The organism is Caballeronia sp. DA-9, assembly GCF_051615025.1.
Taxonomy (GTDB): Bacteria; Pseudomonadota; Gammaproteobacteria; order Burkholderiales; family Burkholderiaceae; genus Caballeronia; species Caballeronia sordidicola.
Window position 1 is genome coordinate 854,758 of sequence record NZ_CP195131.1, and the last position, 56,953, is coordinate 911,710.

General features: G+C 59.7%; 53 protein-coding genes (1 of these 53 cut by a window edge). 17 read left to right on the forward strand and 36 right to left on the reverse strand.

Features of this window, described 5'->3' with window-relative positions:
- Positions 1-21 precede the first annotated feature (21 nt).
- On the reverse strand, positions 22-2,094 hold the full coding sequence (locus tag ACRWA7_RS03835; protein ID WP_438390133.1) for a PAS domain-containing protein: 2,073 nt from the start codon (positions 2,092-2,094) through the stop codon (positions 22-24).
- A 166-nt stretch (positions 2,095-2,260) separates the two neighbouring features.
- Between ACRWA7_RS03835 and ACRWA7_RS03840 the strand changes: the two genes are divergently transcribed.
- Positions 2,261-3,355 carry a branched-chain amino acid ABC transporter substrate-binding protein gene (locus tag ACRWA7_RS03840; RefSeq protein WP_438390134.1) on the forward strand — a complete coding sequence of 365 codons (1,095 nt, stop codon included), beginning with the start codon at positions 2,261-2,263 and terminating at the stop codon, positions 3,353-3,355.
- 46 nt (positions 3,356-3,401) lie between these two features.
- Here ACRWA7_RS03840 and ACRWA7_RS03845 read toward each other — a convergent pair whose 3' ends face one another.
- From ACRWA7_RS03845 to ACRWA7_RS03860, 4 genes are read right to left on the reverse strand one after another with little or no spacing between them, the layout of a single operon-like run.
- The gene (locus tag ACRWA7_RS03845) at positions 3,402-4,721 is read right to left on the reverse strand and encodes an ATP-binding protein (protein ID WP_438390135.1); all 1,320 of its coding nucleotides are present in this window, start codon (positions 4,719-4,721) and stop codon (positions 3,402-3,404) included.
- Complete coding sequence (locus ACRWA7_RS03850; RefSeq protein WP_060857276.1) at positions 4,718-5,458, reverse strand: response regulator; 741 nt, start codon at positions 5,456-5,458, stop codon at positions 4,718-4,720. Before ACRWA7_RS03850 ends, ACRWA7_RS03845 begins: the two co-directional genes overlap by 4 nt.
- A 7-nt stretch (positions 5,459-5,465) precedes the next feature.
- Positions 5,466-5,588, reverse strand: coding sequence for a hypothetical protein (locus tag ACRWA7_RS03855; RefSeq protein WP_279616269.1), 123 nt, complete (start codon positions 5,586-5,588; stop codon positions 5,466-5,468).
- Entirely contained in the window at positions 5,585-5,956 is a 372-nt protein-coding gene (locus ACRWA7_RS03860; RefSeq protein ID WP_438390136.1) for a GFA family protein, read from the reverse strand. Before ACRWA7_RS03860 ends, ACRWA7_RS03855 begins: the two co-directional genes overlap by 4 nt.
- A gap of 1,212 nt (positions 5,957-7,168) precedes the next feature.
- Here ACRWA7_RS03860 and katG point away from each other — a divergent pair.
- The gene (gene katG / locus ACRWA7_RS03865; RefSeq protein ID WP_438390137.1) at positions 7,169-9,430 is read left to right on the forward strand and encodes a catalase/peroxidase HPI; all 2,262 of its coding nucleotides are present in this window, start codon (positions 7,169-7,171) and stop codon (positions 9,428-9,430) included.
- Positions 9,431-9,541: 111 nt separating this feature from the next.
- Here katG and ACRWA7_RS03870 read toward each other — a convergent pair whose 3' ends face one another.
- Both ACRWA7_RS03870 and proX read right to left on the reverse strand, forming a co-directional pair.
- Entirely contained in the window at positions 9,542-10,726 is a 1,185-nt protein-coding gene (locus tag ACRWA7_RS03870; protein WP_438390138.1) for a M20 aminoacylase family protein, read from the reverse strand.
- A 25-nt stretch (positions 10,727-10,751) separates the two neighbouring features.
- Positions 10,752-11,786, reverse strand: coding sequence for a glycine betaine/L-proline ABC transporter substrate-binding protein ProX (gene proX / locus ACRWA7_RS03875; protein WP_438390139.1), 1,035 nt, complete (start codon positions 11,784-11,786; stop codon positions 10,752-10,754).
- A 285-nt stretch (positions 11,787-12,071) separates the two neighbouring features.
- Here proX and ACRWA7_RS03880 point away from each other — a divergent pair, with 285 nt between their 5' ends.
- The 5 genes from ACRWA7_RS03880 (at position 12,072) to ACRWA7_RS03900 (ending at position 15,727) form a co-directional block, all read left to right on the forward strand.
- On the forward strand, positions 12,072-12,383 hold the full coding sequence (locus ACRWA7_RS03880; RefSeq protein WP_060857280.1) for a BufA1 family periplasmic bufferin-type metallophore: 312 nt from the start codon (positions 12,072-12,074) through the stop codon (positions 12,381-12,383).
- A 101-nt stretch (positions 12,384-12,484) separates the two neighbouring features.
- Complete coding sequence (gene bufB, locus ACRWA7_RS03885; RefSeq protein WP_438391049.1) at positions 12,485-13,339, forward strand: MNIO family bufferin maturase; 855 nt, start codon at positions 12,485-12,487, stop codon at positions 13,337-13,339.
- Entirely contained in the window at positions 13,329-14,108 is a 780-nt protein-coding gene (locus ACRWA7_RS03890) for an HvfC/BufC N-terminal domain-containing protein (protein WP_438390140.1), read from the forward strand. The genes bufB and ACRWA7_RS03890 overlap by 11 nt, the downstream gene beginning before the upstream one ends.
- 23 nt (positions 14,109-14,131) lie before the next feature.
- Positions 14,132-14,617, forward strand: coding sequence for a DoxX family protein (locus ACRWA7_RS03895; protein ID WP_244164131.1), 486 nt, complete (start codon positions 14,132-14,134; stop codon positions 14,615-14,617).
- Between the two features lie 162 nt (positions 14,618-14,779).
- Positions 14,780-15,727: a Dyp-type peroxidase gene (locus ACRWA7_RS03900; RefSeq protein WP_438390141.1), complete on the forward strand. Its 948-nt coding sequence runs from the start codon at positions 14,780-14,782 to the stop codon at positions 15,725-15,727.
- 30 nt (positions 15,728-15,757) lie between these two features.
- Here the strand turns inward: ACRWA7_RS03900 and ACRWA7_RS03905 are convergent, their stop codons facing one another.
- The gene (locus ACRWA7_RS03905) at positions 15,758-16,450 is read right to left on the reverse strand and encodes an HAD family hydrolase (protein ID WP_438390142.1); all 693 of its coding nucleotides are present in this window, start codon (positions 16,448-16,450) and stop codon (positions 15,758-15,760) included.
- A 137-nt stretch (positions 16,451-16,587) separates the two neighbouring features.
- Between ACRWA7_RS03905 and ACRWA7_RS03910 the strand changes: the two genes are divergently transcribed.
- A complete protein-coding gene (locus ACRWA7_RS03910) occupies positions 16,588-17,199 on the forward strand; it encodes a ProQ/FINO family protein (protein WP_438390143.1) in 612 nt (203 codons plus the stop codon).
- On the opposite strand, the gene ACRWA7_RS03915 is transcribed toward ACRWA7_RS03910, so the two are convergent.
- The 7 genes from ACRWA7_RS03915 to ACRWA7_RS03945 all read right to left on the reverse strand — a co-directional run bounded on the left by ACRWA7_RS03915 (position 17,196) and on the right by ACRWA7_RS03945 (position 23,070).
- Entirely contained in the window at positions 17,196-17,588 is a 393-nt protein-coding gene (locus ACRWA7_RS03915; RefSeq protein ID WP_438390144.1) for a tautomerase family protein, read from the reverse strand. The two genes, ACRWA7_RS03910 and ACRWA7_RS03915, sit on opposite strands and share 4 nt — an antisense overlap.
- A 46-nt stretch (positions 17,589-17,634) precedes the next feature.
- A complete protein-coding gene (locus ACRWA7_RS03920; RefSeq protein WP_060857286.1) occupies positions 17,635-18,120 on the reverse strand; it encodes a DUF421 domain-containing protein in 486 nt (161 codons plus the stop codon).
- 144 nt (positions 18,121-18,264) lie between these two features.
- The gene (locus tag ACRWA7_RS03925) at positions 18,265-19,584 is read right to left on the reverse strand and encodes a PQQ-dependent sugar dehydrogenase (protein ID WP_438390145.1); all 1,320 of its coding nucleotides are present in this window, start codon (positions 19,582-19,584) and stop codon (positions 18,265-18,267) included.
- Positions 19,577-20,020 (reverse strand): DUF2231 domain-containing protein, encoded by a 444-nt coding sequence (locus ACRWA7_RS03930; RefSeq protein WP_438390146.1) that lies wholly within the window; start codon positions 20,018-20,020, stop codon positions 19,577-19,579. Before ACRWA7_RS03930 ends, ACRWA7_RS03925 begins: the two co-directional genes overlap by 8 nt.
- Positions 20,021-20,291: 271 nt before the next feature.
- Positions 20,292-21,626, reverse strand: a complete 1,335-nt coding sequence (locus tag ACRWA7_RS03935) for a type II toxin-antitoxin system HipA family toxin (RefSeq protein WP_438390147.1) — start codon at positions 21,624-21,626, stop codon at positions 20,292-20,294.
- A gap of 2 nt (positions 21,627-21,628) precedes the next feature.
- Positions 21,629-22,039, reverse strand: a complete 411-nt coding sequence (locus tag ACRWA7_RS03940; RefSeq protein WP_438390148.1) for a helix-turn-helix transcriptional regulator — start codon at positions 22,037-22,039, stop codon at positions 21,629-21,631.
- Positions 22,040-22,158: 119 nt separating this feature from the next.
- Entirely contained in the window at positions 22,159-23,070 is a 912-nt protein-coding gene (locus ACRWA7_RS03945) for a LysR family transcriptional regulator (protein WP_438390149.1), read from the reverse strand.
- Positions 23,071-23,171: 101 nt separating this feature from the next.
- On the opposite strand from ACRWA7_RS03945, the gene ACRWA7_RS03950 reads away from it, so the two are divergent.
- Entirely contained in the window at positions 23,172-24,053 is an 882-nt protein-coding gene (locus tag ACRWA7_RS03950; protein WP_438390150.1) for an aldo/keto reductase family oxidoreductase, read from the forward strand.
- A 168-nt stretch (positions 24,054-24,221) separates the two neighbouring features.
- Positions 24,222-25,412 carry a class C beta-lactamase gene (gene ampC, locus ACRWA7_RS03955; protein WP_438390151.1) on the forward strand — a complete coding sequence of 397 codons (1,191 nt, stop codon included), beginning with the start codon at positions 24,222-24,224 and terminating at the stop codon, positions 25,410-25,412.
- A gap of 141 nt (positions 25,413-25,553) precedes the next feature.
- Here the strand turns inward: ampC and ACRWA7_RS03960 are convergent, their stop codons facing one another.
- Positions 25,554-26,543: a PDR/VanB family oxidoreductase gene (locus ACRWA7_RS03960; RefSeq protein WP_438390152.1), complete on the reverse strand. Its 990-nt coding sequence runs from the start codon at positions 26,541-26,543 to the stop codon at positions 25,554-25,556.
- Positions 26,544-26,621: 78 nt separating this feature from the next.
- Positions 26,622-28,163 (reverse strand): Rieske 2Fe-2S domain-containing protein, encoded by a 1,542-nt coding sequence (locus tag ACRWA7_RS03965; RefSeq protein ID WP_438390153.1) that lies wholly within the window; start codon positions 28,161-28,163, stop codon positions 26,622-26,624.
- 227 nt (positions 28,164-28,390) lie between these two features.
- Here ACRWA7_RS03965 and ACRWA7_RS03970 point away from each other — a divergent pair, with 227 nt between their 5' ends.
- Positions 28,391-29,092 carry a GntR family transcriptional regulator gene (locus tag ACRWA7_RS03970; RefSeq protein WP_438390154.1) on the forward strand — a complete coding sequence of 234 codons (702 nt, stop codon included), beginning with the start codon at positions 28,391-28,393 and terminating at the stop codon, positions 29,090-29,092.
- A 20-nt stretch (positions 29,093-29,112) separates the two neighbouring features.
- Here ACRWA7_RS03970 and ACRWA7_RS03975 read toward each other — a convergent pair whose 3' ends face one another.
- Complete coding sequence (locus ACRWA7_RS03975) at positions 29,113-30,474, reverse strand: MFS transporter (RefSeq protein ID WP_438390155.1); 1,362 nt, start codon at positions 30,472-30,474, stop codon at positions 29,113-29,115.
- Positions 30,475-30,577: 103 nt separating this feature from the next.
- Positions 30,578-31,429 (reverse strand): class II aldolase/adducin family protein, encoded by an 852-nt coding sequence (locus tag ACRWA7_RS03980; protein WP_060857298.1) that lies wholly within the window; start codon positions 31,427-31,429, stop codon positions 30,578-30,580.
- Positions 31,430-31,577: 148 nt separating this feature from the next.
- Between ACRWA7_RS03980 and ACRWA7_RS03985 the strand changes: the two genes are divergently transcribed.
- On the forward strand, positions 31,578-32,492 hold the full coding sequence (locus ACRWA7_RS03985) for a LysR substrate-binding domain-containing protein (RefSeq protein ID WP_438390156.1): 915 nt from the start codon (positions 31,578-31,580) through the stop codon (positions 32,490-32,492).
- An 85-nt stretch (positions 32,493-32,577) separates the two neighbouring features.
- Here ACRWA7_RS03985 and ACRWA7_RS03990 read toward each other — a convergent pair whose 3' ends face one another.
- A complete protein-coding gene (locus tag ACRWA7_RS03990; RefSeq protein ID WP_438390157.1) occupies positions 32,578-32,844 on the reverse strand; it encodes a hypothetical protein in 267 nt (88 codons plus the stop codon).
- A gap of 626 nt (positions 32,845-33,470) precedes the next feature.
- On the opposite strand from ACRWA7_RS03990, the gene ACRWA7_RS03995 reads away from it, so the two are divergent.
- Positions 33,471-34,226, forward strand: coding sequence for a hypothetical protein (locus ACRWA7_RS03995; protein ID WP_438390158.1), 756 nt, complete (start codon positions 33,471-33,473; stop codon positions 34,224-34,226).
- A gap of 10 nt (positions 34,227-34,236) precedes the next feature.
- Here the strand turns inward: ACRWA7_RS03995 and yghU are convergent, their stop codons facing one another.
- Positions 34,237-35,109 carry a glutathione-dependent disulfide-bond oxidoreductase gene (yghU, locus tag ACRWA7_RS04000; protein WP_438390159.1) on the reverse strand — a complete coding sequence of 291 codons (873 nt, stop codon included), beginning with the start codon at positions 35,107-35,109 and terminating at the stop codon, positions 34,237-34,239.
- Between the two features lie 79 nt (positions 35,110-35,188).
- Positions 35,189-36,097 carry a transcriptional regulator GcvA gene (gene gcvA / locus ACRWA7_RS04005; protein ID WP_438390160.1) on the reverse strand — a complete coding sequence of 303 codons (909 nt, stop codon included), beginning with the start codon at positions 36,095-36,097 and terminating at the stop codon, positions 35,189-35,191.
- Positions 36,098-36,198: 101 nt separating this feature from the next.
- Here gcvA and ACRWA7_RS04010 point away from each other — a divergent pair, with 101 nt between their 5' ends.
- On the forward strand, positions 36,199-37,041 hold the full coding sequence (locus tag ACRWA7_RS04010) for an EamA family transporter (RefSeq protein WP_438390161.1): 843 nt from the start codon (positions 36,199-36,201) through the stop codon (positions 37,039-37,041).
- Between the two features lie 39 nt (positions 37,042-37,080).
- On the opposite strand, the gene ACRWA7_RS04015 is transcribed toward ACRWA7_RS04010, so the two are convergent.
- From ACRWA7_RS04015 to ACRWA7_RS04065, 11 genes are all read right to left on the reverse strand, one after another.
- On the reverse strand, positions 37,081-38,460 hold the full coding sequence (locus tag ACRWA7_RS04015; RefSeq protein ID WP_438390162.1) for a glutamate decarboxylase: 1,380 nt from the start codon (positions 38,458-38,460) through the stop codon (positions 37,081-37,083).
- 199 nt (positions 38,461-38,659) lie between these two features.
- Entirely contained in the window at positions 38,660-40,405 is a 1,746-nt protein-coding gene (aspT, locus tag ACRWA7_RS04020; RefSeq protein WP_438390163.1) for an aspartate-alanine antiporter, read from the reverse strand.
- A gap of 108 nt (positions 40,406-40,513) precedes the next feature.
- The gene (locus ACRWA7_RS04025; protein WP_060857306.1) at positions 40,514-40,768 is read right to left on the reverse strand and encodes an RNA recognition motif domain-containing protein; all 255 of its coding nucleotides are present in this window, start codon (positions 40,766-40,768) and stop codon (positions 40,514-40,516) included.
- A gap of 29 nt (positions 40,769-40,797) precedes the next feature.
- Entirely contained in the window at positions 40,798-41,577 is a 780-nt protein-coding gene (fabI, locus tag ACRWA7_RS04030; protein WP_060857307.1) for an enoyl-ACP reductase FabI, read from the reverse strand.
- Positions 41,578-42,756 carry an acetate/propionate family kinase gene (locus ACRWA7_RS04035; protein ID WP_438390164.1) on the reverse strand — a complete coding sequence of 393 codons (1,179 nt, stop codon included), beginning with the start codon at positions 42,754-42,756 and terminating at the stop codon, positions 41,578-41,580. It abuts the gene before it with no gap.
- Between the two features lie 6 nt (positions 42,757-42,762).
- On the reverse strand, positions 42,763-43,704 hold the full coding sequence (locus ACRWA7_RS04040) for a phosphate acetyltransferase (protein WP_438390165.1): 942 nt from the start codon (positions 43,702-43,704) through the stop codon (positions 42,763-42,765).
- Positions 43,705-43,714: 10 nt separating this feature from the next.
- The gene (locus ACRWA7_RS04045) at positions 43,715-45,916 is read right to left on the reverse strand and encodes a TerB family tellurite resistance protein (protein WP_438390166.1); all 2,202 of its coding nucleotides are present in this window, start codon (positions 45,914-45,916) and stop codon (positions 43,715-43,717) included.
- 204 nt (positions 45,917-46,120) lie between these two features.
- On the reverse strand, positions 46,121-46,774 hold the full coding sequence (locus ACRWA7_RS04050; protein WP_438390167.1) for a helix-turn-helix domain-containing protein: 654 nt from the start codon (positions 46,772-46,774) through the stop codon (positions 46,121-46,123).
- 523 nt (positions 46,775-47,297) lie between these two features.
- Entirely contained in the window at positions 47,298-48,542 is a 1,245-nt protein-coding gene (locus ACRWA7_RS04055; RefSeq protein WP_438390168.1) for a PucR family transcriptional regulator, read from the reverse strand.
- A gap of 745 nt (positions 48,543-49,287) precedes the next feature.
- Positions 49,288-50,325 carry an alpha/beta hydrolase gene (locus ACRWA7_RS04060; RefSeq protein ID WP_060857312.1) on the reverse strand — a complete coding sequence of 346 codons (1,038 nt, stop codon included), beginning with the start codon at positions 50,323-50,325 and terminating at the stop codon, positions 49,288-49,290.
- 189 nt (positions 50,326-50,514) lie between these two features.
- Complete coding sequence (locus tag ACRWA7_RS04065) at positions 50,515-51,435, reverse strand: helix-turn-helix domain-containing protein (protein ID WP_438390169.1); 921 nt, start codon at positions 51,433-51,435, stop codon at positions 50,515-50,517.
- A gap of 223 nt (positions 51,436-51,658) precedes the next feature.
- Here ACRWA7_RS04065 and ACRWA7_RS04070 point away from each other — a divergent pair, with 223 nt between their 5' ends.
- Entirely contained in the window at positions 51,659-52,129 is a 471-nt protein-coding gene (locus ACRWA7_RS04070) for a MarR family winged helix-turn-helix transcriptional regulator (protein ID WP_060857314.1), read from the forward strand.
- Between the two features lie 33 nt (positions 52,130-52,162).
- Here ACRWA7_RS04070 and ACRWA7_RS04075 read toward each other — a convergent pair whose 3' ends face one another.
- Entirely contained in the window at positions 52,163-53,092 is a 930-nt protein-coding gene (locus ACRWA7_RS04075) for a LysR substrate-binding domain-containing protein (RefSeq protein ID WP_438390170.1), read from the reverse strand.
- A gap of 148 nt (positions 53,093-53,240) precedes the next feature.
- Here ACRWA7_RS04075 and ACRWA7_RS04080 point away from each other — a divergent pair, with 148 nt between their 5' ends.
- A complete protein-coding gene (locus ACRWA7_RS04080) occupies positions 53,241-53,645 on the forward strand; it encodes a RidA family protein (RefSeq protein WP_438390171.1) in 405 nt (134 codons plus the stop codon).
- 44 nt (positions 53,646-53,689) lie between these two features.
- Here the strand turns inward: ACRWA7_RS04080 and ACRWA7_RS04085 are convergent, their stop codons facing one another.
- Complete coding sequence (locus ACRWA7_RS04085; protein ID WP_438390172.1) at positions 53,690-54,574, reverse strand: LysR family transcriptional regulator; 885 nt, start codon at positions 54,572-54,574, stop codon at positions 53,690-53,692.
- An 85-nt stretch (positions 54,575-54,659) separates the two neighbouring features.
- Here ACRWA7_RS04085 and ACRWA7_RS04090 point away from each other — a divergent pair, with 85 nt between their 5' ends.
- The gene (locus ACRWA7_RS04090) at positions 54,660-55,961 is read left to right on the forward strand and encodes an aspartate aminotransferase family protein (protein WP_438390173.1); all 1,302 of its coding nucleotides are present in this window, start codon (positions 54,660-54,662) and stop codon (positions 55,959-55,961) included.
- A 51-nt stretch (positions 55,962-56,012) separates the two neighbouring features.
- Here ACRWA7_RS04090 and ilvD read toward each other — a convergent pair whose 3' ends face one another.
- A protein-coding gene (gene ilvD, locus ACRWA7_RS04095) for a dihydroxy-acid dehydratase (RefSeq protein ID WP_438390174.1) crosses the window boundary here: on the reverse strand, positions 56,013-56,953 show its 3' portion. Its footprint extends 922 nt past the window's final position; 941 of the gene's 1,863 nt are visible here — the last part of the coding sequence; the start codon falls outside the window, past its right edge; its stop codon occupies positions 56,013-56,015.

Sequence of the window (56,953 nt, forward strand, 5' to 3'; positions counted from 1 at the left end):
GCGGTGCAAACAAGAGGTTCTTCATGTCGATTGCTGCCTGTCCGTTACGCCCGCGATCCAGTGCGCGCTCCCGCCGTTCCCATCTTTCCGTAGCTTCGATTGCTTAGGAATGGAGAACGAAAAGGTGGCGCCGCCGCTCTCATTTCCGATGGCCCACAATTGACCTCCGTGATTATCGATAATCGATTTGCTCACCGACAACCCAATGCCCATCCCGCCGGGCTTGGTCGTATAGAAAGCGTCGAACAGTCGCGCCGGCTCGTGAAGGCCAAACCCTGCACCTGTATCCGCCACGGACACGCGCACACTGTCGTTCGCGTCAAGTTCAGTGACGACGAGCAAGCGCCTCGGACGATCATCAATGCCGTTCATCGCCTCCAGCGCATTCAGTAAAAGGTTAAGAATCACTTGCTGAAGTTGAACGCGATCGCCCGAAACGCAGGGCAGATTGCCGGCAAGATCGATCTGCACTGTCACCCCGCTACGATGCAGTTCGCTACGGAAAAGCGTAACGATCTCACCGATGGACTCGTTCAGATCGACGTTTTCGATTGTGGTGTCCGTCTTGCAGAAAAGCGCACGTAATCGCTTGATTACGTCCGACGCCCGGTTGCCGTCACGAATGGTACGCCGCGCAGTTTCCCGCGCTCCCTCCAGGTTGGGGGGCTCGGCGCCCAACATGCGCAGGCACGTGCTGGCATTCGTGATAATGCCGGAGAGCGGCTGGTTCACTTCATGAGCAATCGACGCAGTCAATACTCCAAAGCTCGATGCCCTCGCCACTCTCGCAAGTTCCGACCGCGCTTCTATCAATGCCGCTTCGGACCGGCGTCGCTCTGTCACGTCCTGAATGGCCGCCACGTACTCACACTGCCCGCTTGCGTCCCTGATTGCGTGTGCAACCACGTGCATGTATTTGACCGACTGGTCGGGCATCAACAACCGGTACTCGTGCTCGTAATCGATACCGCGTTGCTGGCGCTCGAGCATATCGTCGAATGACACGCGGTCCTCGGGATGCACACGCGAGCGGATCAATTCGAGTGTGACCGGCCTGGCCGCATCGAATTCGAACATCCTGTACACCTCTTCCGACCACGTGATCTCGCCGGTCGACACACGCTTGGAAAAGCCCCCGGTCGAACTCAGGCGGCGAGTCTCCGCGAGGAACGCTTCGCTTCGTTTAAGTGTCGCGTCGTGCTGTGTCCGCTCAACCGCAATGCTTGCAATACGCGCTATCTGCCCTATCAGTGCCTGATCGAACGGTGCAGATCTTCGACGGCCATCGTAATGTATCGAACACACTCCCGTGACCTTGCCGCTGGCCGCGACAATGGGCATTGACCAGCACGCGTGAATTCCATGATGAAGCGCCATTTGCCGCCAGGAACAGAGCGCCCACCGGGGGTCCGAAAGAAGGTCGGAGACAATGATCTGCTCGTTCGACAGGGCCGCGCTCGCGCATGGGTTGCTTTCGGCAGGCCCATCGATAATCGAATCGATGAATTCACGAGGAAGGCTCGGTGCGGCGCCGTGCTCAAGATGCGTACCCGCTGGCTGCAGCAACGCGATGCTGCAATAGCAGCCGGGCGCAACACTTTCAACAAGACGGCAAAACCATTCAAGAATGACCGCCATGGGGCGGCCGGCAGCAACCAATTCAAGCAGTTCTGTTTCGCCGGCGAGCAGTGCTTCGATCCTCCGCCGGTCTTCAATTTCCGTATTCAGTCCGCACCACTTCACTAATTGCCCGGATGCATCCAGGACTGGCCGCGTGCGAATCAGGAACCAGCGGTATTCTCCGTCGAACCGGCGCAGGCGTGCATCCATCTCCTGGGGTTCGCCCCAACTCAGGTTGGCGCTCCAGCGTTTGAGCAGTTCCGGCAAGTCGTCCGGATGAATGGCATCCTGCCAGCACTGCAGAATAGTTTCCGCACTCATGCCGGTGTATTCACGCCAGCGCCGGTTTAGAAAATCGACTTGGCCGCTGGGGAGCGCGGTCCACACCAAGCCTGGCAGTGCATCGATTACTTGAAGGAGTTCGTTTTCCATTCCGGCAATGGGTTGGAAAGTCAGTTGCTTATCCGGGCACATGCTATTGACTCCAGCTAACACAAACCATTAGATTTACGCCTTCTTGAACATGCATTGCCGCAGTGCGCTCTTCATGGAAATACAGGTGACAATGTCTTGTCGATTCCGCTGGTTGCCGCGGAGATCTTACCATTCGCCAAGGGCTCTCTTCCCCATTGCGCTGGTCGTGGCGAGCCTCTCGGCAGCCCGGGCGGACAATGTGGTGGTGATCGGTTATGCGGGCGCATTGACGGGACCTCAGGCACATCTTGGCAAAGATATCGAGCAAGGCATCCGGCTTGCTATTGATGAGATCAATGCTTCCCATCCGGTAATCGCAGGCACTCCGACCGGCTTCAAACTCGACGCCCAGGACGATGCAGGAGACCCGCGAATTGCGACATTGATTGCGCAGCGTTTCATTGATAACGGCGTGAACGCGATTGTCGGGCATCAAAGTTCAGGAACATCGATCGCGGTCGCGAGGCTTTACGCCGCAGCCAACATTGCCGAGATCACGCCTTCCGCCACGAATCCCCAGTTCACCAGACTTGGCTATCGCACGACGTTCCGGGTGCTTGCGAACGACAACTTCCTCGGGACCGTCATGAGCCGTTATGTAATCGACACCATGCACGCTCGCCGCGTTGCAGTGATCGATGACCGCACCGCTTATGGTCAAGGCGTGGCCGATGTATTCGTTGACGCAACGCGTAGTGCGGGCGGCACGATCGTGGCGCGCGAATATACAAGCGATAAAGCGGTGGACTTCAACGCGTCGCTTACGCTCTTCAAGCAAAAACGGCCAGACGCCATTTTTTTTGGAGGTGTCGATGCGCAAGCCGGGCCCATGCTGCGCCAGATGAAGCGGCTTGGTGTCACCGCGCCATTGCTCGGAGGCGACGGCATGTGCACCCGGGAGCTGCCAAGATTGGCGGGCGAGGCGTTCGCCGGCAATCTGTATTGCGCCGACGGCGGATTGAGCCTTTCTTCCATGCCGGGCGGTCTCGCCTTCGAAAAGAAGTTCCATGCGAAATTCGGGGAGCACGTGCAACTCTACGCGCCCTACGCTTACGACGCGACCATGGCGGTGTATCACGCGGTTGTCCAGGCGCAATCGGCGGAATCGGGAAAAATCGTCGACGCACTTCGCAATGTCGATTTCCAAGGTGTTACCGGCCAGATTTCTTTTGACGACGCGGGGGATCTGCGCGTGCCGGCCGCGACTATCTCGACATTCAAAGACCGCAAGAAGGTGACGCTCCGGGAAATCAGAAGATAGGAAACCTGATCGATATAACCCTACACGTCAGCACTTTCCATGATCACTAATGCATTGTTTTCAACATCAACCTCGCTTCCAGGCCACCACCCGCACGATTGTGAAGCGAGAGCGTCGCATCCATCGCGAGTGCGAGCTGGCGCGCGATGGCGAGGCCAAGACCCGTACCGCCCGTATTGCGATTACGCGACGTTTCGATCCGGTAGAACGGTTGAAAAACCGCCTCCAGCGACTGCTCGGGAATCCCCGGTCCGCGATCCAGCACCGTGACGGTCGCCTTTCCGTCGGACGATGCCGCCACATTGATCTCCGCAACGCCGCTGAACTTCAGCGCGTTGTCGACCAGGTTGCCAACAATGCGGCGCAAAGCCTGTGGACGCGTCGTGAGCGGCATGCCGAATCGCCCTTGCAGAGACACGTCTTGACCCGCATCGACATAGTCGCAGACCAGGCTGTCGAACAACGCGTCGGGATCGATCCGGCACGGCACTTCGGTTGCGCCGTGCAGCGTTCGCGCGTAAGTCACGCCTTCCTTCACCAATGCCTCGATTTCCTGCAAATCCTGCCGCAGCTTGACACTTTCGGCTTCGTCATCCATGACTTCAACCCGAAGACGCATGCGGGTAATCGGCGTTTGCAAGTCATGTGAAATCGCTGCCAGAATCTGCATGCGTTCCGTCATGTACATTGAAATCCTGTCCTGCATCGAGTTGAACGCGCGCGCCGCACGCGCCACTTCCGATGGTCCATCTGTCGGCAGCCGGAATGCCTTGAGGTCCGGGCCGAGTCCGTCGGCTGCCGCCGCCAACTCGTGCAGCGGGCGCGTGGCAACCCGCACTGCCAGCCAGCAGCACGCGAGCAGCACGACCAGTTGCAGGATCAGCCCCAAGGGCAGCCAACGCGACAATGGGGTGCTCGGCATGGGACGCAGGTCTATTGTCAGGGGGCTGCCGTCGGAGAGCCGGAGGTGTACCTGAAGACGCTCGCGATCACCCGGCACGGCGTTCACCGTGAGCGGATAGCGAGTTCCGATGCCTTCGGAAATGGATTGCGCCACGCGCGCCGACAGTTGGGCGTCGAGCGGGCCACCGCTTACCCCCGGTCCAAGAATGAAATCGTAGCTGCGGCGCGCAAGGCGCGGCAGCCATTGAGCGCGTTCGCTGGCCGGCAAATGATCGAGAAGCGCCACGGAACTGACAACTTCGCGCTCAATGTAGCCCATCATCACATTGGTCATGCTCTGGTCGCGCTCGGTCATGGTGAGCCAGAACGACAACGCCTGCGCTGAAGCCAGACCAATGAACAGGATCACCGTCAACCTCGCGAACAACGTGCGCGGCCAATGCAGCCATGGGCGCACGTTCATTGCGGTTCCTCAATCACACTCACCGCCGAAGAGAACACATAACCTTCACTGCGCAGCGTCTTGATGTAGCGAGGTTCGCGGGCGACGTCCCTCAGCCGCTGACGTAGGCGGCTCACCATCAGGTCGATCGAGCGGTCGAACGTGTCGGCCTGACGTCCCTGGGTCAGGTTGAGTAACTGATCGCGGGTCAGCACGCGTTGGGGATGATCGAGAAACACGCGCAGCAGACGATACTCGGCTCCGCTAAGCGCGACCATCGTGCCTTCCTGATCGAGGAGGTGGCGCGCAATCGTATCGAGCCGCCAATCGCCGAACCCGAGCATTTGCGCCGATTCGCTCAGTTGCATGCCGGGCGGCAGCATGCGCGCGCGGCGCAGCACCGCGCGAATACGCGCAAGCAGTTCGCGCACCGCAAACGGCTTGGGCAAGTAGTCGTCGGCGCCCATTTCGAGACCGAGAATCCGGTCGGCTTCTTCGTCTCTCGCGGTCAGCATCAGCACCGGCACCGAGCGGAACTTGCCGGCCCGCAGTTCGCGGCAGATCACCAGGCCGTCTTCGCCGGGCATCATCAGATCGAGGACGATCAAGTCGGGCGCGCCGTTTTCCAGGACGCTGTACATCTGGCGTCCGTTAGCGGCGAGCGAAACGCGCATGCCGCTTTTATCGAGGTAGCCCGCGATCAGTTCGCGAATGCCCCGGTCGTCGTCGACAATCAGTATGTGGTCGATCGTATTCATCCGTGCATCAACTCTTTCGACGTTTCGTCTGCACCTTGCTTGCGTGGATCAACGAACACTGGACCGGATGCGCCAGCTCGGCGGCCAAACCGCCGGCCACGAAGGCAAGAATCGCAAACAGGCGTTTCATGCGTCCTCCATTACGGAGAGGCTTGCTCCATTCGAGATACCCGCCTCTAGCGCATACGAATCAATGCTCTCGAGGCAGCCGATATTGGCGCGCCAAAGCTGCGGATTCGTGCGCGTTTGATGAAACGGATAAATACCACAATGCCTGCAGAAAAAGTGCTTAGCTGTCCGGGTGTTGAACTGATACTGCGAGAGTGCGTCCTCCCCTTGCAGAATCGTCAATTGATTCGCGGCGAACGGCGGGGTCATCAATGCACCTTTGCGCCGGCACAAGCTGCAATTGCAGCGCGCCGCCGGGGTTACAGGGGCATGAACCTCGAATTTGACGGCTCCGCAGTGGCACGAGCCTTTCAGGCCATCGTCGCTCATAAAGATCCCGGTGATGAGGTATGGCTACTTTATAGCGCGACTTGAATAGGTGTTTGTATCGTAGTGTATCCGCCCGGTTGTCTGATACAAAAAATTGCACCATGCAGTCAGCCGGCAACAGCCAAACCGGGCAGGAGCAATCTTATGCAAGCTTGCGATCCCGCGGGCGCGATCGTATCAAGATCATTTGGCGGGAGATCCGACAAATTGGTTCCTGGCCAAAAGTTGCCCGCGATCCTTAATAGCGTGGTTTGCTGCATCTCGGTGAATGATTAGCAGGCCGGCGCAACGGAATAATATTCTCCGGGGGTTTTTTAGCGACGCACTGGCATGCCCAATAGGTTTCGTCACCGATCACATGCTTTGTCAGGACACAGTCGTCGGCGCAATCGTCGCTCTGACATCCGAATATTGCTTCAGCAACGTTGCCCGATTCGAGTACGCACCATACATTGCACAAGCCACAACGGGAAGACCGAACAATGTCCTTGATTGCCGAAGGATATTCCGAGCGTTCGAGCGCTCGCACGACTGTTTCGCCATCTCGTTGGAACACGGTAAGAAGTTTGCCCACTACCTTGACCATGTGTGTGGCCTCCGGGGTTCTATTGTTTGTAAAGCGATGGTCTTTTACTTCTCATCGTTTGGCGCCGGGATAGCACCCACAACATGGCCTTTGCATCTGCAAGCTTGCTATCGACGCCTTTGTGCTATTCGTAAATTAGTCCGCGCAGCGAAAGTTTCCAATCGAGTCCCATCATGATGTGGTTAACCCTGTGATATGCAGCGCTCATTGGTGGCAGCAGATCAAGACTTGGTGATCCGCTGTTGCTGCATTGTGTCAAACGGATGAAAGCAACTTCAGTCAGGTACGCAATTTCAAAAGGCCTGCTAGAAGGCGCCATGATTTGCTTGTGTACATCGACCGCCATCAAGAATCCCGCGATATAGCCGTGACCTATCAAGGGCATTGCACTAATCTACTTCTGTGGACCGTCACACGCGTTTATATTTGATTGGAGTAGGCTCGTCAGAACGAATGGCGCTTGTTCAGCAACGTCAAACACTAGGTGCCGCAGTAGTAGTTTTCGCCTGAGTATTCTTCAATCTTCCAAGCGCGCTGCGCGCCAGGCTCATTGATGCGATGCACTATGAAAACGTGCATCCTTAAAAAAACAATCGGTGGATAGGTCCCTCTCAAGGAGATAACGCATGTCAAATGAAGCAAAGTGCCCGTTCAATCACGCCGCGGGCGGCGGCACGACGAACCGTGACTGGTGGCCAAAACAACTGCGGGTAGACTTGCTCAGCCAGCACTCCAGCAAGTCCAATCCCCTGGACAACAGCTTCAACTACGCCGAGGCCTTCAAGAGCCTTGATCTGGCTGCAGTCAAGAAGGACCTTGCAGCGCTGATGACCGATTCGCAAGATTGGTGGCCCGCGGACTTTGGCCACTACGGCCCGCTATTTATCCGCATGGCCTGGCACAGCGCAGGCACGTACCGTATCGGCGATGGTCGCGGCGGTGCCGGGCGCGGCCAGCAGCGTTTCGCGCCGCTCAACAGTTGGCCGGACAATGTCAGTCTGGATAAAGCCCGCCGCCTGCTCTGGCCGATCAAACAGAAATATGGTCAGAAGATCTCGTGGGCCGACCTGTTGATTCTTACGGGCAACGTCGCGCTCGAGACCATGGGATTCAAGACCTTTGGTTTCGCCGGTGGGCGTGAGGACACGTGGGAACCGGATCAGGACGTCTACTGGGGCAACGAGAAGACCTGGCTGGGCGGCGACGTGCGTTATGGCAAGGGAGCCGCAGGCAATAACGAAGACGGAGGCGTTATTGTCGCCGACGAAGAAAAGCACGGCGAAGAAACCAGCCGTACCGATAACGGACGCAACCTGGAAAATCCGCTGGGCGCCGTGCAGATGGGCCTCATCTATGTCAATCCGGAAGGTCCCGACGGTAATCCGGATCCAGTTGCCGCAGCGCACGATATCCGTGAAACCTTCGCGCGCATGGCAATGAACGACGAGGAAACTGTCGCGCTGATCGCAGGCGGCCATACGTTTGGCAAGACGCACGGCGCGGGTCCTGCCGAGAACGTAGGTCCCGAACCCGAGTCCGCCGATCTCGAGAACCAGGGGCTTGGATGGAAGAACAGCTTTGGCAGCGGCAAGGGTGGCGACACCATCACCAGTGGCCTGGAGGTCACCTGGAGCAGCACGCCAACGCAATGGAGCAACGGTTTCTTTGAAAACCTGTTTGGTCACGAGTGGGAACTGACCAAGAGTCCCGCTGGCGCCAATCAGTGGGTCGCCAAAGGCGCCAGCGCAACTATTCCACACGCTCACGATCCGTCGAAGAAACTGCTTCCGACGATGCTGACCACCGATCTATCCCTGCGCTTCGATCCCGCCTACGAGAAAATCTCGCGGCATTTCTGGGAACATCCCGATGAGTTGGCCGACGCATTCGCCCGCGCGTGGTTCAAGTTGACGCATCGCGACATGGGACCGCGCGCACGCTATCTTGGACCGGAAGTACCAAGCGAAGAGTTGCTTTGGCAGGACCCGATTCCGAAGCTGGACCATGCGCTGGTCGAGGAAGCGGACGTCGCCGCACTCAAGCAGAAGATCCTGGCATCGGGACTGTCCGTCTCCGAACTGGTATCGACGGCCTGGGCGTCGGCGTCCACATTCCGTGGCTCCGACAAACGCGGCGGCGCCAACGGCGCACGCATCCGCCTCGCGCCGCAGAAAGACTGGGCGGTCAACCAGCCCGAGCAGTTGTCGAAGGTACTGAAGGTACTCGAAGGCATCCAGAACGAGTTCAATGGCGCACAGGCCGGTGGCAAAAAGGTTTCGCTGGCCGACTTGATTGTTCTGGCTGGGGGCGCCGGCGTTGAACAGGCGGCGAAAAATGCCGGGCATCAGGTGAGCGTGCCCTTTACACCCGGACGAATGGACGCCTCGCAGGAACAGACCGACGTGGAATCCGTTTCCGCGCTCGAACCGGCCGCCGATGGTTTCCGCAATTACCTGAAGGACAAGTACAAGGTTCCGGCGGAAGCGTTATTGATCGACAAGGCGCAATTGCTGAGCTTGACCGCTCCGGAAATGACGGCGCTCATCGGCGGCTTGCGTGTGCTGAACGTCAATGCCGGTAAGAACCCGCATGGCGTCTTCACCGACAAACCGGAAGCGCTGACCAACGACTTCTTCCGCAACCTGCTCGACATGAGCACGGAATGGCAAGCGCTCTCGTCGGCCAGGGACTTGTTCGAAGGACGGGACCGGAAGACTGGCGAACGAAAATGGACCGGCACTCCCATCGATCTGATTTTCGGCGCACATTCCCAGCTTCGGGCGCTCAGTGAAGTCTATGCAGCAGAAGACGCGCAGGAAAAGTTCGTCCGCGACTTCGTCGCAGCATGGGTGAAGGTGATGAACCTCGACCGTTTCGACCTTGCCTGACAGGTCGCCTCGCTCCGTCAGGCGGTCGTCCTGACGGAGCCTTCCATTTCAATTGCGCTATTACGCCTCGAACGTGCAATGCGTCCCCTACGCGGCGCATTGCACGCTGTCTTAACGCTCGGCGAGAAAGCGCTCGGCGAGTTTCACCCAATACGTCGCGGCGGTCGGCAAGGCCGCATCGTTGAAGTCGTAGCCGGCGTTGTGCAGCATGCAGCCACCCGTGTTATGCGCCGGGCCCGTACCGTTGCCCACTATGAAGTAGCAACCGGGAACCGCCTGCAGCATGAACGAGAAATCTTCCGCGCCCGCCGTGGGACGCATGTCGGGTATCAGCCCGTCTTCCCCTAGCCAATCGTACGCGACCTGGCGGGCGAATTCCGTGGCAGCGGGGTCGTTGACAACGGCCGGACATCCCCATTGATAATCCACCTTCGCCGTACACCCCAACGCCGATGCCTGAGTCTCTACAAGTTCGATAAGCCGGTCATGCACCAATCGTTGCACCTCGGGCCGCAGCGCGCGAACCGAAAGCGTCATCTTTACAACGTCTGGAATGACATTGGAGACGGTCCCGCCATGAATCTCGCCGATACTGATCACGGCGGTATCGAGCGGGTCCATATTGCGTGAGACGATGGTCTGCAGCGCGATCACCACATGCGCCGCGGCGACAATCGGGTCGGATGTGAGATGCGGCCGTCCGCCATGGCCACCCTTTCCCTGGATGCTGATATAGACAGTGTCGGACGAAGCCATGAAACTGCCAGGCAAAAAACCGAACTTGCCGACAGGTTCGCCCGGCCGGTTATGCAAACCGAACACCATGTCGCAGGGGAATTTGTCGAACAGCCCTTCGTCGACCATGATCTTCGCGCCGCAATAGCGTTCTTCAGCGGGTTGAAAGATCAGGTTCAGGGTGCCGGAAAACCGGCGGGTTTCCGCTAGATAACGCGCCGCGCTAAGCAGGATTGCCGTGTGGCCATCGTGGCCGCAAGCGTGCATCACGCCTTCTCGCTGGCTCGCATAAGAAAGGCCCGTCGACTCCAGAATCGGAAGTGCGTCCATGTCCGCGCGCAGGCCAAGACGGCGCGAGCCGGAGCCCACTTTCAGCGTGCCGACCACGCCCGTTTTCGCAAGCCCCCGATGCACTTCATAACCCCATGCATGAAGACGTTCCGCGACGAGATCGCTGGTTTCATGCTCCTCGAGCGAGAGTTCAGGGCGAGCGTGAATGCGATGGCGCAAGGCGACGAATTCTTCGCTCATGTCGAGAATGCGCGCGAGTACGTCCGTCATGGGTTCTCCTTGAATGCGGGTTGAATCATTGCGCGGCGCGTGCCGCAGCGACCCATTGGGTGAACTGCGTGCGGTTCGCGGCGAGCCATTGATCGGCGAGACGGGAATACAGTCCGGTCGAGTTATGTTCCTTGCTGATCGCGGACTCCCAGTCAGCCCAGACCGTGGGCGGAAACTTGATCTGCTGGATCAGCGCCTTGATACCCGGATTGGCGGAAGCGAACGTCCTGTTCGCCACCGAACCCGCGTTCCAGGACGCCATTGCCATGTGGCATGGATCGGCGCCTCCGGCACAGCCGACCACGCCCTTGACAAGCGCCGACCCGCTGTTGGGCATCCTGGGCGGCAAGGCATCCGCGGGAACCGGGAGCCACACAACGTCCTTGCCCGGGACAAGACCGCTTGTGACCCATGACGGGCTCCACGCATAGAAAAATGCGGGCGAGCCGGACTTGATGCGCGAGACCACGTCGGTCATCAACGCTTCATACTTGCCGCTCACGACGTGGACGTTTTGCGTGAGTCCAAATTTCTTGACCTGATAGTTCACCACGTCCGCACAGCTCCAGCCGGGATCGCAACTGATCAGCTCGGCCTTCCCGCCTTCACCAAACAGCCCGGCGACATCCGGATCTTTCATCTGCTCGAGGCTCGTGATGTGGTGAGCATCGGCTGTCTTTTTGTCTATCATGTAGCCGTTCACCCCGCCCCCGGCGATAAACCCGGTGCCAATGATTTCAGCCTGCTTCTCCACAGCCCGAAACTCCGGCTCGCGCTGGGGAAGGTTCACATCGGTTGAGAGATCCACGTCTCCTTGCGCCACCGCCGCAAAGAACAGCGTGATGTTCATGGTGCTGAGCTTCACGTCGTAACCAAGCGACTGCATGGCCTTTGCCACGATCTGGTCCGCGACGTAATTTGCGCCAAGGCTGTCGGCCTGCACATAACGGACGGTCTTTCCCGTGCCGGGCAGCGTATCGGCGATTGCAGACGCACTGACTGCCGGGAACAGGAGCGCCGCCAGAACAGCCGCCGCCCCGCCGCACTTCAAGGTCTTCATTGGCGCTCCCGTTGGTTCGCGCATGTTCGCCGTCGCCCGGCGTCCGGAGTTCTCTCGATCACGTCACATGCTAGATGACAGCCGGCATCTGATCTTCCTATGTACACGGTGAATGCCGCCGCGCGATTTTCTCCGGTTCGGGTGAAGCTGTGCACAGCAAAAATCCGGTCTGCATCGGCTCGTAAAGAAAAAAATTTGAATCTCTGTAACCGGACATCGGCAGGCGGCGAAATAGATAACGTACCCGCGACGGGTACCGTCTAATTCAACTACTGGAGAGATTCAATGTCCGCAAAGACCACTGTTAGTGCCTCCCTTCTCGCTGGCGTTGTAGCGAGCCTGCTTGCATCGGTTGCTCAAGCGGCGCCGCTCACAAAGGGCGAAGAAAGCGCAGCCATGGCGGCGCACAAGGAGAAGTGCTATGGCGTTGCCCTGAAGGGACAAAACGACTGCGCGGCAGGCCCCGGCACGACATGTCAGGGCACGTCCGCGATGGATTTTCAGGGCAATTCGTGGAAGTTCGTTCAAGGGGGCACCTGCACGAATATCCAGGTGCCGGGCGGCGGCCATGGCTCGCTGACGCCGCTCAAGTCCTGATCCAGCGAACGATAAAACGAATGCGAGCGGCCATGGACAATTCCACGAAGCCAACTGCAGTGCGTGGCCCGAGCCGCTCCATTCGTGCGGGCTCCGGCGCCATGACACTTGCAGGGACCAGTTTCAAGCACGATCACCTGCCTGCGATTCTCGCGGACGGACCCGCCGATGGATTCTTCGAGGTCCACGCGGAAAACTATATGGGTGCGGGCGGCCCGCCACACCGGGCGCTTGCGGCCATTCGTGGCGACTATCCGCTATCCGTTCACGGCGTGTGCATGTCAATTGGCGGGCCCGGCGCACTGGATCCGGTTCATCTCGCGCGCTTCCGGGACGTGGTGTTGCGTTACGAACCCGAGCTGGTATCGGAACATCTGGCGTGGTCGTCCCACAGCGGAACGTTCTTCAACAACCTGCTGCCCTTGCCGTATACAAGGCCAACGCTCGACAGGGTATGCGAACACGTCACGCAAGTTCAGGAAGCAATCAGGCATCCTATATTGCTGGAAAATCCGTCGACATATGTCGCCTTCGCTTCATCGACAATGAGCGAGACCGGGTTCCTTCGAGCAGTCGCGCAACGCACCGGCTGCGGTCTCTTGCTCGACATCAACAACGTATTTGTCTCAGCGAACAACCACGGCTTTTCGGCCTCGGCATACCTGGCTGAATTTCCACTTGAACACGTTGGTGAAATACACCTTGCCGGACATGACGAACAAGAGGACGACGAGAACGAACGGCTTCTCATCGACAGCCACGACCGCGCCGTCTCCGATCCAGTCTGGAAGCTCTATACGGATGTCGTCTCGCGAATCGGCCCTAGGCCCACATTGATCGAGTGGGACAGCAAGCTTCCCGACTGGCCCGTATTGCGCGCCCAGGCGCTGATGGCTCGCGCCATCATGGAAGAAAACGCTATGGCGCTTAGTGGGGAGAACGATCGTGAGGCCTGAAATTCCCCTGCACGATTTCGCGACGGCATTCGCGCCGGGTTTGACGAACCCGGCTGCGGCGGCGCCGGAAGATGTCGTCGCTCCCTTGGGCAAAGGGGTAATCAAGCGCTACAACGTTTATCGAAACAACGTCACGGTGAGCCTGATCGATGCACTCGCCGCAATCTATCCCGCGATACAGCGCATTACCGGCATCGATTTCTTCAGGGCGATGGCCCGCTTTCACGTTCGTGAAACACCGCCCGTGTCGCCGTTGCTGTTCGAGTACGGGCGCGATTTTCCCGCGTTCATCGCGTCCTATGACTATGCCCGCGGCATGCCGTGGCTAGCCGATACCGCGCGCATCGAGCGCGCCTGGCTGGATGCTTATCACGCCGCCGACCTTCCCGCGCTCGCGGCGGAAGCGCTTGGGTCCATCGACCCTGCGTTGCTCGCCGAAACACGTTTTACACCGCATCCGGCCACGCGGATCGTGCGCTCAAGCTATCCCGCCGTCGCGATCTTCGCAATGAACCGGACCGATGGTCCCGTTTCGCCACTCTGCTCAAGCGAACCGGAGGACGCTCTCGTGACGCGGCCCGGTCATGAAGTGATCGTCTCGCGCCTGCCGGCTGGCGGCGCGGTATTCCTCGCTCATCTACTCGATAACGCATCGCTCGGCGACGCGATCGCTGCTGCATTTGAAGACGCCCCTGCCTTCGATCTCCACGCCAATCTGGCCGGGATGATCTCGGCCGGCGTGTTCACTGCAATTCAACCTGGAGAATGATCAAGATGCCGGACAGACAAGTTATGAGCCTTTCTTTTCCCGGCGCAGCCATCTCGGCGATTGGCGCGGCGAGGCGGCAAGTCCAGCGGCTCGCCCAACCGTGGCTGGTTCAACTCGTGCTGCGCGTGGCGCTTGCCGTGCCGTTCTACAAGTCGGGCATTCTCAAATGGCACGGATTCCTTCAACTGAACGATACGGCAATCGACCTGTTCACAGAGGAGTTCAAGCTGCACCTTCCCGGAGGACCGTATGCGTTTCCTCACCCCGCCATATTCGCATTTCTGTCGGGCTGCGGCGAGGTGATGTTCCCGGTGTTGCTGGTCCTTGGATTTGGCACCCGGTTCGCCGCAGCCGGTTTGATACTGATGACCTGCATCATCGAGCTGACGGTGCCGGAAGGCTGGCCGATCCACCTGACCTGGCTGGCGATGGCGCTCGGCATCGCGGCATGGGGACCGGGGCGGATTTCCATCGACTATCTGCTGGGTGACAAGGCGTTCAGGTCCTGAGCGACGCGTTTATTGTCGCGATGGCCGCTCGCGCCGATTGAAGGAATTCGTTAATCTTGGCAGGACAACAGAAACTAACCGATTCTTTCAATCACAGGATTTCCGGCGGCCACGCTTGTGCGAGCTTGCCGACAATCCTGACGCGCCGGGACAAATCATCCAATGCCGACCGACATTCCAGAACCGCAAGCCGTATGCAACGCCATTACTCGCAGTGCGATCTTCATTGTCGCCACGCTCAATCCCGGTCCGGACAACGCCGCCGCAGTGCGCTCGATCTGCGGTGACGTAGCAGCGCTCGTCCGTGCGGTCGGCACGCGCGCGCCCACGGGCGAGTTGTCGTGCGTCTGCGGTTTTGGCGCGGGCGTCTGGGATACGCTTTTTGGCGCGCCCCGCCCCGCGAACCTGCACGCGTTCCGCGAGTTCGGCGAGGGCAAGCGCCACGCCATCGGCACGCCGGGCGACCTGCTGTTCCACATTCGCGCCGATCACATGGACCTCTGCTTCGAGCTTGCGACCCAACTGATGACACGCCTGGGCAATGCGGTATCGGTCGTGGATGAAGTGCACGGTTTTCGCTATTTCGATCTGCGCGACATGGTCGGTTTCGTCGATGGCACCGAGAATCCGCGCGGCCGTGAAGCGGTCGACTTTGCCCTGATTCGCGATCAGGATCGTGACTTCGCCGGTGGCAGCTACGTGATCGTGCAGAAATACCTGCACGACATGGCCGCGTGGGAATCGCTTCCGGTCGAGGCGCAGGAGCGGATCATCGGACGCAAGAAATTGTCCGATGTCGAACTCGACGAGGCGATCAAACCAAGTTCCTCGCACAGCTCACTGACCACGATTGAAAAGGACGGCCAGGAAGTGAAGATCCTGCGTCACAACATGGCCTTCGGCCGCCCGGGCGCAGGCGAGTTCGGAACCTATTTCATTGGTTATGCCAGTTCGCCGGAACCTGTCGAGCAGATGCTCGAGAACATGTTCGTCGGACGGCCGCCCGGCAACTACGACCGGCTTCTCGATTACAGCCGCGCGGTCACGGGCGGACTGTTCTTTGTTCCGTCGGCAACCTTGCTCGAGGAACTCGCGGATCGCAAGCCATAACGCGCGATCAGTGAAAGCCAGCGGAAAGTATCAGGCGGCCCGGCTCTGCCATTGCGCAAGTAAGGCGGGCAATTCGGCCATATTCTGAAAGACCTGCACCACGCCCGCCTGGCGAAGTGCTTCCGGCCCGCTATGGCCTTCCGCGTGCGGGCTGTATCCAAACACAGTGGCGCCCGCGGCAATGCCCGCGGTCGCGCCCGTGACCGTATCTTCCACGATAGCGCAGCGCGCTGGATCGACATTCAGCGCCTTGGCCGCGGCCAGATAAACGTCCGGGTACGGTTTGCTGCGCGCCATTTCATGGCCGCTGAATATGCGGCCGTGAAAGTAGTCGATCATGCCGACCTTCGAGAGCTGCATATCGACCTTGAGGCGATCGGCCCCTGACGCCACCGCAATGCGCCCGTCGAATTCGCGGTGCACGTGCTGCACAGCCCGCAGCGCACCGGCAATGGCGATCAGTTCGCGATCGAGCGCGGCATTGCGCCGCTCCCGAAACTGCGAAAGCCATTGCTCCGTGATTTTCACGCCCGTCTGCGCTTCAATGAGCGGCGCCTCGTCTTTCACGGCCTTGCCGACGAAGATCCGCATCGTCTCCTCGATGCTCAGATGCCATCCGAGTTCCCCCAGCATGGCGGTCAGTACACGATTGGTGATGGGTTCCGAATCGACGAGCACGCCGTCGCAGTCGAAAAGCACGGCATCGAAAAGAAGCTTGGGCATTGGAAAATGAACGTAATGGGTTCGCGCAACGGGCAAGGATACCGCACGGCAGGCGAAAATTTCCCGCTCGCCGCGCGCAAACGCTTGCAGGTCGCGGGACTGCTACAATTCAGGTTCTTTTTGCCCGGATGGACGTAATGGGATTCGAACAGCTAGCAGCGCTCAAGGAACAACTTTCAAAATCGGCTGGAACGAAGGCTCCCGCGCGCGCAGACCGTACCCGGGCAAAGCCTCCCGTTTCGAAGGCGAAGCCGGCGGCGAATGCAAAACCCAATGCCAAACCGAACGCCAGACCCGCCCATGCGGTATCGAAGGCGAAACCGACGGCGGACGTCAAACCCAATGCCAAGCCCGTGGATCCGGTAGTGGTGCATATCGGGCGGTTGCAAAAGCGTTTCCCGGCGGCTTTCCCCAAAAATCCCGCGCCCAAGGTGGCGCTCAAGATCGGCATTTTTGAAGACCTGCTCCCACATATTGCGGAGCTCAAGGTGAGTCAGGCAGAACTGCGCGACGCCATAAAGATCTGGTGCCGCGGAAGCCGCTACTGGACGGCGCTTGTCGAAAATGCCGTCCGCGTGGATCTCTCCGGTGCGGAGGCGGGTCGCGTTTCGGCTGAAGATGCGGTTCGCGCGCAAAAACTCGAGGAATCGCGGCTAGCCAGGGTGGCAGCCAAGGCATCTGCTCCCCCCGCGACGACTGCGACGGCTACGGCTACGGCTGTGGTGCCTCCTGATCCAAGCGCGTCCTAGACGCCGGGCGCGTACTGCATTTCGCCGTTCCCGAACGACCAGTTTTCGCGTTGGACGTCAATAAGACTGATCCATACGTCCTCGATTCGCAGTCCCGCCTTTTGATGAATGCCTTCTGCGACCGCTTTGTAAAAGGCCTTCTTCACCTCGACTGTGCGCCCCGCGTTCCACGTCACTTGAATGAAAACGATACCGGGCGAGTAATCAATGCCCAGATATCCTTCGGACGGGTACACGAGTTCGTCGGATTCATGGCGAGTGATGATCTGAAACTTGTCGTGCGCCGGAACATTTGCGACGGTAACCATGGCGTCGTATATAACGGTGCTGATGGCTTGAACGCTTTCGGCAGAGGCCTCTTTCGAGATATTGATTCTGACCAGCGGCATATCGGCTCCTAATGTGGTTCAGTGCCTGCATCGATTGAATTGTTTCTCACTTTCGATCGCGGATAATACTGATTTCTCCATTGCGCTCGAGAAAAACATATCGTACGCCTGCAAGATCCAGCGTTCCTGATTGACGGCGATTGCTTTCCAGTACGTCGGCCGCGGTCACCAGTGCAGCCGCCATCTGCCGCTCGTTGAAGCGCCCTTCCCGATACAACTCGCGTTCCACACCGCCTACGAGCTTCTCCAGCCACCGGGAATGGACGCAACCCCATGCAAGCATGCGATGCATCACCACGATAACAAGCGATGCGACCGCGGTCGGGATTGCAGGGGAAGCGCCCACGATGACCCGCGAAAGAGTCGCTCCCAGCAGGATCGCGACGACGTAATCGAACGGCGAGCGCTGGCCAAACGACCGGCGACCCGAGATTCGGATCAACGCGAGGGCCAATATGAACACGGCGACGCCTCTCGCGGCCATCTGGTACTCGTCCAGATCCCGTCCGCTGCCAAACAGGGCTTCGATCATTGTGCCGCCTCCTTTTTCGCTCCTGTGTCCCGCCAACACGATCCCATGCAACTGGCGTGCTGCGACCCCGGCGTCTCCGAAGATCGATCGGACATGCCGGAGTTCGCAGACAGAGTGACATCTCCGTGTCGCTAAGCCACGCGTCTAGCCTCCCGCCTTTGTCACACGCCACACGGTGTTACCGGCGTCGTCGGCAATGACGAGCGCACCGTCCTTGTCCTGGGCAAGGCCGACCGGCGCGCCATAGAGCTGCTTTTCATCGGCGGAAACGAAGCCGGTGACCACAGGCTTCGGCGTGCCGACCGGTTTGCCATTTTCGAACGCCACGTAGGCAACCGCGTAACCGCTCAGCGGCGAACGATCCCAACTGCCATGTTCGCCGATAAACGCGCCGCCCTTGTACTGCGCCGGCAGGTTGTTGCCCGTATAGAACAGCAGTCCAAGCGGTGCGACGTGGGAGCCGATCGCATAATCCGGCTTGATCGCCTTCGCGACCAGATCCGGACGCTGCGGCTGGACCCGCCGATCGACATTCTGACCATAATAGCTATACGGCCAGCCATAAAAGCCGCCGTCCTGCACAGATGTCAGATAGTCGGGCACAAGATCCGCGCCGATTTCATCGCGCTCATTCGCGACCGTCCAGAGCCGCCCCGTTGCCGGTTCCCATTGCAGCCCGGTCGGATTGCGGATCCCGGCAGCAAAGATCCGGCTCGCGCCCGTCGTGATATCGACTTCCAGCACGTTTGCACGGCGGTACTCCACATCAAGCCCGTTCTCGCTGACATTGCTGTTCGAGCCGACGCCGACATACAGCTTCTTGCCGTCGGGGCTCGCGAGCAGCGCCTTGGTCCAGTGATGATTGACCCTGTCCGGAAGGTCGGCGAGTTCGACTCCAGGCGTTGAGATTTCCGTTGCGCCGGAGGTGTACGGAAATTTCAGGATCTCATCGGTATCGGCAACATAGAGCGTGTCGCCGACCAGTTGCATGCCGAACGGCGAATGCAGGTGATCGATAAACACGTGCTTGTCCCATTCACCACTGCCATCGGCGCGCTTTCGCAGTAGCGTAATGCGGTTTCCGCCCTTCGCCTCCTTGCCCGAACGGCTCTGGACCATGCCGGCGATCAACTGCTTCGGCGTGGTAACGGGCTCGGCATCCGGACTGCTCGATTCCGCCACCAGGATGTCGCCGTTAGGCAGGCCGTAGACCTGGCGCGGATGTTGGAGCCCGGACGCAATCTTTTCGATCTTCAGGCCGTCCAGCACCTTCGGTGTTTCGCTATTCTGCCAGCCAACGTGCTTCGGCACCTGCATGGGAGGCGTGAAGAAATTCTGTGCGCTCGGCAACGGCGGATTCGCGCCGGCCTGATGCTCGGAGTCGTACTTGGCGCGCTCGTTACATCCGCTGATCGAGGCTGCGACGGCGATCGCGATGACGCTGGTCAAGATGGATCTATTCACGAGTCGTCTCCTTGAAACCGAACTTGTCGAACGCGAGCATGATGTGTCCGAGGCTTAGCAAGACCACGGTAATCACCGAGAGAATGACGTTCAGCGGGACCATTGCATAAGCATCGCGGCTATGAACAAAAGCATTGACGATCGCCACGATGATCCCGAGCAGGTTCAGCCAGAAATCGGGTTTCTCGTTATTCCTCACCGTATATCGCGCTCCGAACCAGACGTGGCCGAGATTGATCAGGCGTGGAATGATCGCGAAAAACAGTCCCGTGGTGACGAGCCACGCCGCGCCTTTCCCCCAGAACACATTGGCTGTGATCGCGTAGATGATGTCGAAAATGAGTGCGCCGACGAAGAGTCCGAACGGGATGGGATTCAAGAGATCGAAAAGCGAGGTGGCCAGTCTTGACCGATATCTCGGGCTAGTTGGAGTCATGGATAAGTCCTTTACTGAAGGTAAAGATGCGACAAACGATGCCCCGGTCATGGCTGCCCAGATGCGATATCGAGACTTTCCGCGCTGCATCGTCTTTCCGGCTCGTGCCGCCTGGACCTCGGGTCATGCAGCGCAATCTCACACGGCATTGCTGTCTTTCAAGACCACGCAACGCATCTACGAAAGGATTTTGCAAGCAGTGCGAGCAGCGTTTTCCAGGCGGCTGAGCCACCTGCCTATCGCACGTCACGTGCCCGGCAGCGCCGCGGTCCTATCCGCGCCTGGCCAGTTTCCGGTTCAACCGGTTCATGCCTTTGAAAACCGATTCGGCAAGATCCATTGGAAACGATCGGGGTAACAGCGCCGCCACCTCGTCGATCACCTTCGCGGTAAGGTCCGTCAGCGCATCGATCATCTGCTCGACAGCGGGTATCGACAGTCCCGTGCGTTGTCCCTGTTCGATCCAATTGCGGCGTTGTATGTCGTTTATCAGGTAGTGGACGTTCTTGCTGCGTACCGCCATGGCGAGTCTTGCCCGCTGCGCCGCCAGCTTGTTCGGACCCGTGCCGATAATCGGATGAGCCGAAAGCACGTCATAAAGGGGCGTTGCTTCGTACCGGTTGCCCGGCAGATGCGCGATGCTGAAATTCTTCGCGTGACCGTCGGTTGCGGCAAGCAGCCAAAAGACCATCTGCGCCAGGAAAAAGTTGCGGCGATCCTGTAGCGCGCGCTCGGATCCGTAGAGCACGTCCATGATTGGCTCAATACCCGGGCCGCCGTCGGACTGATATTTGTTGAGCGCCGGCGTGCCCGTCGCCTGGCACATGTCCTCTTGCGGCAAACGCAGGATCCAGGACGTGTCGCTCGACAGTCTGCGATCGAAGCGCTCGACCACAAGCACCTTCTGATCCTCGAACGCCGCCATCTCGCAACGGGCGATGGGCAATCCATACGCGGCAACGATTTTTGAACAAAGCCATTCGTTTTCCACCGACGTGCGCATGTCGGCGCGCATGTTGCCGACGAGTCCGAGCGGCAGCTTGAAGATGTGCGTGGTAGGCGTGCTGCCCTCGGGCAGGATCCATCGGCCTTCATGCCACAAAAGAGCGGTTTTTTCCTGCGCGCCCGCTATGGACAGCCGCAGATCATCAAGCGGTTCGTGCTGCCCCATGTTCGGTGTGGACGTGGTGTCCCGCAGCAACCGCGCGATCTCCTTCGTGCTGAGCGGCCGCCCCCTGATCGTTTCAAGATCGACCGGGCTTTCACCGGGCAGTAGAATCTGGACCGCGCCCACGCAGTCGCGCCCCAGCTTGGCAAGCAGTTGGAACGGCGCCGTGCCGCCTGTTTTATAGCGGGCGGCAATGCGACGCCGGATGGGTTCACTGTCGGGAAGCAGGTTGTCGAAATAGTCTGCCACCACCTGCCCTCTATAAGGCTGGTTGCCGGGCGTAAATGGCAGCGACAGCGACAGCGGACGTCCCTGCGGATCCTCGAGCCAATCGTCCCGATACACGAGCCGCTCGCCGGATGGCGTGGTCTCCCAGGAACCGACGGGCAAACCGTTCATCCACAGGTCGAGCCGGCTTGGTTCAGAGCGGCGTGCCATGCTTACCAGTTCTCTCTTTTCTTGGCGGCGGCCCGACCGGAACTCAAGGCTGAAAAAGCGGCCTTTCGCGCGATGGTTTTGGTCGCGGGCCCGGTGACCGGTTTGCGGTCTTTGTCACGGGATTTGCCCGCTGACGCCGGTTTTTTTGCGGAGCGCACGACGCCTTTTTGATTCTCGACGACCTTTGATTGTGGTTGATCGGACTGAGTCAGCATTAGCTCGACGCTCAGTACGCGCAAAACCTTGAAAAAGCGCTCGACGCTGACTGCTTCGGGATTGACTTCCAGTTGGGCGTATGTCTGCTGGGTGACACCGAGATGACTGGCCACCATTGCCTGCGTGAGTCCCGCAGCCTTGCGAAATCCCAGCAGGATAGGCCGCAACTGGCTCAGCGTTTTGACAGGGTGGTTCACGCTAAATCTCCGGTGGTCGAACAGAATACAGGTTATAGGCTGTATTGTTGAATAACAGTCTATAGCCTGTATTTACGATTTACAAGCGATAGCTTGTAAATTGGGACACCCGTTGCAGATCAAAAGTCCAGCATTTCCGTCGGCCTGGCTTTCACGAATTCAATGAAAACGCGCAGCGGCGCAGGCAGATGCCTGCGCCCCGGATAGTACAAGAACGGCCCCGGGAAACGTTGCCACCACGGCTCCAGAATCGGCTCCAGCGCGCCGCTATCCAGGTGCGGGCGCAGCATTGCCTCGAACAGATGGATGACGCCCACGCCCGCCACGGCGGTACTGATGGCAAGATCCACAGCCGCGCCCGGCCTCACGAGAAGCGGTCCCGGCGGATCCAGCCGCACCACCTCGCCGTCCCGCTCGAAATTCCACGTTGGCATTGCGCCGCCGGCAAACTGGCCGCGCAGGCATGCGTGCGTGAGCAGTTCACGCGGGTGCGTAGGCCTTCCATGTGTATCCAGATACTCGGGCGCCGCGGCGGTCGCGAAACGCTGGACTCGCGGCCCTATCGGGATGGCAATCATGTCCTGCTCGAGACGCTCGTCGTAGCGAATGCCCGCGTCGCAGCCAATCGAAAGCACGTCGACGAAACCATCTTCGACCACGACCTCCACGCGTATGTCGGGATAAGCCTTGAGAAATGGCGCGATGACCGTTGGCAGCACAATCCGCGCGGCGCTCGACGGTACGTTCAGCTTGAGCGTGCCCGTTGGGGTGTCGCGGAAACCGTTCAGCACGTCCAGCGCGGCTTCCATTTCGCCAAACAAGGGCGCGAGCTTGCCGATAAGACGCTCCCCCGCTTCCGTTGGCGCCACGCTGCGTGTGGTGCGGTTGAGCAAACGCAAACCGAGTTTCGACTCGAGCCGCTGCACCGCGATGCTGAGGCTCGAGGCCGATACCCCGCTGATGCGCGCCGCATCCCGAAAGCCGCCCGCGCGCGCCACCGATACAAAAGCGGCCAGATCGTTGAATTCCATATTCATTGTTCAATATTTATAACGACCCGTTCAATCTAGATGGGATTATCGAACAACGCAAATGGCTGGATACTGGCGGTCACACTTTCCAGGAGATCACCATGCCGAACGTCAATTCCACCGGAACCTTTTCACTTGGCGGGCGCACGGTGCGCCGCCTAGGCTACGGCGCCATGCAACTGGCCGGACCTGGCGTATTCGGGCCGCCGAAGGACCGGGACGCGGCGCTCGCCGTGCTTCGCGAAGCAGTGGATTCGGGCGTCAATCACATCGATACAAGCGATTTCTACGGCCCGCATGTCACTAATCAGATTATTCGCGAGGCGCTTCATCCGTATCCGGACGACCTCGTGATCGTCACGAAGGTCGGCGCTGATCGCGGTGCGGACGGCTCATGGATACCGGCGTTCGAGCCCGAAGACATCGCGCGCGGCGTCCACAATAACCTTCGTAACCTCGGGCTCGACGCGCTCGACGTCGTGAACATACGCAGCATGGGCAACATTCACGCTCCCGCTGAAGGCTCGATTGCGAAGCAGGTCGAGGCGCTCGCCGGGCTTCAGCGCCAGGGGCTCGTACGTCACATCGGGCTGAGCAACGTGACCTCGAAGCAGGTCGCCGAGGCGCAGGGCATAGCGGAGATTGTCTGCGTGCAAAACCACTACAACCTGATTCAGAGAAGCGACGACGCACTGGTCGACGAACTCGCGGCGCAGGGAATCGCCTATGTGCCCTTCTTCCCGCTTGGCGGCTTCACGCCGATTCAATCGTCCGCGCTCCTGGGCATTGCCGGAAAGCTGGGCGCTACGCCCATGCAAGTGGCGCTTGCGTGGCTTTTGCATCGCTCGCCGAACATTCTGTTGATCCCCGGCACCTCGTCGCTCACGCATCTGCGCGAGAACCTGCAGGCGGCGCAACTTCAGTTGAGCGGCGCGGTGCTCGCCGAACTCGATACGCTGGGTGAAGCACAGCCCGGGCATTGATCGCAGCATAGGAAAACAACGCGCTGAGATGCCTTGCGACATCATGGCGCGATAGATTTTCTATTGCCTCGAATAACTTATCGTCGATAGTCGATGGATTGGAAACCACGGATACTCCTGCCTCAGTAGTTCGCCTTGACTCAACTCCAACCCGCAAGGACCAGCGACATGAAACTGAGAGCAGGACGTTTTATTGCGGCATTCGTTTTTTCATGCACGGCGGCAGCCATGAGCCACGCGGCGGGTACGCCTCAGCGCGGCAGCATTCAGGAAGAAGTGGACGGTGCGATACAACCGTTGATGAAACAATACGCAATCGCTGGCATGGCGGTAGGGATCATTGCCGACGGTAAGACCCACGTGTTCAACTATGGTGTGGCATCGGTGCAAACAGGAAAACCGGTCACGCGCGACACGTTGTTCGAGCTTGGATCGGTGAGCAAGACATTCACCGCGACGCTTGCCGCCGAGGCGCAAATCGACGGCGACCTGTCGTTGTCCGACCACACGAGCAAATATCTTCCGTCCCTGCAAAACACGCCGTTCGGCAATGTGAGCCTTCTCAACCTGGGAACGCACACGCCCGGCGGACTTCCCTTGCAAGTGCCCGATAACGTCAACAACATCGATCAATTGCTGCAGTACTTCAGGCAATGGCGGCCCGCGTATGCGGCGGGAACGTACCGGACGTATGCCAATCCTGGCATCGGAATGCTTGGCCTGATCACCGCAAAAAGCATGAATCAGGATTTCGATGCGCTGATGACCCAGCATCTGTTCCCGGCGCTCGGCATGCGCAACAGTTACATCACCGTGCCTGCCGCGAGAATGAAGGACTACGCGCAGGGCTACACCAAGGACAACACGCCCATCAGGATGAAGCCGGGCGTACTTTCGTCCGAGGCCTACGGCATCAAGACCACGGCTGCCGACATGCTGCGTTTTCTCCAGGCCAACATGAAGATGGTCGCGCTGGACCCGAAGCTGCAGCGCGCGATAGTGGACACGCATACGGGCTATTTCCAGGCTGGCCCGATGACGCAGGATCTGATATGGGAACAATATCCGTATCCTGTTCCTCAGGACGCGCTGTTGAAAGGCAATTCACCGGACATGGTGTTGAACGCAACGCCAGTCACCGAGATCAAGCCGGCGCAACCGCCCTCCAACGATGTCTGGATCAACAAGACCGGCTCGACCAACGGTTTCGGCGCTTATGTGGCGTTCGTGCCGCAAAAGCAGTTGGGCATTGTGATCCTCGCAAACAAGAACTTTCCCAACGACGCACGGGTAAGCGCGGCGTACCAGATCATCGAGTCATTGGCGAACCAAAAGCAGACACGCGCGACTTCACCGTGACCGGCTTTTTGCGTCGTCATCCTGATTAATCAGCGACCAGCCGGAATCACCGATCAGCGTAGTTGACGTGCAGGACATTCGTTTTATCGCGCGGCGGATCCAGCGTACGAACATGATGCCTCCGCTGCGGCGAAACTGTTTTTACAGATCGAGCACAAGTTCGCGGCTCGTCGCCCTCGACACACACGCGGTCAGGTATTCGCGCTTTTCGTCGTCGCCCAGGATGCAGTCGTTGTGCTCGACTTCGCCCGACAGATAACGCACCTTGCAGGTCCCGCAGAGGCCAGCGCGACAGGATGTTTCTATCGGCACGCCGGCTTCGTCCAGCGCGTCGGCGATGCTCTGATCCGGCGTGACCGGAATCATTTGCCCAGTGCTCGCGATCTTGACGATGAACTCGCCGACCGCGCCCGCAACCTGCTGACTCAGGTCGCGTTCCGGCGCCTTGAAGTGCTCGAAGTGAACCGTGCCCGAAGGCCAGTGCTGCGCCGCGGCGGCGCACGCCTTCATGAAACCCGCGGGGCCGCAGTAATAAACGTGGGTATCGTGGGCGGGCTCGCGCAGCAGTTCACCAATATTCAATCCCGCCGATGGATCGCCGCCATCGAAATGAAAATGCAGGCGACCCGACGTTTCGATGCTTGCAAGCTCGTCGGCAAATGCCGTGCAGCGCGCGTCCCTGGCGCAGTAATGCATTTCATAGTCGATGCCCGCTTCCTCCAGCCGATGCGCCATTGCTTTCAGCGGCGTCACGCCAATTCCCCCGGCGAGCAGCACGACCTTCCTTGCGTTGGCGGCGAGTTCAAAGTTGTTGCGCGGCGCGCTCACTTTCACACGATCCTGCACGCGCAACGTGTCATGCACGGCTTTCGATCCGCCGCGCCCGGCCTCGTCGCGCAACACGGCGATCACATAGCGATGCCGCTCGCTCGGGGAATTGCTGAGCGAATACTGGCGCACCGTACCGCCTTTGAGATGGATATCGATATGCGCACCCGCCGTGAACGGAGGCAAGGCCTCGCCCTGCGGATCGACGAGTTCATACGAATTGATGCCTTTTCCTTCGAAGCGGATCTGGCGCACCATCAAATCGAGCGTGCGCCCGTCCGCCGTATTGTCTGGACTTGCCATGGTCTTTCCTGTTGGTTCCTTGAAACAGCGGCGTGTACTGCGTGGCCGCAGCACGCGCCGTCGTTCGCCATCTGTCCTTCAGCTTTTGAGCGACGCCTCAAGCGACTCGAACTTTTCACGTACGAACTGCGCACGCTCCTCGCCCTTGAGCGTCTCGCTTTCCGTGAGGATCGCGACCAGCTTCTTCGTCATTGCACGGCGATTGACGACTTCCTGCTCGACAGTTTCGGCTTCGGGAAGATCGAACACGTTGCCTGAACAGTAGCTGTTGGGCGCGCCGGCATTCGCCCGGAACCACTCGGCGAAGTTTTCCGCCGACGCCGCCGGGTTCGTGCCGCGCACCGCGTCGCGCAGCATCTTTCGGAAAAGGAAAAGACCCGCGTCGAACTTGGTCGGATTCTCAAGCGAATGCACAGCGATCGGGCGCTGGCTGATGATGGCTTCGTAGTCGCCCGGCGCGTACTGCGCGTCCTTGTAGTTCTCGCGCTCGCGATGATTCGCCGGGATCGGCGGCAGATCATCGAGTTTGTATTTGCCGAAGCGCTCGGGACGCCGCATGGCGACCTGCCCTTCCAGAAAGTCGATGGACTCGTAACCCACCAGCGATTTATCGCCGATACCGCGCGTATCGATTCCTGGACCCATCACGCGCCAGCCGATCATCTTCGAGTTTTCATCGTCCACGGGAACGGTCCAGCGAATGATGTGGAAGCGGCTGAAGAGCTTTTTCTTCGCGCCGTCTTCCGATGTGTAGGCGTGCAGGCTCAAGTTCGGCAATACCTGATGCTGGACACGCACGAAGAGCCGGTCCTTGTCGACGCGGCGCGCCCCCGCACATGCCAGGCTGCGTCCCTGCTGCACGGGCACGAAATGCATGTCGGGGGCTACTTCCATGGACTTCGCGCCGACTTCGTCGAACGTGGTTCCCTGGTACTTGCCGTTGACCACGTTCTTGCCCGCGTGAAGTGCCGTCGGATGATAGTTGTCGGCCGCGTTGTCCTGCACCTGCAGCCAGTTGCAATGCTGGAAGTTGCTGTAGGGTACGAGTTCGTCGGTCGGGGCTACGGTGAAATCGCCTTCCCAGTCGGGAAATGGCGGCTCCTTGTCGGGCGGCCCCATGTAGGCGAATACAAGCCCGTGACGCTCGACGGCCTTGTACGCGCCCTGCTGGATCGAACATGCGTACTTCTCGGCTTCCTTCTCTTCGCCGCTTGGAAACGGCACGTGAAGGCAGGTGCCGTCCACGTCGAACACCATGCCGTGGTAGCAGCACTTGATTCCATGCTCCTGGATCGCGCCGTATTCAAGCGACGCGCCGCGATGCACGCAATGCGCGTGCAGTACGCCGACAGCCCCGCTGCCATCGCGAAACGCAACCAGTTCTTCGCCGAGGATCTTCAGAAAGCGCGGGGTGTCGGTCAGCTCGACCGCCATGCACACGGGATGCCAGAACGCGCGCATGTATTCGCCCATCGGCGTGCCCGGACCGGTTTCGGTGAGTTCGGGATCGTGACCCGGAACCTTGTTCGTGTAATAGCCGCCGAAGGGCACGAGCTTTTTCTGGACCACGCCGCCGCCACTGCTTTTCTGCCCTTCTGCCTTTTCTGACTTGATGTTCATGTAAGCCTCTGCTGGATGTATCGATAAGGGGGACCGCAAATTTTGTCTTCTGAACTCCGAACTCTGTATACAGAGATTAAGTTTGCAATGCGGCCATGTCTCTACAGGTAAACGCGATAAGGGCCAAATTTGTACCGTGTCCGTTGCGCCGTTCTGGTTTCGTTTGCACGCACCGCGCACTGCCTGTAGGCTCTTGAACTCAGTATCCAGACTTTCAAGAGTGATTCATGGCCGCCAAACTTCTCAAACTTCAGGCACGCACCGACTATGTCGATGAAGTCTATAAAGTGCTGCTCGACGCCATCAGCGAAGGCTCGCTCGCGCCCGGCGCACGCATCACGCAGGAAGAGATCGCCGAGCAACTGGCGGTGTCGCGTTCACCGGTCCTGCAGGCACTGCGCCTGCTGAAAAAGGATGGCCTCGTGCAGGATGCGCCCGGCCGCGGCCTGCTCGTCGCGCCGCTCGACCCGACCTGGATCGCGCATCTCTACGAGATCCGCGGCGCGCTCGATTCGCTCGCCGCGAGCCTGGCCGCCAGGCTTTGCGCAGAAGGGGGCGCCACGCTCGACAAATCGCTGATATCGAAAGGCCGGCGTGCGTCCAGGGGTGACGACGTCAAGGCCATGATCGACGCCGACTGGGCTTTTCATTCCGCGATCTACCGCGCCTCGGGCAATCCGCTGATCGAACAGACCGCGCATCTTCACTGGGTGCATCTGCGCCGCGTGATGGGCGCGGTGTTGCAGTCGTCGGCGCAACGCAAATCCATTTGGGACGAACACGCCGCGATCTTCGACGCCATCATTTCAGGCGACGTCGCGGCTGCCGTTGAGCTGACCAATCTGCACACGCATCGCGCCCGTGAAAACCTCGTGAAACGCCTGGGCGAAGTGCTGGCCGACGACGCCAGCAACGCCCACGCAAACTGATACCGGATGACGTCCCACGCTCAAGCGCGGGTTTGAGGACCCGCCTCGAGTACGGGCCGAACGCTTGCCGGCGTTTCCCGCCGATGAATATTGACAAGCCTCGCGGGCACCGTGAACACGAGCGCGCTGCCTATCACGAGGCTAACCGCGAGTCCGAGCACACCGTTTCCAGTCGATCCGGTTGCAGTCTGGATCAGCCCGATCACATAGGGGCTGACAACACCCGAAATGCTGCCGACCGAATTCGCAAGCGCAAGCCCCGCCGCCGCTGCCGCGCCGCCCAGGATGGCCGGCGGCAAGACCCAGAACTGCGAGATCGTCGTCATGACGCCCATGGTGCCAATGGTCAGCGCGATCATTGCAATGGGCGTTGAATGCGCATAGGAGACGCTGAAGTAAAGCCCCGCCGCACCGATAATTCCAGGCAGCGCCAGATGCCAGCGCCGCTCGCCGCGCAGGTCGGACGAGTGACTGACGAGCACCATCGCAATGGCCGCCGCCGCATAGGGAATGGCGCTCAACAAGCCGATATCCAGCGTATCCGACACGCCGCTTGCCTTGATCAATGTGGGCAGCCAGAAGCTCACGCCATAGAGGCCCATCGTGAAGAAGAAATAGATCAGGCTCAGCAGCAGCACCTTAGGATGCATGAGGCCGTCCTTGACCGAATGCAGAAGATCCGGCGAGCGTTCTTCGTCGAGCGCGCGCTCGAGAAAAGCGCGTTGCGGTGCGCTCAGCCAGCGGGCGTCGCTGACTTTATCGTTGAGATAAAAGAGCGCGACTAGACCCAGCACCGCCGTGGGAATGCCTTCGAGAACAAACAGCCATTGCCAACCCGCAAGGCCGTGCATGCCGTTCATGTGACTCATGATCCAGCCCGAGAGCGGACCGCCTACAACACCGGACATGGGAATACCCGTCATGAAGAGCGCGGTCACCTTGCTGCGCCGCGATGCGGGAAACCAGTAGGTCAGATAAAACAGGATGGCCGGAATGAAGCCCGCTTCGGCCACGCCGAGCAGAAAACGCATGATGTAGAAACTCATGGGCGTGGTGACGAACATCATGCCCGCCGAAATGATGCCCCACGTGATCATGATGCGCGCGATCCATCGCCGCGCGCCAACTCGCAGCAAGAGAAGGTTGCTCGGTACCTCGAACAGCAGGTAGCCCACGAAGAAAACGCCGGCACCGGCGCCATAGACCGCGTCGCTGAAATTCAGGTCCTTGAGCATCTGCAGCTTGGCAAACGCCACGTTGATGCGGTCGAGATACGCGCAGAGATAACAAAGAAAGAGGAATGGCAATAGTCGCCACGTGATCTTCGCGAACGTGGCGGCTTCGTCGCGCTTGCTGAGTGCTGCCGGACTGGCGGGATTCATGCTGTGTCTCCTGGGGACGGATTGGAGCGGGACGCCAGCCGTTCTGGGCGGCCGTATCGTCCTGCGCATGCTGTGCTGTGGTCAGTCGAAAGCTAGCCGTACTTCAGTCGAACATGTCGGGCTGAGTCGCGACAAGGTCGTTCCAGATGGTCTGGAAATGCAGCCAGCCGATGTACTCGCTGCCCACGTGCTCGCGGCTATAACGCGCCCGCTCCGGCGTGACGAGCTTGGGCGTGACGCCGGTTGCATCGATGAGAAGCTGTTGCTGGCAGCAGCGTTCCAGCGCGATAAACCAGAACGCCGCCGACTCGATGCTGTGCCGGCTCGCCGTGAGCAAGCCGTGATTCTGGTGAATCGCCGCTTTTACGCCCTTGAACGCGTTCGCCACCTTGTGGCCGGCCTTCACTTCCACGGCCACCTGTCCGGCTTCATCTCCAATCACGACGTGGTCTTCAAAGAAAGCGGCCGCGTCCTGCGTGATCGGCTCGAGCTTCTTGCCGAGCGCGGCGTAAGCGGTGCCGTAGACCGTATGCGCGTGGCACATGGCCACGATGTCCTGATGCATCTCGTGCACCGCTGCATGCAGCACGAAGCCGGCACGATTGATCGCGTGATTGCCCGCGACCACGCGGCCCTCGTGATCGGCGCAAATCAGGTTGGAGACCTTCACTTGCGAGAAGTGGACGGCCATCGGGTTGGTCCAGTACAAGCCGGGATTTTCCGGGTCGCGCACCGTTAGATGACCCGCGAATCCATAGTCGAAACCCTGCAGCGCGAACGCCCGGCATGCGCCCACGAGGCGTTCCTTGAGATGCTGCCGATGCGCCGCCGGGTCCGAAAACACCGGCAATTCCGGAAAGATCAGCCCTTCCTGCTCCGGCTGATAAATCGACACCTTCCCGTCCCTGACTATCTTTTCCACGATCTCCGACCCTGCTTCCATGACTGCCGCCATTGCTTTCTCCTGTTTAAACGCTGGTGTGTTCCGCAGGTCCTTACTGTCGGCTTTGCAATGGTTATTGACAAACGATGGCTGTTCATACAAAGATGAACCGTATTCATGCATCAATGAAAACCATTAGAAAACCGGAGACAAAAAACGCATGCGGCGCATCCCCAATTTCGTGTTGCTGCGCGCCTTCGAGGCGGCGGCGCGGCTTGAAAGCTTCACGCTTGCGGCGGAGGAACTGCATCTCACGCAGTCGGCTATCAGTCATCAGGTGAAGGAACTGGAAGGGTATTTCGGCGTGCCGCTGTTCCACCGGCGCAATCGCCGCGTGGAAACCACGGCGGAAGGACGGCGTCTGTTCGACAGTCTCGGCCGTGTATTCGATGTAATCGAAAACGCGTGCAGCGAGGTCGCGCTCGCGCCCCAGGCGCAAGTGCTCGCCGTGCATTGCGCACCGAGCCTTGCCGTGAAGTGGCTGGGGCCACGCCTGCCCATGTTCATGCAAGCGCACCCGGACATTACGATCCGGCTGTCGTCGGGTGCGGAGCCGGTGGATCTCACGCGCCTGCACGAAGTCGATGTCGCGATCTCCTACGGCGCGGCTATCGAACGTCCGGGACTACAAGTCGATGCGCTGGGTACGGAGCGGATTGTTCCAATGTGCCCGCCCGCAATGGTGCACGCGGATATTTCACTCGAGGAACAGGCAAAGGCCTTTACGCTGATCGATTCGCAATTGAGCCGCGTGACGTGGCGCGACTGGTTCGTGCTCAATGGCGTGGAATTTTCGGGCAAGCCGCGGCCGTCGTTTGATCGTGGTGCGCTGGCGATCTCGGCGGCGGTCGACGGCATGGGCATGGCGCTGGAAACCACACGTCTTGCGGAACGCGAGTTCGCGCGCGGCGAGCTGGTGGAATTCGGCGCTGGATACTTCAAGCCGTTCATGCGCGAAACGCACTTCGTATCGTTTCGGACCAGCGACCGGAACGTCGAGAAGGTCAAGGCGTTCCGGGCGTGGCTGGCGGAAAAAGCCGGGATGAATGGGAAATGGGACGCAAAGGCTTCGTGAAGAATCGCAATTCGAACTCGCGATTATCCAACCCGGGTCCGGCTTGCGGATGACCACGCTGTTGTCTAGCCTTTTATCTAGCCTCTCAGGCAAGAATCCCGCTGCATTGTGTGTGGAGGACGTTAATGTCAGCCTCAAAAGCACCCTCGCCCGTTTCATTTGGCGTGTTGTCACGTCCCGCTCTTGCCACAAAAAAGGAACATAATCGCCAAACGCCAATCGCCGGTCCCAATGCACCAAAGTAATACCAGCGCTCATTCGCTTCAATAATCGCCGACTCCGGTGCGCCCGACAACTTGAGTTCGGCTGCGGTACGTTGCGCAATCACAATGCGCGTAGCAAGTCCGACCATGGTGTCCACCTTTTCGCGAATGAAGGCATGCCACGCCAGCAAGCTGATGCAGGCTGCTGCAAGTTACGACAGACTGGTGTGAAACGTGAGCCGCGTGATGGCACAGCGCACAGCGAGCGCGTTGTTCGATGCTTTTCGAAATCGGAACACACGTGAATATCCGCACCGCAATTCGCGCTGCGGCGTCTTTAAAGCTAATCCGGGACTCGGCTGGCAATTCGGACAGGTGTCCTGTCCGATGCTCCGAACAAGATCACGCAAATGAAGGCGCATGTTCTTCCGGGTCTTCGGTTACGGATCGCTCTTGTTGTGAAAAGAATAGAACCTGAATGAAAAAAAATACAGGCGATTCTGTAATGTCACGCGAAAGACCCGAAGTGGACGACGCGTATAAATACCTCATGTCTCAAGAGCTGCTTAATTAATAGTTCGAACCCCTACTGATATCTTTTCCGGAGATTGCCCTGGAAGAAATTCAAGGACTGGCCGCGCATCCACCTTTCGGAAGAAAGCAATGCCGCCGATCGTCTGTCCCAAGTCGATCAAGATCACAGTGGCGTCGTTATCAGAGTATTGAACGATTCCCGGGAACGCTCGAAGGCGAGCTATCGATTTACAATGCCCGGATGAATCCGCTTTCCCAACAACAAAATTCGGTACGAGCACTCCTCACATCCTGTTTCTGGAGCGGCGAAGCCATTCGCAGCCGGCGCGTGAGCGAAATCGTGCTGACAGGCGTGGTCGATGTGCCTGCTCCCCCCGCGCGTCTGCTTGCAGATTGGGACAGGGAAATAGCGTCGCGCCTGGTCCTGGAACCCGGGGACGTGGAAGCGATGCCCCTGGCGAGAGCGCTGATGCGTTGGCCTGACTACAAGCGATGCGTGCAGGCAGTGTCCAGCTGGACACGCGCGCTAGGACTGCCTGACGTGCTTGCGTCAAGCGATGTGGCGCTCATGGTCTGCCGCGGCGCACGATACCACCACGACGGAGAGCAATACGGCAGTGCAGCCTTCTGTAATCTCTTCATGAGCGAAGACAAGGGCCTGGACCTGCATTTTCCGTCGATAGATCTTCGAATCCCGCTGACCCGGGGAACGGCCGTGATATTCGATACCTGCCAGCCACACGGTGTCATTGAACGCAGCAGCCGTGGTTTCGATGCAGCCGACTTCCCCGACGGCCGCGACTTGACTCAACTCTTCCTGACGTGGGAGCTTCCCATCGAAGATGCAGGTGTTGCGCACGCGCTCGAGGTCGACTTCGACGTCGCCCCTTCGAGTTCGCTGCAACTGGAAGAAGAGCAAGTCTGGCTGAACGGAGCGCGGGCCATTGTATGTCCCGACTCCGGCCGATGGTGTCCCGCCTCTTGCGCGCCGGCATAGACGCACGCGGCTATTTTGCCGCGAGCTTGTCCTGTGTGCTGGTTTCGAAGTCAGAGGCGCTGTGACGCTCGTGCAATTGACTTGCCGGCTCGCCAGACACGCGATTGACCATTCGCCCGCGCCGCACAGCCGGGCGTTCGCCAATCATGTCGGCCCAGCGTTGAACATGCTTGTAGTCCTGCACCGATAAAAACTCGGCCGACTCATACAGCCAGCCCTTGGCAAGGCCGCCGTACCAGGGCCAGATCGCCATGTCGGCGATCGTGTACTCGCTGCCTGCCACGTATTCGTTATTCGCGAGCTGCTTGTCGAGCACGTCGAGCAGACGTTTCGTCTCCATCGCAAAACGGTTGATCGCATACTCGATCTTCGTCGGGGCGTATGCATAGAAATGCCCAAAGCCGCCGCCCAGATAAGGTGCGCTTCCCATCTGCCAGAAAAGCCAGGACATGCACTCGGCCCGCGCTGCGGCCTCTGTCGGGAGGAACGCCCCGAATTTTTCAGCGAGGTACAGGAGGATCGCGCCTGACTCGAAGACCCGGATCGGCCTGGCGCCGCTGTGATCCACCAGCGCGGGGATCTTGGAATTGGGATTGGCGGCGACAAAGCCGCTGCCGAACTGGTCGCCATCGCCGATCCTGATCAGCCACGCGTCGTACTCCGCGCCGCTGTGACCGAGCGCCAGCAGTTCCTCCAGCATCACAGTGACCTTCACGCCATTCGGCGTGCCCAGCGAGTAAAGCTGCAGAGGATGCTTGCCGATGGGCAGATCCTTGTCGTGCGTTGGCCCGGAGACCGGACGGTTGATGTTCGCGAAGCGGCCACCATCGCCTTTGTTCCAGGTCCAGACTTTCGGCGGCGCGTAATCAGAAGAAACGCTCATGCTCAAGCTCCATGCGGATTTTTGGGATATTTGGCTCGAAGCGAGAATAACAAACTGGCGGAAATGTTGCCGGGACCGCTCAGGATGGCGTCTGCCCACTTGAAACCATCCCTTCGTGCTCGAGCCACGCGCGAAAAGCCAGGACCAGTTCATCGCCTGATTTCGCATCCGGAACGTAGGTGCAATAGCTTCGTGACGGCAGACGAAGACCGGCAAACGGCGCGACGAGCCTGCCCGTGGCAAGATCGTCGGACACGAGCGCGGTCGGTCCCATCGCAATACCCATTGCGTCGATGGCAGCCTGCAGCGTCAGATAGAAGTGGTCGAAGCTCACGGCCGCGGCCGGCCGCAGCGCAGGGACCAGAGCCTTTGCAAGCCAGTCCGGCCAAAGACGCGGGAGGCTTGCCGTGTGCAGCAATGTGTGTTGCCGCAGGTCCCGCGGCGTCCGAAGCGGCACCCGTTGCAGCAGTGCCGGACTGCACACCGGAAGCCGCTCCTCGGTCAAGAACGGTTGCATCGAGTAGCCATAGAACGTGTCCGGTCCACCCCGGATCACCACGTCATGAATGTCTTTCAGGCTCTCCACCGACTCGTTCGAAGTCTCCACCTTGACGTCCACGTCGAGATGTTCCGCGTTGAACTTCGCGAGTCGCGGCACCAGCCAGCGCAGCGTGAATGTCGCGGGCGCACTTACGGACAGTGTCCGGGAAACCGTTTCGGCGATGCCATATCTCGCCGTTGCCTGCGATAGCTGCTCGAATAATGGACCGATTTGCTTAAGGTAAGCCTTCGCGGCCGGCGTAAGCACGACACGCCGGTTATGCCGTTCGAAAAGCGGTGCGCCAAGCCAGTCTTCAAGCAGGCGTACATGCTGGCTCACCGCACCGTGGGTCACGTGCAATTCGGCCGCGGCTTCCTTGAAACTGCCGAGCCGGCCCGCAGCCTCGAAGGCGCGCAACGCATTGAGCGGAGGCAAGATACGTTTCATTCAAGATAGTTTATCTAATGTGATGGTCCAATTTATCTGGTTTGTTGGGCCGCGGCAAGATAGATATCCTGCTTGCCATGCCTTTCAGATCCGGAACTCGCATGATCAGTTACACAGGGGGTCTCGTCCTCCTTGCAGCCGTGCTTCACGCAACCTGGAACGCGATGCTGCACGGCAATCGCGACCGGCTCCTGTCCATGACGTGGATGAGCATCGCCATCGCGGTGGTGGCAACGCTTGCTGTTTTGTTCATGCCGTGGCCAGCAGACGCAGCGTGGCCGTATATCGTCGCGTCGGGGCTCCTGCATATCGCCTATAACATGAGCCTCGTTCGATCGTACCGGCGCAGCGACCTGGCGCAGGCGTATCCGATCGCGCGCGGCTCGTCGCCGCTGCTCGTCACGCTCGGTGCGGCGTTATTCGCCCATGAAGCGATCGGCCTGATGCACGTGCTGGGGATTGTGATGATATCGGGCGGCATCATCGCGCTTGCGCTGCAGGGTGGGAACGTGTCGCGTGCAAGTGCGCTTGCCGCGCTCACAACCGGCGCGACGATCGCGCTATATACCGTGACCGATGGCATTGGCGTGCGCTTGTCCAATGGACAGGCGCTCACCTATACCGCGTGGATATTCCTCTTCTATTGGCTGATGCCGGTACTTTTCGTCGCGATGCGCGGGCTCACAGCACTGTGGGCGCCGTTGCGGGACGGGCCGTTGGCGGTCGGGTCGTCGCTTGCGGGCGGCCTGGTGTCGATCGCGGCGTATGGCATCGTGATCTGGGCGATGCAGACCGGCGCGATGGGCGCGGTATCGGCATTGCGCGAGACCAGCGTGGTCTTCGCGGTGCTGATTGGACGGATCTTCCTGCGCGAGGCCGTGACAGCCAGGCGCTGGCTCGCATGCGTGATCGTGGCAGCCGGGGCGGTTTGCCTGGGGCTTTGACGCGGGCGCAACCTGGGTTGCGCGCCGGACTGCCCGGTCTCAACACTTTGCCTGGGAAGACTTTTCCTTCGCATGTGCATGCAGCTTCGGAGGCGTGGCATTGCCGCCCCGTTCCTCGAGATACTTGCACGCGCTGATGATGTCGCGCCCCAGCAGTTGCGCGACGTTGTGATTGATATGCGGCCTGATGACCACACGCAGGCTCATCACTTCTTCCGCATCGGGCGGCATGGAATACGCGGACAATACCCAGCCTTTCTCGCGCACCTTATTGGAGACGTCGAACTCGTTGAAATTCTTGATCCGCTTGGCGAGCGTCACGGCCACGACGGGAATGCGCTGCGTTTCGTTCATCACCCTGAAATAGCCGCTCTTCAAGAGCGTCTCGCGCAGCGCAATCGCGTTATCGAGCGTGTGCTGCATGATGCGCTTGTAACCGTCGAATCCAAGACGCAGGAACTGGTAGTACTGCACAGCAATCTGCAAACCATTGCGGCTGAAGTTCAGCGTGGCGGTCGGCATTTCGCCGCCCAGGTAGTTCACATAGAACACGAGGTCCTCATTGAATACCTTGCGCTCCCGGAAAATGACCCAGCCGAGTCCCGGTGGCGTGAGCCCATATTTATGTCCGGACGCGTTGATGGACAGCACGCGCGGAAAGCGGAAATCCCATTCGTATTCCGGATAGAGAAAGGGATTGACGAAACCGCCCGACGCGCCATCGATGTGCATCGGAATCGAAATGCCGGTTCTTTTTTCGTAAGCGTCCAGCCAGTCGTGTATCCCTTGAATGTCGTCGTCCTCACCGGTAAACGTTTGTCCGGCAATTGCCACAACTGCAATGGTGTTTTCGTCGACGTACTGCTCGAGGTGTTCGGCAGTAAGCCGATAATTGCCAGGCTTGAGCGGCACGATTCGCGGCTCCACGTCGAAGTAGCGCAGGAATTTCTTCCACACGATCTGGACATTGCCGCCCGTGACCATGTTGGGCCGGGTCGCGTCCTTGCCCGCTTTCTCGCGCGCCTGCCGCCAGTTCCACTTGTGCGCGAGTCCCGCCAGCATGCATGCTTCGGACGATCCCACCGTGGCGGTGCCGTACGGTTCGACGCCCTTCGGACCGTTCCATAGCTGATGCAGCCACCTGACCATCCGCGTTTCCATTGCGAAGAGTTGCGGATACATGTCGTGGTCGATGTAGTTCTTGTACATGTTGCGCTTTGCCGTCTCGACCGCTTCCGGCTCGCCATAAGTGGTGACAAAGGACGACATGTTCAGCATCGGATTGGTATCCGTCCATTCGTCGCTGATCACCAGCGCCTCAGCCGCACGCGCGGACATCCCCTGTTTCGGAAACTCGTCCTCTGGCACCGGGTAGTTGAACTCATCGTACGGTGTGATCTTTTCGACCGGCGTATTCATGTGAAACTCCTTCAGTCAGGATGAGGAAGAGCCGGGTGCACAGGTCAAGGCTCGAGCCATTGACCTGCCACGGGACCAGCCCGGACTTGGCGAAGCACTGCAGTAGCTGAACTTCTTATCCATCGTCGGGTTGAGCGCCGTGAGAAGGCTCATTGAAATGCCTGCGTCCAATCCGTCAACCGCATTGCTGTCAACCCGTTCAGGTCATCAGCATCACAATCACCATGCCCCAGATAGTCAGCAGCGTATTGCCCACCGCGTAGGTCACGGTGTAACCAAGACCGGGAATCTGACTCTTCGCCGCATCGCAGACCATCCCCAGAGCGGCTGTCGTGGTTCGGGCGCCGGCGCATACACCAAGCAGGATCGCGGGATGGAAACGGAACACGTACTTGGCGATCAGCATTCCCAGAATCAGCGGCAGCGCCGTGGCGAAGATGCCCCAGAGAAAGAGACTGATCCCCAGGTGCTGCAAACCGGCAACGAAACCGGGACCCGCCGTGATGCCAACAACAGCGATAAAAACATTCAGACCGACCGAGTTCATGAACCACACTGTCGGTTCGGGAATACGGCCGAAGGTTGGATGAATTGCGCGCAACCAGCCGAAGACGATGCCGGCTATCAACGCGCCGCCTGCGGTCGAAAGCGTGATCGGAATCGATCCCACCTTGATGACAATCGCGCCCAGGAGCGCCCCAAGGGTAATGGCCAGCGTCACGAAGGCCACGTCGGTCACATTGGTCGGCCGGTCCAGCACACCAAGCGCTTTCGCAGCGGCGGTCGTGTCCTGCGTTCGGCCGACGATGGTCACCACGTCGCCCCGATGCAGCACGGTGTTGGGCAAAACCGGGATTTGCGTTTCTGTCGGGCCGCGTTTGATCTTGCGCAGATAGACGCCGCGCGCGGCGGGTAGTCTCGAGAGTTCCTGCAATGTTTTACCGTCCACGGCCTTGCTGGTCACGTAGACATCCACGCCCTCCGCCGGCACGGCAAGCAACTCAGGGTCGTCCACCTCGATGCCCCGCGCTGCGCGCACTGCAACCGCATGGTCCCCGTCATGGCTTGCGTCCCGGTCTCTTGCAGCCAGTAACGCAATGAGTTGATCGCGAGGACCCGCCACTGCCACCACGTCGCCGGATTGCAGGACAAAACTGAGCGTCGCCTCTTCGATCACGCCAGCGCGTCTGACCCGCTCGATGAAAAGCCGCGTCCCTTCCGGTTCGAGCGCTTCCACCTGGCTCACCGTCTTGCCTGTGATCGGGCTGTCCGGAGCGATCCTGTAGGCGCGCAGTTCGTGCCGGTGCCATGCCTGGCCCGCAACCCCGAGTTCCTGCGCGCCGCCCAGGTTCACCTCGTACTCCTTGCAGGCGGCAACCAGATCAATGCGCAACAGCTTCGGGCCCAACGTTGCAAGGATCAATGCGGAGCCGACAGTCCCGAAAATATACGACACGGCATAGGCGGTAGGCATCTCATCCAGTAGCGCCTTTGCCTGGCTGGCCGGAAGACCGAGCCGGTTGATGGCGTCCGTGGCGAGTCCCATCGACGCCGATATGGTTTGCGAGCCGGCAAACAGCCCGGCCGCCGACCCCACGCTGTAGCCCGCCAGTTTCGCGGCGATGACCGGCGCGGCGAGACACAGCACGCATTGAACGACAGCAAACAGAGCTTGCGGCAAACCATCCTTCGCGATTCCGCGTACGAACTGCGGCCCGACTCCGTAGCCCACGGCAAACAGGAACATCAGGAAGAACACTGACTTGACGTTCGGTGAAATAGAAATATGAAGCTGCCCGATTGCGATGGCCGCGAGCAAGGTCGCCGTCACTGCGCCGAGACTAAAGCCCTTCACACTCTTTCCACCAACCCAGTAGCCAATTCCAAGCGAGAGAAATACCGCAATCTCGGGATAGTGCTGCAGCGTTTCAGTGAACCAGGACATCGGCGCTCCTTGTTTTCGATTGATAGAGACAGGCGATCCGGCGCACTCATCTGCCTGACGGCCTGCCCTCGCCGTCAACAACATGAAGGAACGCCGGCAATCGCCTCCCTATTCGTTATCGGAGAACGACATGATCTGCACAACCAGGCGACGCTGATTCCAGTACATGCCATGCAGACGGTGTTGCATCTCCGTCAGCAAAGCCTGTGTCGCCCCGGCTACTTCAACCAGCGCGCCCGGACGCGAGCCGTCACCTTCAATACGTGTCAGGCTGTCGATTTCCACTTGTGTGTACTTGCGCATGAACTCGCGCAACGCGTCGTCACTCGTTTCAGGCGCCAGATTGCTGATCCAGAGCTTCATGTCCGTTCTCTCCATGACGCGCAGCGCGCTTAACCCATGATGCTGACGCCGCCGTCGATAAACACCGTGTTGCCCGTGATGCGCCGTGCATAGGGAGTCGCCAGATAGGCGCAGGCGAAGCCGACATCCATGATGTCAACGAGTTCGCCCATCGGCGCCCGCTCCAGCGCTTCATTGAGCAGCAAGTCGAAGTCCTTCAATCCCGACGCGGCCCGCGTCTTAAGCGGTCCCGGAGAAACCGGGTGAACGCGTATGCGCCGGGGACCGAGTTCGTGTGCGAGATACCGGCACGACGCTTCGAGCGCGGCCTTGACCGGTCCCATCAGGTCGTAGTTGGGTACCACGCGCGTGGCGCCGAGATAGCTCATTGCGAACATCGATCCGCCTTCGTCCATCAACGGCGCGGCCAGTCTCGCCATGCGGATGAACGAATGACAGGACACGTCCATTGCGGTGGCAAACCCTTCGGGCGAACTATTGAGGAGGCCGCCTTGCAGGTCATCCCTCGGTGCAAACGCAATCGAATGCAAGGCAATGTCCAGTCGTCCCCAGGTGGATCGGAGGGTGTCGAAGAGTGCAGGCATTTCATCCGGCTTCGACACATCAAGCGGCATCAGCAGCGTTGCTTCAAGCTCCTTGCTTAGCGGCTCGACATACGGCTTCGCCTTTTCGTTCAGATACGTGATCGCCAGTTCGGCGCCGAGTTCGCGAAACGCGCGCGCGCAGCCGTAAGCAATCGAATGCTCGTTTGCAATGCCGAGAATCAATGCCTTGCGTCCAAGAAGTGGCTGGTTGGATGAAACGGGCATCTACGTCTCCAGTAGATCAAGAGTGTGAGAGGCGATCATCAGTTCTTCGTTAGTCGGAATCACCCATGCGGCAACCGTGCTGTCGGCCGTGCTGATCCGCGGGCCGTGATTCGCGTTCGCGGCCGGGTCGAGCGATACGCCCAGCCACGCCGCATCACGGCACACGCGTTCACGTACCTGAAACGCCCGCTCGCCGATCCCTGCCGTGAACACAATCGCGTCCAGGCCGCCGAGGGCTGCCGCAAGTGAGCCGAGTTCACGGCTGATCCGATAACAAAAGAGGTCGACCGCTTCGGCGGCCGCTGGATCGCCACTCGCGAGCAGCGTGCGCATGTCGCTCGATATCCCCGACACGCCAAGCAATCCCGAGCGCTGGTACAAGAGTGTCTCGATTGCACGCGCGTCCATTGCGTGCTGGTCCATCAGCCAGATCAGGACGCCGGGATCGATGCTGCCCGAGCGCGTGCCCATCGGCAGTCCTTCCACGGCGGTGAATCCCATCGTGCTCGCCCGGCTCTTGCCGTTCGCAAGGGCAGCCATGCTCGCACCATTGCCCAGGTGCATCACCACGGTCTTGCCGCGTGCGGCGCGTTCGTCGTAGTGTGCAAGCACAGACGCAATGTATTCGTATGAGAGCCCGTGAAATCCATAGCGCCGCACGCCTTGCCGCGTGATCCCGCGCGGCAGTGCGAATTGCGTTGCTATTGGCGGCTGGCCGTGATGAAAGGCCGTATCGAAACACGCCACCTGCAGCAGTCCGGCGCGGTGCGCGGCAATCGCCTTCAACGCTGCGAGATTATGCGGCTGGTGCAGCGGCGCTAATGGAATAAGCGCTTCGAGCCTGCCTATCACTTCTTTGTCGACGCGCACCGGTTCAGCATACTGACTGCCGCCGTGAACGATCCGATGACCCACCGCAACCGGCGTATAACCGGCCGAGTGACCCCGCAGCCACTCGAACAAGAACGTGATCGCACCGTCATGGCCGAGCCGATCTCCTTCAGGCCAGCGCTTTTCGTCGAACACCTCGCCGTTACTGTGCTTGACCAGGAAATGTGGCTCTGCCTGGATCTCCGCGAAATTACCGCTATAGATCTGCTCGAGCGTCTTGCCGGACAGGGCAAATACAGAAAATTTGACGCTCGACGAACCCGCATTGATCACGAGGATGACATCCATGGCGCGTCACCCGGCGACAGACCGCGACGGCTCGCGCCGCCACAGTGCGACCAGTGACGCGACCGCGCACGACGCGAGCCGCGTGATGACCGAATCCGCCCGGCTGGTGAGAATCACCGGGACGCGCGCGCCGAGCACAATGCCCGCTGCGTCCGCGCCAGCCAGAAACGACAGGCTTTTTGCGAGCATGTTGCCCGCTTCCAGATTCGGGACGACAAGCACATTTGCACGCCCGGCAACGGGCGAAACGAGGTGCTTGATGTTCGCGGCCTCGACGCTGATTGCGTTGTCGAGTGCAAGTGGACCGTCGAGTATGCCGCCGGTGATTTGCTGGCGGTCGGCCATCTTGCACAACGCCGCAGCTTCCACAGTCGAAGGTACTTTGGGATTGACGGTTTCCATCGCCGATAAAATCGCAACGCGCGCGGCCGGAAAGCGCAGCGCGTGCGCAAGGTCGATCGCATTCTGCACAATATGCATCTTGTCTTCGAGCGTTGGCGCGATATTGACCGCCGCGTCGGTGATGATCAGCGGATCTTCGTGGCCGGGCACGTCCATCACGAAGCAGTGGCTGATACGACGCTCCGTGCGCAATCCGCTGTCGCGCGCGACGACTGCCGCCATCAGTTCATCCGTATGCAGCGAACCCTTCATCAACGCCTGCGCTTTGCCTTCGCGCACGAGCGCAACCGCCGCAGCGGCGGATGCATGGCTATGCAGTGCGTCGATTATCGGCAGGTTCGACACATTGATGCCATGTTCGTCGGCAACGGCCCTGATACGGGACACGGGTCCAACCAGAACAGGCGCAATCAGGCCCAGCTTCGCTGCGTCGACCGCAGCGCCAAGCGAGCTTTCATCGCACGGATGCGCGACGGCGGTCGGTGTCGGCGCCAGCGTCGCCGCGAATGAAACGAGGCGTTCATATTTTTCGCGTTTGCGTTCCATGTCGTCCCCGTCAACTCGCTTGAGTCGATTTCACGCGTTTTTCGCGCGGCTCGATTGCAAGAACCTCCGCAACGCGATCAAGACGCGCCTGCTGCGCCGGGACGATTTCACCGCGCGTGGCCGCAAGCGTGCGCACTACATCGAGCGCCCGGCGGCGGTCTGCTGGCGTAGGCAACAGGCGAGCCAGGCCGGCAAGCGCGCGCTCTTCATTCCACAGCACGAGGAACGTTTGACGCTTCACGACCTGCTTGAGCTCGGCAATGCGTATGCGGTCATCCAGACCGGACTCGCGGAGCATGTGGCGCATTGCATTGAACGGACGCTCGTCGACCACGTGGAGATCGCGGCCGCAATAGAGGAGCATGCGTATTGCGCCATCGAGCAACGTGCCGTGTTCGAACGTCGCTTCCAGTTCGCGTCGTTTCAGCCGCTTGAACTCCTCTTCAATCCAGCTATTCGTCTCGAGCGCCCGGCGTCGCGCGGATGCCGGCTTGAGACCAACCAGCGCTGCGAGCCACGGCGATCCATAGATCGACTTGAAGATGAGTTCGACCGCCGAGTCGCGGCCGGCACGATACCCGTCCAGCCCTTGCCCGATCGCGTGCGACATGGCGTATTCGCCCGCGAGCAATGCGTTGTCCGATGAAACCGCATGACGGTTCTGCCGTGCTGTATCGGCGAGCATCTTCACGCCCCACATCGCCGGATTCAGATCCGAGAACAGCCATCGCTCGACGCGTGCCGGGTTCATGTGCATGTTCCATCGGGCAGTCCATGGATTCGACAGGGCTTTCACCCAGGGCGACAGGAACGTGTCATAGATTCCCTGGTTGATCTCGGCCACGCGTTCGACTACCTCGAATGCACGCTCGTGATCGCGACCGTCACCGAGCGCCAGGATGTCTTCGATCTCACGCATCTCGAAGCGGATCAGATAGCGCCCCTCGACAAACTCCAGGCCGGGCAGATCCGGCCGGGTGTCCTCAATGACGGCTTCGTATAAACCGGGCGGTAGCGTGTCGATCAGATCAAGTGCGCTGATGAGTTCGGCATGCTCCTTTTTTGCCACGCCCGCCGACACGAATATGCCAAGGTGTCCGATCTTTTCGTTCAGGCAATAGACGATTGTCTGTTCGTGGAGACGGATCGCCTCCACGCTGTCGTAGAGGTCGGGAATCCAGTTGAGCGCCTGCTGCGGCGGCGTGATGTCGTCGCCCCAGGATGCAAAGACGATAATGGGCGAGCGGATGTTGCGCAGATCAATGCGTATCTCGCCATTCGCCGATACCACCTCGCCCGCCGACAGCCGGTTACCCACAAAAAGATTCTGCGTGATCCACTCCATTTCCTCCTTGTTCATCAGGAAATGGCCGCCCCACCATCGCTCGAACTCCAGAAACCGCGGCGGTTCGGTATCGATATGCGAGTACACGTTATAGAGCTTTTTCCAATACGTGTTCGCCGGATTCATCTGTTCGAAGTTATTGACCAGATACGCGCCGTCGAACGTGCCGTTGCCGAGATCGCCCGCTAACGAAGCAAGCCACGTCCCGCCGAGCATGCCGCCCGAGTAGCGCATTGGATTCTTGCCCTCGACGCCGGCCCAGTATGAAATTGGCGACCCCGCAAGGAGGATCGGCCCGACACGTTCAGGCTCCGATGCGGCGAGGATCATCAGCGCCCATCCACCCTGGCAGTTGCCGATCACGAAGGGCTGGCCTTCGGCGTCGGGATGCAGTTCGGCGACGCGCTCGAGAAACGCGGCCTCGGCCCGCGCAACGCGCTCGATAGTCTGGCCCGGTTCCGGCCGCGGATAGAAGAACACGAAATAACAGGGATGCCCCTGCTGCAGCGCAATGCCAATTTCGCTGTCCATTTTGAATCCGCCGATACCCGGGCCGTGTCCGGCACGCGGATCTATTACGACGAATGGACGCTTCTTCGGATCCATCGCGGGTAGGCCAGGCGGAGCAATGATGCGCGCGAGTGCATAGTTCGCCGGGGCCGGCAAATCGCGGCCGCTCGCGACAAGCTCGTAGTCGAAAGTCAGCACGGGAGGCTTGCCGGCGTGCATGTGATCGATATAGAGGTCGCCTCGCTGGCGCAGCACGTCAAGAAACAACGTGCCGCGCTGCCATGCATCGACCCAATACTCCGCCGCATCCTGCGCAGGCGCCGCGAGGCGTTTCACTGCGTCTGGTACATCGGACATACTTGACTCCTCGAGAAGCACTCAAGATGCCAAGCTACCGTCGATCGCGGCGATCACCGTTCCCGCCGATGACATTCCTTGTGAAAAGTCAAAATATGCGCGGGCGCATTCATCCGGTTATCGGCCGACGAGATCCATATGACAACCTTGTGAATAACCGCAAATAAATCGATGGGAACCGATGAGCACTCGGCAATCGCCAGTTCAAGCCGCGCGTCCCCTCGCCCTCAATGCGTCGAGATTCAGCAGATGAACCTGTCTGCCGCGAATGCCCAGGAGGCCGTTCCGTTCGAGTTTGGACAGCACCCTGCTGGCAGTTTCGACCGTCATGCCCAGATAATTGCCGATTTCCTCGCGACTCATCCGCAACGTGAACCGCTTCTCGGAGTAGCCGCGCGTCTTGAATGCAGAAGACAGGCCCAGAAGAAAGGTTGCGATGCGTTGATCGGCGGACATCGTTCCGAGTATCGCGGCCAGTCCCGCTTCCCGTACGATGCTGTCGCTCAACAGCCGGTACAGGTGACGTTGCATGGTCTCGCTTTCCGAACATAGCTGCTCGAACGAATGGAACGGAACGACACACACGGTACTGTCCTCAAGCGCGATCACGTTAAAACGATGACTGACGGCGGAGATGCCGTCGAGGCCAAGCGGATCGCCTGTCAGATTCAGGTCGGTTATCTGCTCGCGGCCGCTATCGGTTATCACACTGGTCTTGAAGCACCCCGTGCGCACCAGATAAATGCCGTAAAACGGATCGCCGGCCTTTAACAATGGCTGACCGCGGTTGATGTCGCGCTTGGTGCAGATAATGGAATCCAGGCGAAGCAACTCGATCCTGCTGATTTCCGGCGGCATGCAAATCGCCTTCATCGCGCATTGCGAACACTTCTCTCCAGACCGTTTCGCGATGCCGCTTTTTGCTTCGCTTATTACTTGATCGGGCGGGCACGACGAGGGACAGAATGCTTGCTGTCCAGCCGCGAATTTGATGGTCAAAGACATACTTTTCGCGCCTTTATGGTTGCAATAGCAATGCCTGATCGGGACGCTAAAAATGGAACGGTTGGAATGTCCTCAACTTTGACGAAATTGAAATCTGCTCTCGTACCGGTGGTCTCACGCTCATGCATCGGATTCGAAGTATGAAAGGTCGGCATCGAGTAGGTTTGCTCATGCTCCTCAAGGGAACTTGCCTAGTCCGGCGCCAATAAGCATAGGCCAAATTCTGGAAAATAGCCTTGTGCAAAGTAACAATGGAACTGCTGTTTTTCCAACTTGAATCTTCATCTGGACAATGACAGCATGCCTCTCAACATGAGGTCGGGGTCTTTCATTCGTTTTCGCAACTTCGTCAAAACAAGCCGCGCGCGGGCGGCGGTCACAAACTTCGCTCGCCGCGAAGTTTGATGGCGACGTCGAGCTTTGCAAGCCAGCCCGCATCGTCGAGGTCAGCGCCCAGCAGTTTCTCGATCCGTTCAAGACGGTAATTCAACGTGTTGGGATGAATGTCCAGAACGCTCGCCGTGGCTTTTCTCCGCTGTGCCTGTTCGAAGTACGTTTGCAACGTCAACAGCAAGTCCGGCTCACTCGATAACTGCTCCAGCAGCGAAACGATATAGCGCAGCGCGTTGCTCGTACCGCGCACGCTCTCCTCGATAACTATGTCCGAATAAAGCCGAACGCGGTCTTCGCCTGCATGGGCCCGGCCGAAGCTGAGCGCATGCGCGGCTTCGTTGGCAGACGCCGCCCAACCGGCTGCGCCCACGCCCATCAGACCGATTCCGATCGCCATGATCTCCGGGGATAATGGCGCAGCCGAGACGATATCCCGAGCAATCCGGCGGTCGTTTTCATTAATGGGGTTTCCTACCGTGCAAGGCACCCAGACGAGTAATCGCCCGCGATACCAGGTATTCAGGAGATCGTTACTCAAGACCTTCAGGCGTCGCCCGATGGCCGCCACTATACGGTCCAGTTCGTTATCGAACGTCGGCGAATTATTGTCGATGGGCCCAACCTCGACGGCGAGCGCGATCCTTGGCGCCGACGCATCAAGGCCCAGGGCCGCTGCCGTTCTGTTGAATCCATCGCTGTCTTCCGGATAGTTCATCACGATGGTGTTCAGTTGATACCTGAGCGACTCGCGCCATCTTGTATGCCGATATTGTTCGTCGAGATACGACCGGGCGCTTATCTGAGCCATCACGTCGAAATAATCCATCAGATACGGGGAAATCCGAAAAAGCAATTCGTCGCGTAGCTCGTTGCTTTTATCGGCCGACTCGATATACAGGCACCAGAGTTCGCGAGTGCCTTGCCTGAAGGCTTGCAAGATCGTCTGCAGCGATACACCTTGATGCACCCGTCTCTGACCGAACGCCTGGAAGACTTGAAGCTCCTCTTCCGATGGCGGCGCTCCGCTCAGGATCGACTCGAACCATAACTTCGCGGACCAGCCTATTGAATCGCGAATATCAAGCTTGACGGCCAGATCGAGATCGCGATAACCCTCAATATTGATCAGCGTCGCATACATGCGATCTATCACGCTTGAACGATCGGATGAAAGTTGCTCCGTCAGTTCACGCAGCAGCGGGGAAATCGCGGGCACGCTGGCTATCACGATGCAGTTCTCTCTTATAGATCGGATCTTGGCACGATGTGACGGCACATTGGCCAGACACAACCACCTTGGAAACACACAAGCGCAATGCAATAAAAGGGCGTTGGCGGAGGCTGAGATTGGCCAGGCAGCCGTGTCGATCTGGATAATGATAGGTGACGAAGACGCCTCATGTTAGCGCCAAAAAGATTCGTGAGCGGCTCTTTATACGGCTGAAATGCGGACTAACTTTCGATGCACAAAATGCGCTTAAGGCATTGATTTAGATCAATGCTCAATGAATGAATTTCGCGCCGGTCGCGGCACGAAGGTCCGCCGCGGGGCCGAACGCTGGCCGCGAATTGAAGCTGACACCCATCGTCAGGCGACAGGAAAACGCACAGGCGTCCGCCCCCGCGTTGGGACGCCTACAAGGATCGTCGCGGATCAGCGTTGTGGTGCATCCGTGCGCGTTTGTACGCGTAGGAAGTGTGAATAAGAAGGGTCAACTAGGGTGGGTCGCTTCTATCGGAGAAGCAAGCTGCCAATTACTACCGCTTTTTGCAGTGCGTCCATGCCGTAGTAATGAAACTCGTCGCCCATGTTCAGACGTCAGCAAACCGACGCATGGCACGCATAGTCTGGAGCCACACTGCCACGCGGCCCCATGCCTTGCTATTACCAAACATTTATACCGTCCTGATCCAACTCCGCGACCCATTCCAACGCGGTGCGGCTCAGCGCCCGCACCGCGTCATGGGCTTCGTCAGGGGTTGAGATGCAGACGGATGGCTTCGCTTGCCTGCTGGATCGCAGCCTCGGTGGACGGCACATGCCGCAAGGCATTCAGCAACACGAAGTCATGAATCGTGCCGTTGTACCGCACGGCATTGACGCTCACGCCAGCCTCCTTCAATTTGCGCGCGTACGCCTCTCCTTCGTCCCGCAGCGGATCGTTCTCGGCCGTGACGACCAGCGCTGCGGGCAAGCCCTGCAGTTCCTCGGTGCTCGCCCGCAGCGGCGACACATAAGGATTGTTGCGTGTCTTCTCGTCCGGTGCGTACAGGTCCCAGCCATACTTCATGAAGTCGCGCGAAAGGAAGCGATCGGTTCCATAATTATGGTAGGACTCCGTATCGACGCTTGCATCCGTCGCCGGAATGAATAGCACCTGGTAGCTGATCTTCGGGCCCTTGCGGTCCTTCGCCATCAGCGTGACCGCGGCAGTAAGATCGCCGCCGACCGAATTTCCCGCAACCGCAATACGGCTGCCGTCAGCGCCGAACTCATTGGCATGCTCGGCCACCCACTTTAAAGCCGCATAGCACTCTTCAGGCTGCGTGGGATATTTGGCTTCCGGAAGCGGCGTGTACTCCACAAACACCCCAACCTGCCCTGATTTGACGACGAGATCGCGCAGCAAGCGTTGATGATTCTGGAAATTGCCGACTATCCACACGCCACCGTGAAGGAACAGCAGGACGCCCGGCTTGCCCTTCACGTGCTCCGGTTTCATGATGTACAACTTGACCTGATGCCCGTCCTGCGTGATCGTCCTCTCGGTCGTGGTCACACCTGACATGTCCACCGGCGTTTGTGACTGCAGCGCGGTGAGAGCTTCCTGAGGCTTCGGTTGAGGCAGCGTCCAGAACGGGCTGCTGTCCTTGTTGATCTGGACCAGGAACGAACGGACCTGGGGATCCAGATGCGGGTCGTCCGCTACATTGGGGGCGGCGAGGGCGGCTTGGGTCACGATGCTTGCTCCTATCAGGCAGATTGCCCGGACTATGGATGATCGGTTCATTGTCTTTGCTCGATTCAGTAAGTTGGATACGCGGTGCCGCACGTAATGTCGCGGGCATGACGAGAGGTTCGAGCCGTTGATGCATTCGGAGTAACGCTATCGCACCGTCATTGCATTCAACGGATGGATTTTGTACGGGCGGACCGCGCGCGTCTTTACCGTGCATGCTTGAGTTTTTACCCGGCCTGCTCATTTGGCACCCTCCTCGCCCGCCTGCCTGAAAAGCCGGCGATATTGCCCTGGCGACGTGCCCGTCGCGCGGCGGAACGCGCGGCTGAAACTGGCCTGCGACGAGAACCGGGAGTTGAGCGCTATGACGCTGAGCGGCATGGTGCCGGCCGCCAGCAACGTCATTGCCCTCTCCAGGCGCTGCTGCCCGACATAGCGATGCGGCGGTATGCCCGTGGCTGCCGTGAAAAGCCGGGTGAAGTGAAATGCGCTCAGGTTCGCTGCGGCCGCGAGATCGGCAACCGAGATGTCTTCTTCCAGATGCTCGACCACATAGTCCTGAACCCGCCGCAGACGCAGTTCATCGAGCCGCCGCCCGTTGTTCCTGGGAATCTTCGCGGACCAGCCATCTCCATAGCGGTGCGCGAGACGCGCTGCGAGGATCAGCGAGCAGGTCTCGACCAGCATGCGGCCCGACGCGGTCTCCTGGCACATCTCGGAGAGCACGGCCAGACCGAGTTGCCGGATCAACTCGTCCTGTAGTCCGGCGAGATAGTGGATCGAGTGCGCCGGCGATGCCGGCAGGTCATACTCGTCCGCAAGAAGCCTGAAGCTATGGGCCGGTATGTACAGATGCAGGATCCTGGGAAGCGGCTTGGTGATGCTGATATCCGTATCGGCAATGCCGATTGGCGACAACCAGATCGCGCCCGCCACCGGACGGGTCTTCTGGCGTTCGCCCGCTCCCGTTCGTATTACCCATCCGTCATGCCGTCCACGCACGGCAATCGATATCTCCATCTGCTGCGGCACCAGTCCGGGCATCTCGCTCACGGGATGAGAGCGCAGCTCGCCGGCGATTTCACGCCAGTTCTTGCCCGCTGAGGACGCGACAACCGTCGAACTCGGATACTTCCTCGGACCGTGCGACTGCATTTCCATGACCCACTCCTCAAGAACGCAGCCGTCCAACAAAAACCGGGCGATGACATCGTCTTCGCGCAGCCTCGCGGGCGGCTGTTGCTTCGATTTATATCTTATGCGCTTTAATCGCGTACGACATAGTCTATACGGACTTCCGCTAGTGTCAAGCGCGAAAGATTAAATCGCATGAGATATAATCGGCTTGTATTAGAATTGAGGCTCACACGTGGGAGCAATGCCAATGACCAATGTCTCTGAGAAACGGGAAGCTGCGCTGCAGCCCGACGACTTCGTCTGTTTTGCCATGTACTCGGCGGGGCACGCGTTCAGCCGCGTGTACAAGCCGTTGTTGAAGTCGTTGGGACTTACCTATCCGCAGTACATCGTGATGGTGTCGCTGTGGGCGAGCGACGATCAGACCGTCGGCGAGTTATGCGAGAAACTGTTCCTGGAGTCCAATACGCTCACCCCGCTGCTCAAGCGGCTCGAGGCGATGGGATGCGTCTCGCGGAACCGCGACCCTGCCGACGAACGGCAGGTGCGCGTGTGCCTGACCAGGAGCGGGGCAGCGATGCGGCAGAAGGCACGTGACATGCCGTCGTGCGTGGATGGGGCGACGGGGCTCTCGCCGGACGCGCTCCGGCAGCTCAGGCGCAGCGTTCTCGCTGTGCGAAAGAGCCTGCTGGAAGCTGCCGCAGCCGCTGAAGAGTGAATGGGCGAAACGGCGTCTCAGCGCGCCCGTTGATTATTGCGAATCGCCGCGGCCTGCGACCGGCGCATGTTCCTTCATCAACTCGGCAACCCAGTCGATGAAAACGCGCAGCTTGATGCTGACATGCCGGTTCGGTGGAAACGCCACATAAAGCGGCATCGGATCGAGGCGCCAGGTTTCGAACAGCGGCACAAGTTCGCCACGCGCCAGATGCGGCCCCGACATGTAGTCCGGCAGCCATAGAACGCCCAGGCCCGCCAGACCGGCTGCAAGATAGGCATCGCCGTCATCGACAGCCAGCACATAGCGGCCCAGCACGTTGACGCTCTCGCCGTCACCGCGCATCGCATAGGGAAAGACCTTGCCGGTGCGCGCCCAGCGGAAACCCACGATCCGGTGATGCGTATCTTCCAGCTCTTGCGGATGCGTGGGCGTGCCGGCGCGCTCCAGGTAGCTCGGCGCCGCGAAAACCCTGAGTTGCAGATCGCCCACATGCCGTGCGATCAGGGACTGGTCGGTCAGCTCGCCGCCCCGCACGACGCAATCCACCGTCTCGCCAATCAAGTCCACGGTGCGATCGCTTACGCCCATATCGAGCTGGATGTCGGGGTATTGCGCGTGGAACGCGGGCAATGCCGGCACCAGGATCAGGCGGGCCAGCGGGCTGGGCACATCCACCCGCAGCCGTCCCCTCGGCGACACCGACGCACTCGACAAACCGGTCTCGGCGTCGTCCATGTCGGCGAGGAGCCTGACCACGCGTTCGTAGTACACGGCGCCGTCGGCAGTGAGGTTGACCTGGCGCGTGGTGCGGTTGAGCAGCCTGACGCGCAGCCGTGCCTCAAGCTGCTGCACCAGTTGCGTCACGCTGGTCTTGCTGATGTGAAGCGTCTCGGCGGCTTTCGTGAAGCTGCCCGATTCCACCACCCGGGCGAATGCCTGCATTGCATCAAAACGGTCCATCTGATCCGTGCTCCAAATAGTTCGAGGATTGTTTGCATTCTACAAACAGTGATGGTCAGAGATGCGCGTTTATCCGCAGCGCATGAATCCTTAAAGTCCGTTCTTCGTTGATAACGGGTCAAGTCGACCCACTGACTGGAGGTGATTCATGACAACGCGCGATGTGATTTTTCCGCCGGGGCGGCAGGCGCTTTATGAACGCAATCGCTATTCGCCGGCAATCCGGTCGAATGGCTTCCTGTTCGTGTCCGGGCAGGTCGGCAGCCGTGAGGATGGCTCGCCCGAGCCCGATCTTGAAGCGCAGGTCCGGCTCGCGTTCGGCAATCTCAATGCGATTCTCGCTGCCGCAGGCTGCACCTTCGACGACATAGTCGACGTGACGCTCTTCATCGTCGATCCGGAGTCGAAGTTCGACACCATCTGGAAACTCGTACCCGAGTATTGGGGCAACGCGCCGCACCCGACGCTGACTGCCGTCGGCGTGACGTGGCTCTATGGATTTCAGTTCGAGATCAAGGTGATCGCGAAGTTGCCAGATGTCAGCAACGATTGATCTGGCCAAAAACGCACGGAGCGGCCGTATTTAGCCTCGCTCAATTACAGCAAGGGCAGCGTGAGCCTGATGTGCTCGGCGAACGCTGTGGTCAGGTGCGACGGACGCTCCCGCTCGAACTTCAGCGTGATGCCGATACTCGGCAACGGCGGAAGTGCGGGTTCGCCATTGAGTATGTGAAGGTCCGGAGCAACGGCCGTCTCGGTAATGACAGCCACCGCCTGACCCGAGCGGACCAGGGCCGTAAGTCCGGCAAGACTGCTACTCGCGTAGGCGACGCGGTAGGCCCTGCCCGCGCGCCGCAACGCTTCGCAAGCCGCGATGTGATCGAGTGTATCCGGATCTGAAAGTGCGAGCGGCAACGGGTCGAAGCGCTCGGCATCCACGCCCGGGTAGCCGACCCAGACGAGCGGTTCACGGCGGATGATGTCACCGTTCGCCGCATCCTCCGGCAACGAGATCATGGCAAGGTCGAGCGCATGCATCTCGATTTGCTCCAGCAATCGCGGAGTGGGCGCGCAGATGACTTCCACCAGCGCATGCGGGTGCTGGCTCGAAAACTGACGCAGCAAATGCGGGAGAAAAACGGCGGCGTAGTCGTCCGGGCAGCCGAACCGGATGGTTCCGGACAAGCCTTTTCCGGACAAATCGGCCATCGCTTCGTCGTGCAATCGCAAAATGCGCTGGGCATGGATCAGCAAGCGCTCGCCGGGATTGGTCAGGACGACGCCTCGACCCGTGCGCTGAAACAGCGGCTGGTCGACAATTTCTTCCAGGCGCTTCATCTGCTGGCTCAGTGCGGATTGGGTCCGCCCAATCCGGCTGGCGGCGCGGCTAAGCGCCCGGACTTCGGCCACGATAGTAAACGTTCGCAGCAAATCGATTTCAAGAGAAAGGCTCAAGGTATCAGGCTCGCTTCTATCTTCCATAAGAACTATTCGTTTCTATGAAACCAGAGAGCCATCTAGACTGCAAGTCATTCCCGCCACGCCAGTCCGGTCCAGGAGAAACAAGGTGTCCCGAAACGATGATGCAACCTTTTGGCATAACGCCCGCCAGCACCTGATCCGCTACGGCGGCACCTTCGAGCCGATGATCATCGAGCGCGCCCAGGGCAGTTTTGTCTATGATGCGGACGGCCGCGCGATACTGGATTTCACATCGGGGCAGATGAGCGCGGTGCTCGGGCATAGCCATCCGGAAATCGTGTCGGTCATCAACGAATATGCCGGAAAGCTCGACCACCTCTTCAGCGGAATGCTCTCGCGGCCAGTGGTCGACCTGGCAACGCGCCTGGCCGAGATCACGCCTGACGGGCTCGACCGGGCGCTCCTGCTCAGCACCGGCGCGGAGTCCAACGAAGCCGCCATTCGCATGGCGAAGCTGGTCACGGGAAAATATGAAATCGTCGGTTTTGCGCAGTCCTGGCACGGCATGACGGGCGCGGCGGCGTCCGCCACCTACAGCGCGGGGCGCAAGGGTGTCGGCCCGGCAGCCGTCGGCTCCTTCGCGATTCCCGCGCCGTTCCTGTATCGGCCGCGTTTCGAGCGCAACGGCGAATACGATTACCTGTCTGAACTCGACTACGCCTTCGATCTCATCGATCGGCAGTCCAGCGGCAATCTCGCGGCTTTCATTGCGGAGCCGATCCTCAGTTCGGGCGGAATCATCGAATTGCCGGTAGGCTACATGGCGGCGTTAAAGCGCAAGTGTGAGGAGCGCGGCATGCTGCTGATCCTCGATGAAGCGCAAACCGGGATCGGGCGCACGGGAACGATGTTCGCCTGCCAGCGCGATGGCGTGACGCCCGACATCCTCACTTTGTCGAAGACGCTGGGCGCCGGTCTTCCGCTTGCAGCCGTGGTGACTTCAGCACAAATCGAGGAACGGGCCCACGAACTGGGCTACCTGTTCTATACGACCCATGTGTCCGATCCGCTTCCCGCCGCAATCGGCCTGCGCGTGCTGGATGTGGTCGAGCGCGATGGGCTGGTTGCGCGTGCGAACGTGATGGGCGAGCGGCTCAGGCGCGGCTTGCACGGCCTGATGGAGCGCTATGAGTGCATCGGCGATATTCGCGGACGAGGGCTGCTTCTGGGAATGGAGATAGTGAAGGATCGCCGCACGAAAGAGCCCGCCGACGGCCTTGGTTCAACGATCACCCGTGAGTGCATGAACCTCGGGCTCAGCATGAACATCGTGCAATTGCCGGGGATGGGCGGCGTCTTCCGGATCGCACCACCGTTGACGGTCAGCGAGGACGAGATCGACCTGGGCCTGGAACTGCTAGGCCAGGCGATCGAGCATTCAATGTAGTTACGCCGGCGATTGGCTCCGTCGCAGTTGCCGCGGCGGAGCCAACGCGCCTTACTTGCGCTTGAGTTGCGAGATATCGCGCACTGCGCCGCGATCCGCCGAGGTTGCAAGCGCCGCATAGGCCTGCAACGCGAGCGACACCACCCGTTCACGATTCACCGGCATCCACGCCTTGTCGCCGCGCGCTTCCATGACTTCGCGCCGGCGTGCCAATTCCGCATCCGATACCGCCAGATGCATCTTGCGCTTCGGAATGTCGATCTCGATCATATCGCCCTCTTCCACCAGCCCGATCGTGCCGCCTTCGGCCGCTTCCGGCGACGCATGCCCGATCACGAGTCCCGACGAACCGCCCGAGAAACGGCCATCGGTGAAAAGCGCGCAGTGCTTGCCCAGCCCCTTGGATTTCAGATACGACGTGGGATACAGCATTTCCTGCATGCCGGGGCCGCCTTTCGGGCCTTCGTAGCGAATCACGACCACGTCGCCCGCCACGACCTTGTCGCCCAGAATGGCTTCGACGGCGTCGTCCTGGCTTTCGAAAACGCGCGCGCGTCCGGAGAACATCCATTGCGATTCATCCACACCCGCCGTCTTGACGATACACCCCTTCTCCGCAAGATTGCCGTACAGCACGGCGAGGCCACCGTCCTTCGAATACGCGTCCTGCTTGCTGCGGATACAGCCGGTCTTGCGATCGGTATCGAGTGACGCGAACGTGGCTTCCTGGCTGAACGCAACGGTGGTCGGAATGCCGCCCGGCGCCGCGCGGAAAAATTTCTGCGCTTCCTCACCCGCGCCGCCCGCGACGTCCCACTTGGCGATCGCGTTGCCGAGCGTGCCGCTATGCACGTTGCCGCACGACAGATCCAGCAGATCGGCACGCGCCAGTTCACCGAGAATGCCGAGAATGCCGCCCGCACGATGCACGTCTTCAATGTGATATTTGTCGGTTGCGGGCGCAGCCTTGCACAGGCACGGCACGTTGCGCG

What these genes read in the sequence shown, in the direction of transcription:
- ACRWA7_RS03835 (WP_438390133.1), bottom strand. Translation starts at nt 2,094, where the DNA reads ATGTGCCCGGATAAGCAACTGACTTTCCAACCCATTGCCGGAATGGAA.
- ACRWA7_RS03845 (WP_438390135.1), bottom strand. Translation starts at nt 4,721, where the DNA reads ATGAACGTGCGCCCATGGCTGCATTGGCCGCGCACGTTGTTCGCGAGG.
- ACRWA7_RS03850 (WP_060857276.1), bottom strand. Translation starts at nt 5,458, where the DNA reads ATGAATACGATCGACCACATACTGATTGTCGACGACGACCGGGGCATT.
- ACRWA7_RS03855 (WP_279616269.1), bottom strand. Translation starts at nt 5,588, where the DNA reads ATGAAACGCCTGTTTGCGATTCTTGCCTTCGTGGCCGGCGGTTTGGCC.
- ACRWA7_RS03860 (WP_438390136.1), bottom strand. Translation starts at nt 5,956, where the DNA reads ATGAGCGACGATGGCCTGAAAGGCTCGTGCCACTGCGGAGCCGTCAAA.
- katG (WP_438390137.1), top strand. Translation starts at nt 7,169, where the DNA reads ATGTCAAATGAAGCAAAGTGCCCGTTCAATCACGCCGCGGGCGGCGGC.
- ACRWA7_RS03870 (WP_438390138.1), bottom strand. Translation starts at nt 10,726, where the DNA reads ATGACGGACGTACTCGCGCGCATTCTCGACATGAGCGAAGAATTCGTC.
- proX (WP_438390139.1), bottom strand. Translation starts at nt 11,786, where the DNA reads ATGAAGACCTTGAAGTGCGGCGGGGCGGCGGCTGTTCTGGCGGCGCTC.
- ACRWA7_RS03880 (WP_060857280.1), top strand. Translation starts at nt 12,072, where the DNA reads ATGTCCGCAAAGACCACTGTTAGTGCCTCCCTTCTCGCTGGCGTTGTA.
- bufB (WP_438391049.1), top strand. Translation starts at nt 12,485, where the DNA reads ATGACACTTGCAGGGACCAGTTTCAAGCACGATCACCTGCCTGCGATT.
- ACRWA7_RS03895 (WP_244164131.1), top strand. Translation starts at nt 14,132, where the DNA reads ATGAGCCTTTCTTTTCCCGGCGCAGCCATCTCGGCGATTGGCGCGGCG.
- ACRWA7_RS03900 (WP_438390141.1), top strand. Translation starts at nt 14,780, where the DNA reads ATGCCGACCGACATTCCAGAACCGCAAGCCGTATGCAACGCCATTACT.
- ACRWA7_RS03905 (WP_438390142.1), bottom strand. Translation starts at nt 16,450, where the DNA reads ATGCCCAAGCTTCTTTTCGATGCCGTGCTTTTCGACTGCGACGGCGTG.
- ACRWA7_RS03910 (WP_438390143.1), top strand. Translation starts at nt 16,588, where the DNA reads ATGGGATTCGAACAGCTAGCAGCGCTCAAGGAACAACTTTCAAAATCG.
- ACRWA7_RS03915 (WP_438390144.1), bottom strand. Translation starts at nt 17,588, where the DNA reads ATGCCGCTGGTCAGAATCAATATCTCGAAAGAGGCCTCTGCCGAAAGC.
- ACRWA7_RS03920 (WP_060857286.1), bottom strand. Translation starts at nt 18,120, where the DNA reads ATGATCGAAGCCCTGTTTGGCAGCGGACGGGATCTGGACGAGTACCAG.
- ACRWA7_RS03930 (WP_438390146.1), bottom strand. Translation starts at nt 20,020, where the DNA reads ATGACTCCAACTAGCCCGAGATATCGGTCAAGACTGGCCACCTCGCTT.
- ACRWA7_RS03935 (WP_438390147.1), bottom strand. Translation starts at nt 21,626, where the DNA reads ATGGCACGCCGCTCTGAACCAAGCCGGCTCGACCTGTGGATGAACGGT.
- ACRWA7_RS03945 (WP_438390149.1), bottom strand. Translation starts at nt 23,070, where the DNA reads ATGGAATTCAACGATCTGGCCGCTTTTGTATCGGTGGCGCGCGCGGGC.
- ACRWA7_RS03950 (WP_438390150.1), top strand. Translation starts at nt 23,172, where the DNA reads ATGCCGAACGTCAATTCCACCGGAACCTTTTCACTTGGCGGGCGCACG.
- ampC (WP_438390151.1), top strand. Translation starts at nt 24,222, where the DNA reads ATGAAACTGAGAGCAGGACGTTTTATTGCGGCATTCGTTTTTTCATGC.
- ACRWA7_RS03960 (WP_438390152.1), bottom strand. Translation starts at nt 26,543, where the DNA reads ATGGCAAGTCCAGACAATACGGCGGACGGGCGCACGCTCGATTTGATG.
- ACRWA7_RS03965 (WP_438390153.1), bottom strand. Translation starts at nt 28,163, where the DNA reads ATGAACATCAAGTCAGAAAAGGCAGAAGGGCAGAAAAGCAGTGGCGGC.
- ACRWA7_RS03970 (WP_438390154.1), top strand. Translation starts at nt 28,391, where the DNA reads ATGGCCGCCAAACTTCTCAAACTTCAGGCACGCACCGACTATGTCGAT.
- ACRWA7_RS03975 (WP_438390155.1), bottom strand. Translation starts at nt 30,474, where the DNA reads ATGAATCCCGCCAGTCCGGCAGCACTCAGCAAGCGCGACGAAGCCGCC.
- ACRWA7_RS03980 (WP_060857298.1), bottom strand. Translation starts at nt 31,429, where the DNA reads ATGGCGGCAGTCATGGAAGCAGGGTCGGAGATCGTGGAAAAGATAGTC.
- ACRWA7_RS03985 (WP_438390156.1), top strand. Translation starts at nt 31,578, where the DNA reads ATGCGGCGCATCCCCAATTTCGTGTTGCTGCGCGCCTTCGAGGCGGCG.
- ACRWA7_RS03990 (WP_438390157.1), bottom strand. Translation starts at nt 32,844, where the DNA reads ATGGTCGGACTTGCTACGCGCATTGTGATTGCGCAACGTACCGCAGCC.
- ACRWA7_RS03995 (WP_438390158.1), top strand. Translation starts at nt 33,471, where the DNA reads ATGAATCCGCTTTCCCAACAACAAAATTCGGTACGAGCACTCCTCACA.
- yghU (WP_438390159.1), bottom strand. Translation starts at nt 35,109, where the DNA reads ATGAGCGTTTCTTCTGATTACGCGCCGCCGAAAGTCTGGACCTGGAAC.
- gcvA (WP_438390160.1), bottom strand. Translation starts at nt 36,097, where the DNA reads ATGAAACGTATCTTGCCTCCGCTCAATGCGTTGCGCGCCTTCGAGGCT.
- ACRWA7_RS04010 (WP_438390161.1), top strand. Translation starts at nt 36,199, where the DNA reads ATGATCAGTTACACAGGGGGTCTCGTCCTCCTTGCAGCCGTGCTTCAC.
- ACRWA7_RS04015 (WP_438390162.1), bottom strand. Translation starts at nt 38,460, where the DNA reads ATGAATACGCCGGTCGAAAAGATCACACCGTACGATGAGTTCAACTAC.
- aspT (WP_438390163.1), bottom strand. Translation starts at nt 40,405, where the DNA reads ATGTCCTGGTTCACTGAAACGCTGCAGCACTATCCCGAGATTGCGGTA.
- ACRWA7_RS04025 (WP_060857306.1), bottom strand. Translation starts at nt 40,768, where the DNA reads ATGAAGCTCTGGATCAGCAATCTGGCGCCTGAAACGAGTGACGACGCG.
- fabI (WP_060857307.1), bottom strand. Translation starts at nt 41,577, where the DNA reads ATGCCCGTTTCATCCAACCAGCCACTTCTTGGACGCAAGGCATTGATT.
- ACRWA7_RS04035 (WP_438390164.1), bottom strand. Translation starts at nt 42,756, where the DNA reads ATGGATGTCATCCTCGTGATCAATGCGGGTTCGTCGAGCGTCAAATTT.
- ACRWA7_RS04040 (WP_438390165.1), bottom strand. Translation starts at nt 43,704, where the DNA reads ATGGAACGCAAACGCGAAAAATATGAACGCCTCGTTTCATTCGCGGCG.
- ACRWA7_RS04045 (WP_438390166.1), bottom strand. Translation starts at nt 45,916, where the DNA reads ATGTCCGATGTACCAGACGCAGTGAAACGCCTCGCGGCGCCTGCGCAG.
- ACRWA7_RS04050 (WP_438390167.1), bottom strand. Translation starts at nt 46,774, where the DNA reads ATGCCGCCGGAAATCAGCAGGATCGAGTTGCTTCGCCTGGATTCCATT.
- ACRWA7_RS04060 (WP_060857312.1), bottom strand. Translation starts at nt 50,325, where the DNA reads ATGAACCGATCATCCATAGTCCGGGCAATCTGCCTGATAGGAGCAAGC.
- ACRWA7_RS04065 (WP_438390169.1), bottom strand. Translation starts at nt 51,435, where the DNA reads ATGGAAATGCAGTCGCACGGTCCGAGGAAGTATCCGAGTTCGACGGTT.
- ACRWA7_RS04070 (WP_060857314.1), top strand. Translation starts at nt 51,659, where the DNA reads ATGACCAATGTCTCTGAGAAACGGGAAGCTGCGCTGCAGCCCGACGAC.
- ACRWA7_RS04075 (WP_438390170.1), bottom strand. Translation starts at nt 53,092, where the DNA reads ATGGACCGTTTTGATGCAATGCAGGCATTCGCCCGGGTGGTGGAATCG.
- ACRWA7_RS04080 (WP_438390171.1), top strand. Translation starts at nt 53,241, where the DNA reads ATGACAACGCGCGATGTGATTTTTCCGCCGGGGCGGCAGGCGCTTTAT.
- ACRWA7_RS04085 (WP_438390172.1), bottom strand. Translation starts at nt 54,574, where the DNA reads ATGGAAGATAGAAGCGAGCCTGATACCTTGAGCCTTTCTCTTGAAATC.